Genomic DNA, 56019 nt, shown 5'->3' with positions numbered 1-56019 from the left:
CAATGCCGGAACATGACGACACACCCGTCCTCGACCGCCTGGTCCATGAGCCGGCCAGGCTCGCGATCCTGACCGTCCTGTCGGCGGTGCACTCCGCCGACTTCCTTTTCCTACAGCGCGCCACTGGGAGCAGCTGGAGCGGTTGCGGAACTTCCCACGACGCGAGTAGCTGCCGAGCCGTACCCGGGTCGTCACCATCGCCGCCATCGGTTGCCGCTTCGCGGCCGGCCGAGCCTGCTCCGGAGCTGCGCGGAAGAGACCCCGCCGCCCCGACGCGCTAACAGAGGCGTCGCGGGCGGCGGGGTCGCCGTACAAAAGGTTCGGCCTTCAGCTCACTCGGCGGAGCACCGTCGCGGCCACCAGTGCGGCGGCGGCCAGGAGAGCTGCGCACAGTGTCAGCCCCAGCGCGTAGCCGCTGTTGAGGGCGTCGGGGGTGACTGCGTCGCCCGTGCGGTTGTGTGCCACGGTGCCGAGTGCCGCCAGGCCGAGGGACGCGCCGATCTGGCGGGAGCTGGCGAGGAGGCCCGAGGCGGTGCCGGCCTCCTCCGGCGCTACGCCGATCGTGGCGAGGGAGACGATCGGCGCGAGGCACAGTCCGAAGCCCACACTGGCGACGATGGACGGGCCGAGCGCGTCCGTGACGTAGGAGCCGTCGGCGCTGATCTGGCCGAACCAGGCGAATCCGGCGGCGGTCACCAGTGCGCCGATGATCAGGAGTGTGCGCGGCGGGTAGCGGTAGCCGAGCTTGACGGCCACCACGGATCCCGCGACGACGCCGAGGGCGAACGGCAGGAACTGGAGTCCGGCCAACGCCGGACCACTTCCGAGGACCCGCTGCATGTAGAGGGAGGCGAAGTAGAAGGACGAGGCCATCGCCGCGCCGACAAGCAGGTTGTACGCGTTGGCTCCCGCGACGGCTCGGTTCGTGAACAGGCCGAGCCGGACGAGCGGGTCGCGGGTGGTGGTCCGCTCGACGTGAAGGAACGCGGCGAGCAGCACGACGGAGACGGCCAGGGTGGTCAGGGTCACCGCTGAGCTCCATCCGTGCTGGTCCGCACGTACGACACCGAACACCAGCAGCGTCAGCCCCGCCGTTGCCAGCACCGCGCCCAGGACATCGGGACGGCTGTCGCGCGCCGGGGGCGCACCGTCGACGATGCCCCGCAGTGCCATGAGCAGCGCCACTGCGGCCATCGGCACGTTCACGAACATGACCCAGCGCCAGCTGGCGTACTCCGTCAGCACACCGCCGATCAGTACGCCGAACGCCGCTCCGGCCGCGTTCACCGCACTCCACACACCGAACGCCTTCACCCGCTCCCTGCCGCTGGGGAACGTCGACGTCAGCAGCGCCAGCGCGGCCGGTGCCAGCGCGGCGGCCCCGATGCCCTGGGCGACGCGGGCGGCGACCAGGTGGCCGGGTTCCTGCGCGAAGCCGCCGAGGAGCGAGGCGACGCCGAACACTCCGAGTCCGAGTAACAAGAGCCGTTTGCGGCCGTAGCGGTCGGCGGCCTTGCCGCCCAGCAGGAGCAGTCCGCCGAAGGTGAGCGCGTACGCGTGGATGACCCAGGTCAGGCCCACCGGGCTGAAGCCGAGGCCGGAGGCGATCTGCGGCAGACCGACGTTCACGATCGACAGGTCCAGCGAAACCATGAACTGTACGACGGCCACCACGGCGAGGGTGACCCCGGGCCTGGCCGCCCTGCCCGCGACTGGCCCCGGGTGTGCTTTTTCCTTGATTGACATGGCAGTTCGGTCCTCTCGGCCTGGGATGAGGTTACTTTCGGAACATGTTCCAAAAGTAACCGCGAAACCTCGCCGCTGTCGAGACGTCAGAGAAGAATCCCGCTGTCCGCACATTGCCGCGCCGCCACGTGGCGGCCACCGGAAAGCCGCGGGCATGATGGGGCGATGCCCCGCTCCAGTACGTCAAACGGCCGCACCGGCCGGCCTCCGGTGACCTCGCGCGCGCAGATCCTCGTCGCGGCCCGGCAGATCATCGACCGGGACGGCTGGGAGAAGCTGACCGTCCGCCGCCTGGCCGCGGAACTCGGCATCGGGACGACGACGCTCTACCACCACGTACGCGACCGGGAAGACCTGCTCGTCCAGCTGCTCGACGAATACATCGGGCAGAGCCCGCAGCCCGACCTGCCCGACGACCCACGGGAACGCATCATCGTGGCGACCTCCGCGATGCACGACACGCTTGCCGCGTGGCCCTGGGCGGCGGAGACCCTGACCACCGACGGCTTCCTCGGCCGCGTCGGCGAACCAGCCCTGCTGGCGGTCGAATCCATCCTCGCCGGAGCGGTCGACTACGGGTGCACCCACGACCAGGCCGTCGTCATCTTCCGCAGCCTCTGGTATTACACCGTCGGTGAAATCCTGGTCCGCTCCCACTCCGCCAGCCTGGACTCCGGCATCAGCCGGTTCACCGACAGCGATGTCGCCGACTTCACCGCCAGACTGGACCCGGACCGGCTGCCGAACCTCGCCGCGATCGGCGTCCGATGGTCGGTGGTCAGCGCCCAGGACACCTATCCGCCGGCGCTGGAAGCCTTCGTCGACGGGCTGCTGGCGCAGGCCACGGCGGCCCGGTAATCAGCGGGCAGCCGCGACCCGGCCCTGGGTGGGAAGCTCCAGCACACGCGGATCAGTTCCGGCGGAACCCGTATCGACCTGGCACGGGAGAATTCCATCCTGGCCCGGTGCGTAGCGGTGACCAGCAACCTGCTCAACCTGCGGGTGAGTCAGATCAACGGCTGTGGCGTCTGCGCCGACACATGCACTCCCGCGATCTGAAGAAGGCGGGCGAGTCGGATACGCCGAGCTACTCGCCGAGTACTACACCTGGATGCTGGGCGGCGACGTCCAGGCAGCAGCCACGGGACAAGCCGAACTCCTGCACGACCTGGGCATACACCCGCAGTCTGCGGCGGACATCGCCATCGACCTCGGGTGCGGTCCCGGGGTGCAGTCGCTGGCACTGGCACGTCTCGGCTTTTCCCTGGTGATAGCCGTTGACACGAGTCTGCGACTGCTCAGGGAACTCGCGGAGTACGCGCAGGGCGTCCCCGCGATCCGCACCCTACAGGGGGACATCCGTGACGTACTTCCGACAGTGACCGGGCCCGGAACCGCCGCGGTGATCGTGTGCATGGGCGACACCTTGCCCCACCTGCCCGCCAGGGCCGACGTGCAGGCGCTGCTCAAGGATGTCGTCGACGCGCTCCGCCCGGGCGGACACTTCGTTGTCACCTACCGCGACCTCACCAGGGAACTCCAGGGCGCCGACCGTTTCATCTCCGTACGCGAAACCGACGACCAGCTGCTCACCTGCTTCCTGGAATATCTCGACGACGACACTGTGCTGGTCCACGACGTGCTCAACACTCGTTCGCAGAACGGCTGGAAGCTCCAGGTCGGCAGTTATCCCAAACTGCGGCTGGCTCGGCAGTGGCTGGCCGAGCAGTGCCGTACGGCTGGTCTTGAGATCCAGCACGACACCATCGGGCCACGGGGGATGCAGGTCCTCCACGCCGTCAAGCTCTGACGGCACCGGCGCGCAGGACCCATCGAATCGGCGAGGAGTGCTTCGTGTTCGGGGTCGACTCCGTCGCCGTGGCTCACGATCGGGTCGGGCATGCGCTCGCCCATGAAATCCTCACGCCGTGACCGGCGGGACCGCAGCATGTCGAGGCATACCCGCCCGACGAGCCGAGCATCCGGTAGGCCACCGACCGCAGTTGGGGCCGGTTGGCCTCGAACCGCGGAGAAGAATCATGGAAGCACGTATGGGCAACCCCGCGGTCATCCTGCCCGGCGCGATGAAGGCCCTGGTGGGCATGAACGAACCGGTGGCGGCGGCCGGGCTGACCCGGTTCCGGACGACGTCTGGAGCGATGCGGCCGACCACTACACCGAGCAGGAACTGGCCGCGCTGCTCTTCTCGATCGCCACGATCAACGTCTGGAACCGGCTCAACGCCGCCACCCGGCAGATCGCGGGCGCCTGGGGCTGAGTCGGCCAGGCCCGGGTGCGGTCAGACGAGGTCCACGCCGGGCCCCGGTGCCCGCAGATCCACTGCCCGCACCGGGGCGTAGTCCTCCCGGTCCGGGGAACACGCAGGTGGCCGCGCGTTTCCACCCTCCGAAAGGCCCGTAGATGTCGGACGACGACCTTGAGCTGAACCCCCTGTTCACCCGCCCGGGGGAGGCCAGGTCCGTCCCGCGCTACCAGCTGCCCGACGGGCCGATGCTGCCGGAGACCGCCTACCAGGTGGTGCACGACGAGGCGATGCTCGACGGGAACGCGCGGTTGAACCTGGCGACGTTCGTCGGGACGTGGATGGATCCGCACGCGTCCCGGCTCTACAGCGAGTCGTTCGACAAGAACATCGTCGACAAGGACGAGTACCCCAAGACCGCGGACATCGAGGACCGCTGCTGGAAGATCCTCGCATCGCTGTGGAACGCCCCCGACCCGACCGGGACGATCGGCACGTCGACGACCGGGTCGTCCGAAGGCTGCATGCTCGGCGGTCTTGCGCTCAAGCGGCGCTGGCAGCACGCCCGGCGGGCGGCGGGCAAACCCACGGACCGGCCGAACCTCATCATGAGTTCGGCGGTGCAGGTCGTGTGGGAGAAGTTCTGCAACTACTGGGACGTCGAGGCGCGCTACGTGCCGATTTCCGAGGAACACCCGATGCTGGACGGCTCGGCCCTGGCGTCGGTCGTGGACGAGAACACCATCGGTGTCGTCGCGATCATGGGTGTCACGTACACCGGGATGTACGAGCCGGTGCGGGAGATCGCCGCCGCACTCGACCGGATCCAGCGGGACACCGGCCTTGACGTGCCCATCCACGTGGACGGGGCGTCGGGCGCGATGGTCGCCCCGTTCCTCCAGCCGGACCTGGTGTGGGACTTCCGCCTGGAGCGGGTGCACTCCATCAACACCTCAGGGCACAAGTACGGTCTGGTCTACCCGGGTCTGGGCTGGGTGGTGTGGCGCAGCCGTGACCTGCTGCCCGAGGACCTCGTGTTCAACGTCAGCTATCTGGGCGGCGACATGCCCACGTTCGGCCTCAACTTCTCCCGCCCCGGGGCGCAGATCCTGTTGCAGTACTACCAGTTCCTGCGCCTGGGCTGGGGCGGCTACCGCACGGTGCAGCAGGGTTGCCAGGACGTCGCACGTTTCCTCGCGGAGGGGGTCGGGGCGATGGAAGCGTTCGAGCTGTGGAACGACGGGTCGGACATCCCGGTGTTCGCGTGGCGGCAGGCGCGGGGGCATACGAAGGACTGGACGTTGTACGACCTGTCGGAGCGGCTTCGTATGCGGGGCTGGCTTGTCCCGGCCTACCCGATGCCCGACAACCTGGCGGACATGACGGTGCAGCGGATCGTCGTACGGAACGGTTTGAGCATGGACCTGGCCGGCGGTCTGCTGGCGGACATCGTCACGGAGACGCGGTACCTGGAGCGACTGTCCGGGCCGCTGCCGGCGGAGGAGCCGCGGACGGCGTTCCACCACTGATCCGTACGACTGGAAAAGATTTTTGAAGAAAAAACCTCCGACTGTGTCGATCCTCGGGGTGCCCGTTCGACGCACTGGCAGCAGGCCGGATCCGGCAGGCGGGTCCGTACCGGAATCCAGGGAGACACCCCATGCGTTTCATGATGATCGTCCACGGCAACGACGAGTCCGAAGCCGGTGTCATGCCGCCGCCGGAGCTGTTCGAGGCGATGGGCCGGTACAACGAGGAACTGGTCAAGGCCGGTGTGCTGCTTGCCGTCGACGGGCTGGCCCCGACGTCCAAGGGCGCGCTGGTGAAGTTCTCCGGTGGTAGGGCAACCGTGGTCGACGGCCCGTTCGCCGAGACCAAGGAGCTGATCGCCGGGTTCTGGATCATCCAGGTGAAGTCGAAGGCGGAGGCCGTCGAGTGGGCCTCGCGCGCGCCGTTCGGTGACGGCGGGGAGTTGGTGGTGCGGCAGATCGCCGAGCTGGAGGACATCCCTGACGAGGCGATGCCCGAGGGTGCCCGCGAGCGTGTGCAGAGGCTGCGCGCTGAGGTCGGGCGGCAGACCGGAAAGGCATAACAGCCGGACGGTCGGTGTGCTCTGATGTCGTGTTGTGACGGCATCAGACACCCACCGGGCGGTCGACGCGGTCTGGCGGATCGAGTCGGCCCGGCTCATCGCCGGGCTGACCCGGCTCGTACGCGACGTCGGCCTGGCCGAGGAACTCGCCCAGGACGCCCTGGTCGCGGCGTTGGAGCAGTGGCCTGAGCAGGGCGTTCCGCGGAATCCGGGGGCCTGGCTGATGACTGTGGCCAAGCGGCGGGGGATCGATCTGATCCGCCGTGAGCGGCGGTACTGCGAGAAACTGGAAGGGATCGGGCACGGTCTTGGGACCGGTCAGCGAGAGGTCGTCCCCGGTACCCCCGACGAGGGGGAGATCGGGGACGACCTCCTTCGTCTGGTGTTCATCGCCTGCCACCCCGTCCTGTCGACGCGGGCACGGGTCGCGTTGACGCTGCGGCTCCTGGGCGGGTTGACCACGGATGAGATCGCGCGGGCGTACCTGGTCGAGGAGCCCACGGTGGCGCAGCGGATCGTGCGGGCGAAGAAGACCCTCGCCGACAAGCGGGTGCCGTTCGAGGTTCCGCGGGGCTTGGAGTTGACCGACCGTTTGTCCTCCGTACTCGAGGTTGTTTATCTGATCTTCAATGAGGGTTATGCGGCGACGGCCGGGGACGACTGGATGCGCCCTGAGCTGTGTCAGGAGGCTATGCGGCTCGGCCGGGTGCTGGTCGGGCTGATGCCGGGGGAGCCTGAGGTGCACGGTCTGGTGTCGTTGCTGGAGATCCAGGCGTCGCGGATGGCGGCGCGTACGGGTCCTTCGGGTGAACCCGTACTGCTCCTTGCCCAGGACCGCGGCCGGTGGGACCGCCTGCTGGTGCGACGTGGCCTGGCGGCGCTGGCGAAAGCGGAGTCGCTGGGCGGCCCGTCCGGGCCCTACACGCTGCAGGCGTCGATCGCTGCGTGTCATGCGCGGGCCCGGACGGCCGACGAGACCGATTGGGTACGGATCGCCGCGCTGTACGCAGGGCTCGCACAGTTGCTCCCGTCCCCTGTCGTCGAGCTGAACCGGGCGGTCGCTGTGTCGATGGCTTTCGGCCCGGAGCCCGGGCTTGCGGTGGTGGACGCGCTGGTCGCTGAGGGGTCGTTGGACGGTTATCACCTTTTGCCGAGCGTACGGGGGGACTTGCTGTTCAGGCTTGCCCGTTTTGCCGAGGCGAAGGGTGAGTTCGAGTGCGCGGCGGCCCTCACCCGCAACGGCCGGGAGCGGGCGCTGCTGCTGGGCCGGGCGGCTGAGGCCGGGGTGCTGGGGCAGGCGGGTGCTGAACGAAAGACACTGAACGAAAGGCACTGAACGGACAGGGCCCCGGCTTTCGCCGGGGCCCTGTTCTTGTCCTTATATATAGGGGGTCCTGTACGGGTTGGGAGTATGTGAGGTTTTATCCCTGTTTGCGCAGGAGCTCGACAACGCTGGAGAAGCTGCTGGCACCGTGCCCCCCGGCGACGGTGGCACCGGTGATCTTCTTGACGGCCTCCAGGACGCTCGCGTCGATGCCACGGGTGTGGCTCGCGTGGATGACGTGCGCGATCGCGGTGTCCTCCATGGCGAGGTTGTCCTGGTCGCCGGGGTGCTCGCCCGCGTCCACGTTGGCCGCCGACGCGGCCATGATGTCGGGCATGATGTCGACGATCCCCCTGGCGAAGGGCAGGAACTCCGCCGCCGTGGCGCCGTCTGTTCCGGCCAGGGCGAAGGCCTGCATGATCCCGGCGAAGCTGGAGAAGAAGAAGCCGAGCATCGACAGGTCGAACAGGGCGGCCTTGCCGGGGTCGGTGCCCAGGAACGGGGCGTTGCCGGCCATGGCTTTCAGCGTCTCCTCGTGGGCCCCGAAGGCGGACTGCGAGCCGCTGTAGAGGATCAGGCCGACCGGCAGTCCGATGACCGGGGTCGGCACCATGACGGCACCGTCGATGTAGTCGATACCGTGCCCGGCCGCCCACTGGGCCGCCTGTCGGGCCCGCTCGGGGACGTCGGAGGTGAGGTTGACGAGCGTCTTGCCGGACAGTGCGCCGCCCAGGGGTGCGAGGACCGCGTCGCTGACGTCGTAGTCGATCAGGGACACGACGACCAGCGGGCTCGCCGCCACCGCTTCTGCCGCGGTCGCGGCGTTTGTGGCACCGAGCGCGACCAGCGCGTCAGCCTTGCCCGGCGTCCGGTTCCAGACCGTCGTACGGTAGCCCGCCTTCACGAAGGCGCCGGCGAGTGCCTGCCCCATCGAGCCGAGGCCGATGACCGTTACCGCGGTGTTGTTCTCGGTTGTCATCACATTTCCCTTGCTTGAAAGTTCGTGTCCTGCGTGGTGTTGTTGATCCTCGTCGCTGACTGATGAACCATCAAGTACCTACAATTAAGTCAGGTACTTACCTATAGGTAAGAAATGGAGAGGCCTGTGAAGAGCGGCCCGTACAGCTGTGGACTCGACGCCGCCGTGGACGTGATCGGCGGCAAGTGGAAGGCGCTCATCCTGTGGGCGCTGCACTACGAGCCGGTCCGCTTCGGGGAGCTGAAGCGCAAGGTGGCGGGGATCAGCGAGAAGATCCTGATCCAGCAGCTGCGTGACATGGAGGAGCGGGGCATCGTGCACCGTGAGGTGTACCACCAGGTCCCGCCGAAGGTGGAGTACTCCCTGACCCCGCTGGGCCAGACGCTCAACGAGGTGCTGCTGCCGCTGGGGGACTGGGGCGAGGAGAACATGGACACGCTCGTGGCTTCGCGCGAGACGCGCAACGCGGCCTGACCGATCGTCACGTGGCTTGCCGCACAGCTTGGCGAACGGTTTGCCGCACAGCTTGGCGAACGGTTTGGCGCATTGTTTGGCACGCCGCCCGCGTACCGGCTGGTTCAGGTCGGCCGCGGGCGGCGGTTCTTCCGCACGGCGACTACGCGGTCACGGTCGCAGACCGTCCAGCGCCGTCTCGACGACACTGTCGGCGTACGCGTGGGTGAGCGGGCCGCTGCGCAGCATCCGCCGGCTCTGCACGGTGCCGAACAACATTTCGACGGCGATGTCGAGGTCGGTGCCCGCGGCGATCTGCCCGGCGTCCCGGGCGCTGCGCAGCCGGGCTTTCTTGATCTCATTCGTCGGCGCTTCGAGGTGCCTGGTGTATTCGGCCGCGAGCGCCGGGTCGTGCTGGATCTCGGCGGCCAGGGCGCGCATGGGCGCGTCGTAGCGGGGGTTGTTGAGTTCGTCGACGACGGTGCGGAGGACCAGCTTCAGGTCGGCTTCGAGGTCGCCGGTGCCGTAGAAGGCCCCGGGGTTGTCGGCACGGACCACGGCGGGGGACCCTGACTTGCTGACGCGGACCACGATCCGGGTGCCGCACACGGTGGCCTCCGCCGGCACGGCGGCGCGTCCGTTACGGTGCGATGGACTTGAGCCAGTCCTCGACCGTGATGACGTCTGCCTGCCTCGGGAAAAGGTTCCCGGTGAGGATCCGGTGCACCTCGGGGTCGGTGTCGAGGCAGGCGTCCGCCAGGACGGTGAGCCCGAAGTCCAGGTCGGCGGCCTGGCACAGGGTGAACAGCACGACACCACTCGTGGCGATGCCGGTGAGTACGAGGCTGTCGACATCGCGGGCCCTGAGGACCAGGTCGAGGTCACTGCCGGAGAACGCGCTCGCGCGCCTCTTGGTGACCACGGTGTCGCCCTGCCGGGGTGCGACATCGGGGTGGATCTCAGTGCCCGATCCGTCCGCGGCGAAGAGGCCGGACCGCGCAAGGGTGATGAGCGCCTTGTTGCGCGTACCGGCTTCCGGTTGGTCCGGGCGTAGTCCGACGACCACGTAGATCACGGGGATACCGGCCGACCGGGCGCCGTCGACCGCGCCGCGCAGGCGCTGCAAGTATCCGGAACCGTCGCCGACGCGGTCCACGATGGCCTGCTGGACGTCCATCACGAGGAGGGCACTCTTCGCCATGTCTGCTCTCTCCTTCGGGTCGGCCGGCCCGTCCGGTCCGGCGTGTCCGGGTCAGCCGGCCTGTCCGGTCCGGCGTGGTGGCACCGGCTTTGACACTACCGGGCCCCGCCCCGTCACGGCCGGGTCAATCCCGCGTAGGCGGCGAGGTGTTCGCCGGTGAGGGTGGTGTGGTCGGCGATGAGGTCGGCGGGTGTGCCCTCGAAGACGATCCGGCCGCCGTCGTGACCGGCGCCGGGGCCCAGGTCGATGATCCAGTCGGCGTGTGCCATGACCGCCTGGTGGTGCTCGATGACGATGACCGACTTGCCGGAGTCGACGAGCCGGTCGAGCAGGCCGAGCAGTTGCTCGACGTCGGCGAGGTGGAGGCCGGTGGTCGGCTCGTCGAGGACGTAGACGCCGCCCTTCCCGGCCATGTGGGTGGCCAGCTTGAGCCGCTGCCGCTCGCCGCCGGACAGCGTAGTGAGCGGCTGGCCGAGGCTGAGGTAGCCGAGCCCGACGTCGGCGAGCCGCCCGAGGACAGCGTGCGCGGCCGGAGTGCGCGCCTCACCGGCGCCGAAGAACTCCTCGGCCTCGGTCACCGACATCGCGAGCACCTCGCTGATGTCGCGGCCGCCGAGATGGTAGTCCAGCACCGACGCCTGGTACCGCTTTCCCTCGCATTCCTCGCAGACGGTCGCGACGCCGGCCATCATCGCCAAGTCCGTGTAGATGACGCCGACGCCGCTACAGCCGGGGCAGGCACCCTCGGAGTTCGCGCTGAACAGCGCCGGCTTCACGCCGTTGGCCTTAGCGAACGCCTTGCGGACCGGGTCGAGCAGTCCGGTGTACGTCGCCGGACTGCTCCGCCGCGAGCCGCGGATCGCGCTCTGGTCCATCGACACCACGCCCGCGCCGGCGGCCGCTGAACTGTTGACCAGCGACCCTTGCACGAGTGAGCTCTTGCCGGAACCGGCGACACCGGTGACGACGACGAGCACCCCGAGCGGGATGTCGACGTCCACGTCGCGCAGATTGTGCGCCGTCGCGCCGCGGATCTCCAGCGCGCCGGTGGGCGTCCGCACCGTCTCCTTGGGTGCGGTCCGGTCGTTGAGATGGCGGCCGGTCACGGTGCCGCTGGCCTGCAACCCTTCGACGGTGCCCGCGAAGCAGACGGTGCCGCCCGCCGTACCGGCGCCGGGGCCGAGGTCGACGACGTGGTCGGCGATCGCGATCGTCTCCGGCTCGTGCTCCACGACGAGCACTGTGTTGCCTTTGTCCCGCAGCCGCAGCAACAGGTCGTTCATCCGCTGGATGTCATGGGGGTGCAGGCCCGTGGTGGGCTCGTCGAAGACGTAGGTGACGTCGGTGAGCGAGGAGCCGAGGTGGCGGATCATCTTGGCCCGCTGCGCCTCGCCGCCCGAGAGCGTGCCCGACGGGCGGTCGAGGCTGAGGTAGCCGAGCCCGATCTCGACGAACGAGTCGAGGGTCCCGCCCAGGGACGCGAGCAGGGGCGCGACCGAGGGTTCGTCCAGACCGCGCACCCACCCGGCGAGGTCGCTGATCTGCATCGCGGAGGCGTCGGCGATGTTGATCCCCTTGATCTTCGACGACCGGGCCCCCGCGCTGAGCCGGGTGCCGGCGCAGTCGGGGCACACGGTGAACGTCACCGCCCGCCCCACGAACGCCCGGATGTGCGGCTGCAGCGCGTCGACGTCCTTGGCCAGCATCGACTTCTGGATCTTCGGGATCACGCCCTCGTACGTCAGGTTGATGCCGTCGACCTTGATCTTGGTCGGTTCCTTGTAGAGCAGGTCGTGGAGCTCCTTCTTGGTGAACTCGCGGATCGGCTTGTCCGCGTCGAAGAAGCCGCAGCCGCTGAAGATGCGGCCGAACCAGCCGTCGCTGCTGTAGCCGGGGATCGTGAGCGCACCCTCGTTGAGCGATTTACTGTCGTCGTACAGCGCGGACAGGTCGAAGTCGGTCACCGAGCCCCGGCCCTCGCAGCGCGGGCACATGCCGCCGGTGATGCTGAATTCGCGACGCTCCTGCACGGTCCGGCCGGCGCGCTCCAGGGTGACCGCGCCCGCTCCGCTGATCGAGGCGACGTTGAAGGAGAACGCCTTGGGCGAGCCGATGTGCGGCTGCCCGAGCCGGCTGAAGAGGATGCGCAGCATCGCGTTGGCGTCGGTGGCGGTGCCGACGGTGGAGCGGGCGTCGGCACCCATCCGCTGCTGGTCGACGATGATCGCGGTCGTCAGCCCTTCGAGCACGTCGACTTCGGGTCGGGACAGCGTCGGCATGAAGCCCTGCACGAAGGCGCTGTAAGTCTCGTTGATCAGCCGCTGCGAGTCCGCGGCGATCGTGCCGAACACCAGGGAGCTCTTGCCCGAGCCGGAGACACCGGTGAACACCGTCAGCCGGCGTTTCGGGATTTCGACGCTGACGTCCTTGAGGTTGTTCACGCGCGCGCCGTGCACACGGATCAGACCGTGGCTGTCGGCGATGTGCGGCGCCTGCGCGTCCGTCCTGGTGGTTTTGCTCATCGGGTCTCCGTCTGTCCGGCGGGGCCGCGTGTGCGGTCCCGGTCTTCGTCGCCTGGCTCGATCTGACCAGATTCAAGCAGTACGTCTGGTTCTTTTTCCAGCCCCGGCCGGGATGTCAGGCCGACCAGCGGAGGTCGGTGCTCATCAGTCCTGGAGCAGCCCCAGGACGTTGCCGTCGAGGTCGGTGCCGGTGGGCGACTGCGTCGTGCAGTTCCCGGACGATGCGCAGCCGTTCGTCAGGCATGCGGAAATCTGCTATGTGATGACATGTCAGCTGATGGCATGTCACTTGATGTCAAGGAGCGCCGCGATCGCCGGTCCGAACGCCCCGCCCAGTTGGTAGCAGAGGTTGAACAGACCGAGCGGTGGAGTTCTCAGGCAAGGTCAGGACCCCAACCTACGAAGCGGGAAGACCCTCGGTAGGGTGCGTTCTGATGCCGGATTCATGGGTCAATTCAGCGCACCGGGTCGGCACTGACCTGCACCTCGATCTCAGCGGGGCGGGGAGTCGCCGCACCGTGCTGATGCACGCGCTGCGCGAGGCCGTCCGGACAGGACGACTGACCCCGGGCATGGTGCTGCCGCCCTACCGCTCACTGGCGGCCGACCTCGGCATCGCCCGCAACACCGTCGCCGACGCCTACGCCGAGCTCGTCGCCGAAGGCTGGCTGACCGCCCGTCAGGGTTCCGGAACCAGAGTTGCCCGCCGTGCCGAACCCCTGCGGGCGGAGACCGCGGAGAACGATCCCGTACGGGAGACATCGCGAGCGGCGCGGATTCTCTCCGGGCGGTTCCAACCCGTACACGACCTTCGTTCCGGTCTTCCCGACCCGGCGTCCTTCCCGCGTGGTGCGTGGCTCGCCTCGGCCCGGCGGGCGGTGACCGCCGCCCCGAACGACGCCTTCGGGCCCGCCGACCCGCACGGACGTCCTGAGCTGCGTAGCGCCCTGGCCGACTACCTGGCCAGGGCCCGCGGGGTGCGGACCGACCCGGAGCGGATCGTGGTGTGCGCGGGCTACGGCCCCGCGCTGCGGCTGCTCGGGCCGCTGCTGCGCGGCACCGTGGCGGTGGAGGCGTACGGCCTGCCGTTCCACCGCGGCCTGCTCACCGGGGCAGGCCTGCGCACCGTGCCACTGGCGCTCGACGAGCACGGGGCCCGTACGGAAGACCTCTCCGGTACGGACGCGAAGACGGTGCTGCTGACCCCGGCGCACCAGTACCCGACGGGCGGTCCGCTGCATCCGGAGCGGCGCGCGGCCGTCGTCGACTGGGCGCGTGCTAGGGGCGGCCTGGTGGTCGAGGACGACTACGACGGCGAGTTCCGCTACGACCGGCAGCCCGTCGGCGCACTCCAGGGCCTGGACCCGGACCGGGTCGTCTATGTCGGGTCGGTCAGCAAGAGCCTGTCGACGGCGCTGCGCCTGGGCTGGATGGTACTGCCCGAGCACCTGGTGGGGGACGTGCTCGCGGCCAAGGGTGTGCGTGAGCCGTGGACGGGGGTCCTGGACCAGCTGACGCTGGCCGATTTCATCACGTCCGGTGCGTACGACAAGCATCTGCGCGGGATGCGGCTGCGCTACCGGCGGCGGCGCGACCAGTTGGCCGCGATGCTTGCTGAGGGTTTCCCCCAGGTGCGGGTGACGGGGATCGCAGCGGGCCTGCACGCCGTACTCGAACTGCCGCCCGGCACGGAACCGGCCGTCTTCGAATCCGCGACACTGGAGGGCCTGGCCGTTGATCCGCTGGCCGCTTACCGGCACCCGGACAGTCCCATGCCGCTGTACGACGGCCTTGTGGTGGGTTTCGGCGCGCCGCCGGAGCAGGCGTTCAACGCTTCGCTGGTGGCGTTGCGCCGGGCGCTGGCCTCAGTGTTCACCCCCGGGCGGTGAAATCGGGTGGTCTGCCCGACAGCGGGTGGAGCCCTCGGGTAGCCGTCCCGGGTCAACGTGATGTCCGAAATCCGCCAGCTTTGCCGGGCGGACTGTCGCAGGATGGTTCATGCCGGGAGATCCGGCACGGACACCCGGGAAGGTTTGGACCAATGACTGCGCATACGACCTATACGACCTTCGACAGTCCGCTGGGCGAGTTGCTGCTTGTCGGCGGGAACGGCCGTCTCGCTTCACTGTCGATGCCCGGCCAGAAGAACGCAGCCGTCGTACGGGACGACTGGCGGCGGGACTCCGCAGCTTTCGCCGGGCCCGTCGGGCAGTTGCGCGCGTACTTCGCCGGAGAACTGCACGACTTCGACCTGGAGTTCACCACCCACGGGTCGGCGTTCCAGGAGCGGGTGTGGCAGGCGCTGGATGCGATTCCGTACGGGACCACAACGTCGTACGGGGAACTCGCCGCGAAGCTCGGCCTGCCGCGCGCCGACGTGCGGGCCGTGGGCACCGCGATCGGCGCAAACCCGCTCCTGGTGGTGCGCCCGTGCCACCGGGTGGTCGGCGCTGACGGTGCGCTGCGCGGCTACGCGGGCGGTATCCCGCGCAAGGAGCAACTGCTGACGCTCGAAGGCGCGTTGCAGCCCTCGTTGTACTGATCCCTGGAAAGCTTGTGGCATGACCACTATCCCCGAACCGACTGAAGGCGGCCCGGTCGTCGGCACCGACGGCCTGGCCCGTTGCCCCTGGGCGGCGACACACCCGCTGAACCTCGCTTACCACGACACCGAGTGGGGGTTGTCAGTACGCGGTGAGCAGGCATTGTTCGAGCGGATCACGCTGGAAGGTTTCCAGTCGGGACTGAGCTGGCTGACGATCCTGGCCAAACGGTCGGCGTTCCGTACAGCCTTCACGGGCTTCGACGCGGACGCCGTCGCGGCGTTCACCGATGCCGAGCTCGAACGGCTGATGGGTGACGCGGCGATCGTCCGCAACCGCGCGAAGATCAACGCGACGCGGGCGAACGCCCGCGCGGTGGTGGCACTGCGCGGCCATGGCGGGCTTGACGCGTTCCTGTGGTCGCACGCACCCACCGAGACGCCCGCACCGAGGTTTGCGGCGGAGGCGCCCACGAGCACTCCCGCGTCAACGGCGCTGGCGAAGGCACTGCGCGGGCACGGGTTCACCTTCGTCGGCCCGACCACCGCCTACGCGCTGATGTCAGCGGTGGGGATGGTGGACCTGCACCTTGTGGGGTGCCACCGGCGCGGTTCTTCGGGGCTCTACTGAGGCAGGATTCCCGTGTACTCCAGAGGCTGTCTCCGGCTCCTGGGATGCACGGGAATCCTGCTTTCAGCGCTCCACGGTCAGCTACCACATGACGGGGAGCCTTTCGGGCATCCGTTTCATGAACCGGGTCCGCCATACGAGTTGCTCGACGGGGACCGCGAGCCGCAGGTCCGGCATCCGCTCAAGCAGAGTTTCCAGGGCTATCTCCGCGTGCTTCTTGGCCAGCGCGGTGGCGGGGCAGTAGTGCTGGCCGCCGCCGAAGGACAGGTGTGCCACGCTGTTCTCCCGGCCGATGTCCACCGTGTGCGGATCGGCGAACACCTCGGGGTCGAAGTTGGCACCCTCGACGAGGACCAGCAGCAGCTCACCCTTCTTGACCGCCACGTCCCCGAGCGTGACGTCTTCGAGGGCCAATCGCGGCAGGCCGTCGCCGATCGACAGGTTGATCCGCAGCAGCTCATCGACTGCCGCCGGGAGCTTGCTGGGGTCCGCGCGCAGCTCGGCCCGGACCTCGGGGTGCTGGATGAGGGCGAAGGCCGCCATGGTCAGGAACGCCGAGGTTGAGATCACTCCCGCGCCGAACATCGTCACACCGACCGTGGCGAGCATCTCGTCCGTGAGATGGGCGTACTCCGGGTCCAGGCGCAGTGCGGCGATCTCGGCCATCAGCCCGGTGGTGGACGGGTCGTCCAGCCGCTGTGTCATGTATCCCATGTCGCGGTCCCAGTTCAGCTTCGCGCCGCTGACGGGGCAGGCGGAGTTCATGAACGCGATGTCCAGGCTCGCGGCCAGTCTGGGGGCGTCCGCGAGCGGGATGCCGAGGATGCGGCAGTGCAGGGCCTCTGAGTACGGATTGGCGAACTGCGTCCGCAGGTCCGCCGGCGCCCCCTGCGCGAGCAGGTCGTCGACGAGCGCGGACGCGTGCGACCGCATCCACTGCTCCAGGCCGTCGGCCTTGGGGTTGATCGCCTTGAGCACCGCCTTGCGGAGCCCGACCCCGGTGATGTTGCCCATGTTGTTGACGACCTCCGGGGGGATCGTCAACGCGTACTGCCGCGGTACACCCGGCGCCGATGTTTCCTTCAGGCTGAACCGTTTGTCCTCGAGGACCTGCTTGCACAGCGCGTGGGAGGAGACCAGCCACGCCTCGTCGCCGGCGATCGTCCGGACCCGCTTGACGGGCTCCGCGCGCAAGGTCTCTATCTCGTGCGGCAGTTGGTCGCCGCGCGCGGAGAACGGGAAGTCGGGCAGCGTTTCTACGGACGGCAGCGTTTCTACGGACGGCAGCGTTTCAGCGGACACCGGGATCTCCTTGTGCGGGCACGACGACGGCGTGGCCTTGGTTGCGGGAGGCGCGGAGTCCGGACCCGCGCGAGTAGAGGAGTTCAGCCATCGGCAGGAGCTGGTGGTAGCAGTTGAGGGAGGAGGGGACCCCCAGGATGGCGGGAGTGTCCAGGAACAGGGGCGCCTCCGCGCAGACGTAGCGCAGGCACACCTCGCGCTGCCGCTCGGTGGCGGCCTTCCCGGCCAGGACCCGGGAGGAGAGGAAGGAACTCACGAGCGTGTCGCAGGTCCTGCGGAACTCAGCGTCCGTCTCCAGGAGGGTCCAGATGTGGTCGTGGATCCTCCGGTAGGCCGGGTTGCCCTGGAAGTCCGACATGGCGTGGGCTCTGAGCCGCCCGCCCGCGGTGTCTACCGCCTCGACCGCGTTGGTCACTTTGGCCCGCACCCCGCGCAGATTCTTGACCGCCTTGCGTCGGGCGTCATCGGCGGTGTAGCCGACGGCTTCGTACATCTCGGCCACATAGAGGTCGGTGTAGACGAAGTCGACCTGGTCGAAGTGCTCGATGCCCCAGTGGGCCAGGTCGATGATGCGCTGAGCCGAGAAGTAGCTGTTTCCCGGCGAGACGCCGATGACAACGTGATCGCCCTCGGCGCGGATTACCTGGCAGTGCGAGGTGTAGGGCTGGACCTCGAAGACTTCGGTCGCTTTCTCAACCGGTGAGCAGGCCTGAATCGCTAAGAATTCGGTCGCTGTCGTCAACTGAAGCGTGTCCTTGGCGTCGCTAGTCCCAATGGAGCCTTGTGCTCCTGGTGTGGCGACGAGATCAGCAAGTTAGCGTCCGGACACGGACAGTGTCAACGATGCCCAGCCTCTGAGACGAGCGCGGGAACGGCGCACCCTCGTACAGCAACTTGCCGGAATGGCAAGGGAGTTGACGAAACGTCCAGATGCTTTGCCGGGAGCGCGACTTCAGTACGGTCCGGCGTGGCTGCGGTTCACTGACTGACTGCTGGAACTGCCTTGACGGAGCCGGGCGCTGACGATTAGTCAGCGCCCGGCAGTTGGCAGTCAGCGGTCAGCAGCCCGCGGTCAGTGCTCCACGGTCATCGGTCCGCAGCCGAGCACCCGGCGGCTGACCACCGGCACGTCGGCGGGCGCGCCCGCGATCCGCCGTTCTTGCGTGCGGCGCCGACATGGTCGAGGATTTTCGCGCGGTCGAGTCGCCGGCCGTCGTTGTACTGCTCGAAGTCGGCCGTGTAGTAGCGGTCCATGACCACTTGGGGGTTTTCGTCCCCGAACGTCAGCTCCTGGGGAGGACGGCCGTACGGGACTGGTCCGTCAGCAGGCCGCCGGGCAGCATCTGGGAGGCCATTGGCTAAACGGGCAGTCCGACCGACCGGTGCTCCACCACAACGCCGAAGCCCATGCTGGTGTAGAGGTTCATCGCAACCTTGTTGCCGCCGAACACGTTGAACATCAGCACCGTGTCACCGGCCGCGGCGGTGGCCAGTCCGCCGACGTTCATCCCCGCGCGGCCGTAGCCCTTGCCGCGCAGTTCGGGGTACACCTCGAGGGAGAAGCCGAAGGTCACCCCGGGCAGGTGGCCGTGCTTCAGCCAGAGCGTGCCGACCGGCTCCCCGGCCTGCTCCAGCATCAGCACCGAATTGCCGGGGGTGTCCAGCCCCTGCGGGAGCAGGTCCGCGTAGTCCTTGTCGGCCTTCTTGCGGGCCTCGTCCTCGGACATGGAGCCGGCCCGGACGATGTCCAGGATGTAGCCGGCCTCCTCGTCGGCCATCCACTTCGGATACTCGCCCACCGTCAGCGGCCGGGCGGTGAACCCGGCGGGAAGCCGCGCGGCCGGGTCGACGGTGCGCATGCGGGTCTGGCCGCGTACGGGATAGCCGTCGAACAACGGGTCGGGGGTGCGGAGGTCGGTCAGGATCCTGCGGGCACCGCGTTCGGCGCACCAGCGTTCGGCCCACTGCCGGGCGGCGACCCGGTGTTCCTGACCCGCTTCGACCCACAGGTCGGCGATGTGGCCCTCGCCGTCCTGCGCGCTGACCGCGACGAACCCGGCCGGGCTGCCGTCCACGCGCACCTCGGCGACCGTCGAGCCGACGGCTTCGTCCCGGTCTTTGGCGACGAGTTGTTCCGCTGCGGCGTCGGCGAGTCCGTGGCCCCGGTACGCGGCACGCAGCCGCTCTTCGAAGCCCGGCAACCAGGAGGAAATGTCGACAAGGGGGTTGAATTCAATCATCCGGTCACTTTAGTGACCTGCGGATCCGTACATCGCATATTTATTCCGGCGAAATGCGGGAACAGCCCGGACCCGGGCCTCTGTTCCCTCCACAAGCGGGCCGCGCGGCGGCTCCATGCCCGGTGGCAGATGTTCGGCGCGGCGCTGCTGCCCCGTACGGTCGGCTCTTTGTTGTGCGTCGCACTCGCGTTCGTCGCCCCGCATGGCCCGGCTCTGGTCACCACCGGGCTGGTGACCGCTGTCCTGGCCGGTGTCAACAGCACCGAGGCGTGGATCGTGGAGTCCGGCCGCAAGGCTCCGGAAGTCCGGCTACCCCGGTTGCCCCGGCGGCTGGGCGCGTAGGCACTGTGCCGTCAGGGAGCGGCCGGTTTCGATGAGTTCGCGCGGCGGGCCGGTGAAGACGACCTCACCGCCGCGCTTGCCGCCGTCCGGGCCGAGGTCGACCACCCAGTCGGCCCGCCGGACCACGTCCATGTTGTGCTCGATGACGATGACGGTGTTGCCGTCGTCCACAAGTCTGTCGAGCAGCGCGACCAGTCCGTCGACGTCGGACATGTGCAGCCCCGTCGTCGGCTCGTCGAGCACATAGACACTGCCCGTCTTGTGCAGCTGCGTCGCGAGCTTGATGCGCTGCCGCTCACCACCTGAGAGGGAACTCAGTGCCTGACCGAGGGTCAGGTAATCGAGTCCCACCTCAGCCAGGGCCCGCAACTTGCCGTGCAGAGACGGCTCGTCTTCGAAGAACTCCACAGCCTGTTCCGCCGTGAAGTCCAGGACGTCGGCGACCGAGACGTCCCGTACGGTGTACTGGAGCACCTCGTCCTTGAACCGGCGGCCCGCACATTCCTGGCAGCGGGTGGTGACCGGGTCCATGAACGCCAGGTCGGTGAAGATCTCCCCACGTCCCTGGCAGACCGGGCACGCGCCGCGCGAGTTGAAGCTGAACAGCCCGGCGTCCACGTCGTTGGCCTTGGCGAAGATGCGCCGGACGGTGTCCATGACGCCGAGGTACGTGGCCGGGGTGGACCGTACGGACGCGGTGATCGCCGACTGGTCGACCACGATCGCCTCCGGGTGGGCGGCGCAGAACACATCCGACACCAGTGTGCTCTTCCCGGACCCGGCCACACCCGTGACCGCTGTCAGCACACCGGTGGGAAACCGTACGCTCACGTTCTTCAGGTTGTGCAGATCGGCGTTCTCGACCGGCAGCCACCCGGTGGGCTTCCTGACGTCGTCCTTCACCGGCACAGCGCGGCGCAGGCAACGGCCGGTCGGGGTGTCCGCGCGGGCGAGGTCTTCCACCGTGCCGGAGAAGACGATTTCGCCGCCGTGCGCTCCCGCACCGGGGCCCATGTCGACCACATGGTCGGCGATGTCGATCACGTCCCGGTCGTGTTCGACGACAAGGACGGTGTTGCCCTTGTCGCGCAGTTGCCGCAGCAGGGCGTTCAGGTTGTGCACGTCGTGCGGGTGCAGGCCGATGCTGGGCTCGTCGAAGATGTAGGTCAGGCCCGTGAGGCTGCTGCCCAGGTGGCGTACGGTCTTGAGCCGCTGCCCCTCGCCACCGGAGAGTGTGCCGGTGCTGCGGTCCAGGCTCAGGTAGCCGAGGCCGATCTCGACCACGCGTTCCAACGCGGCCACCGCCGCGGCGGCGATGGGACGGCCGACCGGGTCGGTGATGTCTTTGAGCACTCCTGCCAGATCGCCGGCCTCCATCGCGGACAGTTCCGCGATGCTCCTGCCGTCGACGCGGGTGGCGAGCGCCGCCGGGTTCAGCCGCGCCCCGCCGCAGGCACTACAGGCACCTTTGGTGACGAAGTCGCGGACCTTCTCCGGGTCCTTCTTGAGATAGACCCGGGTGAACCGCTCGACAATCCCTTCGTACGTGTTGTTGTACGTCCCGTTCCCGCCCTCCCGCTCCACGGTGAACCCGCCGCCGTACAGCAGCAGTTCCCATTCTTCGGGGGTGTACGCGTCGAGGACCTTGTCGGGGTCGAACAGGCCCGACTCCCCGTAGAGCTGCCACAGCCACGTCCCCCGCGCGAACGGCGGGAACACGACCGCGCCGTCGTTGAGCGACTTCGTGGTGTCCAGGACTCTGCCGAGGTCGATCCGTACGACCTTGCCCAGACCTTCGCAGCCGGGGCACATCCCGTGCGGATCGTTGAAGGAGTACACACTCGCCTCACCCGCGCTGGGCTTCCCGCAGCGGGAGAACAGCACCCGCAGGACCGAGTAGATGTCGGTCATCGTGCCGACCGTGGACCGCGCGTTGCCGCCGACGGGCTTCTGGTCGACGACCACGGCGGCGGACAGGTTCTCGACGGAATCGACCTGCGGCCGCTCATAGCGGGGGAGTCTGTTGCGGATGAACCAGGTGAAGGTCTCGTTCAACTGCCGCTGCGACTCGACGGCCACAGTGTCGAACACGACCGAGGACTTCCCCGATCCGGACACCCCCGTGAAGACGGTGATGCTGTTCTTCGGGATGCGCAGCGAGATGTCTTTGAGGTTGTGCTCGCGCGCACCGGTGATGCTGATGCTGTCGTTGTGAGCCATGGGCAACGCTAACCCGGCCGGGCCGCCTATGCGATTACCTGCGTGCTGCTGGACGAGACGGTCCGTACGGGTTCCTACCGGTGCGGCGAGGGAGTCGCGGTGTTCGGCGCGCACCTCTCGTACGCCGGCCTCGCGGTCGCGCTGCTTGATGAGATCGATGAGCCGGAGTCGCACCGGGTGCAGACCGCGGCGGCCGATTGACGCGCGGCAGCGCCTTCCGGCGGTCCGCAGGAGGCGGGTTCCGCCGGACGCGAAGGCCTACGTCATGGCCTCCCGATTCGCCGTCGGTTCCGGCGAAGACGTGCCGCGTTTCTTCCTCGAGGGCTGTGTCTACGCCCCGGGGCGGGCCCGGTCGATGATCGCGCCCGTGTCGACGCCGCCGGGCAGGGTGCCGAAGGCGCGCCCCCAGTCCCCACCCAGGCGGGAGGCGCAGTACGCGTCGGCGACGGCGGGGGGTCCGTACCGTACGAGAAGTGCGCCCTGGAGCGTCAGCGCGATGGACTCGACAAGCCGCCGGGCGCCGAACTCGTCGGGGGCGCGCAGGTCCGTGCGGAGTTTCCGTACGGCCCCGTCCAGATTCCGGTCGGAACCTGACGCGGCATCAATTTCGGCCAGCAGGGCGTCCACGGAGTCGGGTCGCCGGGCCATCGCGCGCAGCACGTCGAGCGCGGCGACGTTGCCCGAGCCCTCCCAGACGGAGACGAGCGGGGCTTCGCGGTAGAGGCGCGGCATGCCGGATTCCTCGATGTAGCCGTTGCCGCCGAAGCATTCGAGGGCTTCGGCGGCGTGTGCCGGACCGCGTTTGCACACCCAGTACTTCCCCGCCGCCAGCGCGAGCCGCTTGAAGGCCGACTCCTGACGGTCCTGTGCCCCGGCGAGCCGCATCGCGAGGAGGGTCGCGGCTTCGGATTCGACGATGAGATCGGCGAGTACGTTCCGCATCAACGGCTGATCGGTCAGATTGCGGCCGAAGGCCTGCCGGTGGGCGGTGTGGTGGACGGCGCGCACCGCTCCCAGGCGCATTCCGGTGGCCGCGCCGATCACGCAGTCCAGGCGTGTGCAGTTGACCATCTCGATGATGGTCGCCACACCGCGGCCCTCGTCGCCGACGGGCCAGGCGACAGCGTCCTCGTACTCGATCTCAGCCGAGGCGTTGGACCGGTTGCCGAGCTTGTCCTTCAGGCGCTGGAGGAAGAGTGCGTTCCGTGTCCCGTCGGGGAGCACGCGGGGGACCAGGAAGCAGGTCAGCCCGCCCGGGGCCTGGGCGAGGGTCAGGAACAGGTCCGACATCGGCGCTGAGGTGAACCACTTGTGCCCGGTGAGACGGTACGTGCCGTCCGGCTGCGGGGTCGCGGTGGTCGTGTTCGCGCGGACGTCCGAACCGCCCTGTTTCTCCGTCATCGACATCCCGGCGATGATCCCGCGCTTGTCCGTCGGGGTCCGCAGGCCGGGGTCGTAGACGTCCGATGTGAGCAACGGCTCGTAGACCGCGGCGAGTCCGGGGGAGCGGCGCAGCGCGGGGATCGCCGCGTAGGTCATGGAGACGGGGCAGCCGTGCCCGGCTTCGGCCTGGCTCCAGACGTAGAACCCGGCGGCGCGGGCCACGTGGGCTCCGGTGCGGTCGTCGCGCCAGGGGGCGGCGTGCAGTCCGGCTCCGACGGCGTGGGTCATCAGTTCGTGCCAGGCCGGGTGGAAGTCGACTTCGTCGATGCGGTTGCCGTAGCGGTCGTGGGTGCGCAGCACCGGTTCGTTCTCGTTGGCGAGGCGTCCGAGCTCCTGTACGTGCCCGCTGCCGGCGAGCCGTCCGAGCCGGTGCAGGTCCTTCTCGGCCCAGCCCGCGCCTTCGCGGTGGAGGGCTTCGAGGAGTGTGGGGTCGTCGGCCGCGTCGTAGCCGGTGAGGGCCGGGGCCTGGTTGAACACGTCGTGGGTGCGCGTCATGGGGCCAGTCTCGCCGCCGGTGCGCGGCTTGTGAAGGAAGGGGCGGTCCGGAAAAACTTCGCGCCGCACGCTTGACTTGATACCCAGGGGGGGTATGTTTACGACGTAGTCACCGACAGGGCTCCAGGCCCCGCCGGAGCTACCGGCCCCGCACAGGACCACGGATCCAAGGAGCACTGCCATGAACAACATCACCAAGGTCGGCGCGTTCGGGGCCGGCGTCACCCTCGCCTTCGGCGGCGCCCTCGGTATCGGACACGCGGTCGGGCCGATCGGGTCGGACAGCGGCAAGGAGAAGCACGGCGGGCACGGCGGAACACCGGCAGCGGGCACACCGGCGGCAGGCGCGGACGGGCACGGCGGCCCCGGTGGAACGCCGGCGGCAGGCGCGGACGGGCACGGTGCCGGAGCAGGCCCCGCAGCACCCCCCGCCCCCGGCGGCCTTCAGGTCTCCGAGCGCGGATACACCCTCGCCCCGCAGCCCGGAACGCTGCCGGTCGGCTCGGCGGCTGACTTCCGGTTCCGGATCCTGGGCCCCGACAGCGCCCCGTGGACCCGCTACGACAAGGCGCACGACAAGGACCTGCACCTGATCGTCGCCCGCCGCGACCTGTCCGGGTTCCAGCATGTGCACCCGGTCCTCGGCATTGACGGCACGTGGAGCGTCCCACTGACCTTCGCCTCCGCCGGGAGCTACCGGGTCTTCGCCGACTTCGCCCCGACCGGCGACGCGGGCGGCCCGCTGACGCTGGGCGCGGACGTCTCGGTGGGCGGGTCGTACGAGCCGACTCCGCTGCCCGCGCCGACCCGCACGGCCACGGTGGACGGGTACACCGTCACCCTCACCGGCGACCTCGCCGCAGAGAAGGCCGGACTGCTCACCCTGAACGTCAGCAAGGACGGTCGCCCGGTGACAAACCTCCAGCCCTACCTCGCCGCGTTCGGCCACCTGGTCGCGCTGCGCGAAGGGGATCTCGCGTACCTCCACGTGCACCCGATGGGCGCGCCCGGCGACGGCGTCACTCCGGCGGGGCCCGGCATCGCGTTCCACGCGCAGGCGCCGAGTGCCGGGAACTACCGCCTCTACCTGGACTTCCAGCACGAAGGCAAGGTGCGTACGGCGGAGTTCACGGTGGCGGTCGGCGCCGGGGGCACCTCCTGGACGGAGTCCGGGGGAGCGGTGCCGGCTCCCGCTCCGGCGACCCCCGCCCCGACGACTGAAGCCCCGCACGGGGACCACGCGCACTGAGCACTCCGCGCTCCAAGTTCCAAATTCCAAATTCCAAGTTCCAACTGAACAGACGGGAGAGTTCTGGTGGTCATTTACGCGGAATGACCACCAGAACTCTCCCGTCTGTTCAGTTGGGCACAGGTCTGGAACGGCCCCCGGGCACAGCCGCAGCGCGGTGGCCTGTCCGATGCCGGATCCCGCGCCGGTGACGAGTGCGCGGCGGCCGTCAAAGCGGTTCATGCCCGCTCCCTTGCTTGAGTACGGTTGCGCTTCCACACCACCCATACGTTTGAGTACGGATAACTGCGGACCAGGGGATGATCTTGCGCTTGCGGAAGTCGTCGAACAGTCCGTAGAACATCTGCCCGGTGTCCACGAACTCGTGGAAGCCCAGGCGGCGGGCCTTCGAGCCGTCGGCGAACATGTCGTAGTCCCAGCTGAAGACGAAATCGCTGAAGCCCCAGGACGAGACCTCCTTATAGGCGTGCGGGGCCAGGTCGTACTTCGCGACCATCGACTCCCACAGCGGTTCCTTGTCCGCCATGACCACATCGAGCGACATCGGCAGCGGAGGAGCGGTCTCCAGCCCGAAGTAACGCGCGATGCGCGGCCACATGTCGCTCCAGCGGAACAGGTCGCCGTTGTTGATGTTGAAGGCCTGGTTCGCCGCCGCCGGATCGGTGGCGGCCCAGACGGTGGCGTGGGCGAGCAGCCCGGCGTCCGTCATCTCCAGGAGTGAGTCGTACGCCCCGGGCTTGCCGGGGAAACGCAGCGGCAGTCCCAGTTCCTTGGACATCGACGCGTACACCGCGATCGCGATCGTCAGGTTCATCGGGTTCCCGAGACCGAATCCGGCCACCACCGGTGACGTCGGTCAGGCCGGCCAGCCTGGCGCGGGTGTCCCCGGCGTCCAGAAGGTCTACGGGTATGTAGCGCACTTTGTCGGTGTCGGTCCCGCCGCGCCGGGACAGGCCGATGACGTTCCAGTCGTCGAGTGTTGTCAGGTGGTTGATGAGGTTGCCGCCGATGACGCCGTTGGCTCCGACTACCAGTGCTGTGTTCATGTCCGTACTCCCTCGTTGCCCGGCAGGTCCGTTGCTGTTGGACCCGTTGTTGTTGAGCCCGTTGCTGTTGGACCCGTTGTTGTTGAGCGCAGCTTGTGTCACCCGGCACCCATGAGTCCAAGGTTTGTTTTTCACCCGACCCATAAGCTGTGTGCATGGCAAGCCTGCGGCAACTCGAATACCTGGTCACCGTTGTCGACGAGGGGTCGTTCACCCGGGCCGCCGAAATTCTTTTTGTCACCCAGCCCGCGCTCTCCCACCAGGTCCGCGCGCTGGAACGGAACATCGGCGGGCCGCTGCTCGAACGGCTGCCGCGAAGTGTGCGGCTCACTCCGATGGGCCGGGCGATGCTGCCGCACGCCCGCGCCGCCCTCGCCGACGCCGAACGCGCCAGACGCGCGGCCCGCCAGACACTGGGCCTGGAGGCCGGCGAACTGCAACTGGCCACGCTGTACTCGGTGACCCTGGGCGTGCTGCCGCCCGTCCTGCGCGCGTGGCGCCGGGCGCACAGCGGCGTCCAGATCCGGCTGTTCGAGCACCGGCACGCCGACGAACTGCGCGATGCGATGACGGCCGGTCAGGCCGACCTCGCCGTCGGCCCGGCGCCGGACGGCTGGACGGGCCCTGTGCGCACACTCGGCACCGAGGAGTTCGTCATCGTCCTGCCGTCCGACGACCCGTGCGCCACGCACAAAACAGTGGAGGTCAAGCGGCTGGCCGACCGCGCGTGGGTGCACTACGCCCCGGGCAACGGGCTCGCGGAGCTGCTCGACCAGGTCTGCGCCGCGGCGGGCTTCCAGCCGAAAGCGGCCGTACGGACGGAGCAGACGGCGGCGGCCCCGGTCCTGGCCGCCGCCGGACTCGGTCCCGCGCTGGTGCCCGCCAACGTGATTCCGACGGGCTTCGACGGTGCGGCGCTCTACCCGGATCCGCCCGTCCGCCGTGAGCTCTCCGCCTATACCCGGGGCGAGCCGGACCCGCTGACGGCGGCGTTCATCGAGACGCTGGCGCGGTGCGCGGAGAAGTCGTTCCACAAAATCAGCGCACAAACCGCCTAGTGGTGACTACAGAGCGTGTTCTAACGTCGGATCAGGGCTCCGGTAGGGATCCGGGGCGTCCACCGACGCGAAGGAGCCGGACGATGACCTGGGTACCGGACACCTGCACCCTGCCGACCGGGGAACAACCGCTGCGGGTAACCGCGTTCGACGTACTGTTCGCCAGCGCGCTGATCGGCGTGGCACGCCCCACCGCGACGCGGGCGCGGCTGACCCTGAACGCCGCCGCCGAACGCACCGCCCGCGACCTGGCCGCGCGTGAGATGTGCTGCTGTTCGTTCTTCAGCTTCGCTTTCAGCCACGACGCCCACGGACGCCTGCTGATGGACGTGAAGGTCCCGCCGGACCGCATCGGAGTCCTCAATTCCCTCGTCGTCCGCGCGGGCGGGCGCACGACGAGCCTGCTCGGCGCGTGGTGACGGCCCTGGCGATAATCGACCCATGTACAAGGAAAAACCGTCGAGGCTCGCCGGAGCCGTCCTGTGGTCCAGCACCACGGAGCCCGGCGGGCCCAAGCGTGTGCTGCCCGACGGCTGCATAGATCTGCTCTGGCACCGGGACACCCTGCTGATCGCCGGTCCGGACACCAGGGCGCGGCTCGTCGCCGACGAACCCGGGACGCGGTACGTGGGACTGCGGTTCGCACCGGGCACGGGGCCTTCGCTGTTCGGCGTGCCCGCGTACGAGCTGCGCGACCGCCAGGTGCCGCTGGACGCGGTGTGGCCGGAACGCGAAGTGCGGTTGCTGGCCGAGCGGGTCGGCGGGGCGGCCGACCCGGGACACGCGATGGAAACCCTGGCAGCCGGGCGACTGCGCACGGGTTCCCCGTACGAGACCTTGGTCTTCGAACTCCGCAACGGCCGTACGGTCGGCTCCGCCGCGCAGATGCTCAACCTGAGTGAACGACAGTTGCACCGCCGCTGTCTGACGGCGTTCGGCTACGGGCCCAAGACCCTGGCGCGGGTGCTGCGACTGGACCGCGCGCTGGGACTCGCACGCGGCGGCATGCCGCTGGCCCGGGTCGCCGCACGGTGCGGATTCGCCGACCAGGCCCATCTGTCCCGCGACGTCAGGGCACTGGCCGGCGCAACCCTCACCGGACTACTGGGTGCTCCGGGCGGATGAGTGCCGCCCGTACGGTCAGTGGTGGTAAGCGTGCATCACCGCGTGGCCCTGCCCGCGGCCGATCATCCAGCGGTTGATCGGGACGGTCAGGACGAACGCGACGACCAGCGAGGCCGCGAGCGCCGCCCAGAACTTGATGTCGCCGAGACCGGCGTCCATCACGCCCGGGACGCTCACCATGAACGTGTTGTCGATGATCTCCATCACCAGGATCGACACCGTGTCGGCGGCCAGGGCCACCTTCAGGGCCGTCTTGACGTCGAGACCCGACTTGAGCACGATCCGCATGGTGAGGGCGTAGCCGAAGACGAAGGCCAAGGCCACGGACAGCACCACCGTGGGCATGTTGGACAAGCCGGCGGCGGTCCCGATGACCATGCCGAGGACCTCGCCGATCGCACAGCCGGTCAGACAGTGCAGCGTGGCCTGGGCCGCCGCGCCCCAGGTCACTCCGCCGGGCGCGGGGTCGTGGTCGTGGTGCGTGGAGTGGTCGACGGGTGCCGGGTCCGCGTGGTCCGCGTGGTGCGCGTGGTGCGGCGTGTTCTCGGCGGGTGCCGGATTCGGGTGACCGGCGTGGTGCATGTGCTCGTGGTCGTCGGTGCTCATGTTGGTTTCCCTCATTGGTGTGCCCGTGGGGCACGGTGCCGTGGATGGACGCGTGCGGCTGCGAGCGGACCGGCGGACACACGTGGTGATGACGCAGCATGGTGTCGCGGCTCCGCAGGTCGCCGACGTTCGATATCCGCAGCACTTGGAGGAGGGCGAGGCCAGCGAGCGTCAACGGGGGCGGCCGGTTCGGCGTGGTGTCCGTGCCCGACCGCGGCCACCGCGTCGTGCGCGTGGCCGAGGGTGTGCAGACCCGCGACGCCGAGCGTCAGGAGGACGAAGAGCAGCGGGCGCGCGAAGTTCCGGACCCCTGTGGTGCTGGTCCTGCGGTCGGTGCTCCTGATGCTTATCACCCCCGGTCACGGTTGCGCGGTGCAGCATAGCCACACCGCTGCTCGCTGTGACGGGTATTTATGCGGGCATCCGTTACTGGGCCGTGGCTGATCCGGAGTCAGCTGACGGGCCCGCCGGCGAAGGCGACCACAACGCCGACGGCCCCCGCGCCGAGCAACGCCCCGACCACACCACGCCGGGCGGCCAGCAGCCACAGCGCGGCGACGGCGAGTACGCCGTACTGCCACAGGTGTTGGAGGGCCAGCGCGAGGGGGATCGCGGAGCCGGTGATCGCGCCGATCACCGCAGGCCCGGAGCCGGTGAAGAACGCCTGCACGCGGGGGTTCGTCCGCAGCCGGTCGAAACGGGGTCCACCGAAGATCACGAACAGGAACGAGGGGGCGAAGGCAACAGCGGCGGCCAGGAGGCCGCCGGGGAGCCCGGCGGCGGCGTAGCCGACGACGGCGACCGTCTGCACGACCGGCCCCGGGGTGATCTGGCCGAGCGCGACGGCGTTGAGGAACTGGCCGTCGGTCATCCAGTGGTAGGTGTGTACCGCGTCGGCCTGCATCAGCGGGATGATCACGAAACCGCCGCCGTAGGAGAGCGCGCCGACCTTGAGCGCCACCCAGGCCAGCGCGAACAGACCGCCACCGGCGGGCAGCGCCACGGCGAGCGGCAGCGGCCACCCAGCCCGCCGGCCGGGCTCAGGCAGGGCGGGGCGGGTGCGGGCCACGACCTCCAGGACACCTGCGGCGATCAGGACCAGCACCATCCACGGGCCGGCGAGCGCGGCCGCCGCGCCGCCCGCGAGGAAGTAGCCGGTCCACCGGCCCCGGGCGGCCCGCTGCCCACCGGCTCGCTGCCAGCTCGCCGGGACCAGCGCGGTGGCGGCCTGGACCGCGACGGCGGCCACCGCGGAACCGGCTCCGGCGGCGGCGCCGTGCACCCACCGGGGCGGGCTCCCGGCAAGGAACAGGCTGGCCAGGGCCAGGATCAGCACGAGCCCGGGGAGGATGAACGCCAGTCCGCCGACGACGGCACCGGCCACACCGCGCAGCCGCCAGGCGGTGAAGATGGCCAGCTGGGTCGAGGCGGGGCCCGGCAGCAGGTTGGTCGCCGCGGTCCCGTCCTCGAACTCGGCGGCGGCGATCCAGCGCCGCCGGTCCACACAGAGCCTGCGCAGCAGGGCGATGTGGGTGGGCGGTCCGCCGAAGCCGACGCAGCCGATCCGGCCCCACTCCCGGGCGATCGTCCCCAGCCCCACCCGCCGGGCCGCAGCCTGGTCCGCGTCGTCCACTGGTTCTCTTTCGCCGTGCCGGTCGCCGCTGTCAGCCGCGCGACCCTACCGGGCGGATGTGAACGGCGGGTGGCGGCGGCCCGGCCGGAACGCCTACAGCGGTGGCGGCCCCGTCGGCACCCCTACTGCGGCAGCGGCGCGAGCAGGCACCCCTACTGCGGCAGCGGCGCGAGCAGGCTGACGCCGACGCCGTCAGGATCGAGCACGATCGCGTAGCGCTGCGCCCAGAACGCGTCCCACGGCTCCTTGTAGCTGGTGTATCCGGCGGCGGTGAGGTCTCCGTACACCGCGTCGACCTCAGCCGGCGTGTCGCACTGGAAAGCCAGCCCCATGCGCTCGCCGCCGGTCGGCGGTGTCCAGTCGGGGTCGAACGAGTGGATGGTCTCGACGGTGTCCCAGGCCAGGAGCAGTCCGTCGGTGAGCTGGAAGTCGACGTGGGGCTGGGTGTCGGCCTCGGCGGGGATGTCCAGGCCGAGCCGCCGGTAGAAGGCGAGCGACTTGGCCATGTCCGCGACGACGATGCCGGTGAAGTAGAAGCGCGTAGTCATGTGGTCCACACTAAAGCGCAGGTCAGGAGCTGTCTTGAAGAAAACGGACACGGTTTCGGCGCTGACGGACTGTGACGGTCGGCGGCCTACCGGCAGGCCGGTATCGCAGTGGCGGAGTTGCTGCATACTTCGCGGGTCACGTCCATCGCCGGTGCGGGCGGCCTGGGCAGGACCCGGCTCGCGCACGTCGTGAGCCGCCCGTTGACACCGACCTCCGTGCCCGTCAGCAGGCCGCGCAGGGTTTCGATATCGACGCTGAAGGGCCTTCGTTCGACGCCCCGCCGAGGCTGGCACTCATCGCGCCGCCCAGGACGTGGACGAACAGCAGCAGGATGACGACAGGCTGCGCGATGACGCTGATCGTCATGGCCGGGTAGCGCCACGCGTGCCGGAGGTTGCGCCGCAGCATCGCCGCCGTGTCAGCCAGGGTAAAAGGTACGGGCGGTCAGTCCGTAGTCGCCCGGGTCGGCGAACCGCAGGCTGACGTGGCCGCCGGGGACCAGGCGCTTGAGCTCCTCGGGGGTGCCCTGGGCGACGGTTTCCCCGTTGTTGAGGACCGCGATCCGGCCGGTGAGCTGGTCCGCCTCTTCGAGGTACTGCGTCGTCAGGAAGATCGTGACCCCGCCGGCCACAAGGCCGTGGATGATCTGCCACATGGTGTGGCGGCTGCGCGGGTCGAGGCGGGTGGTCGGCTCGTCGAGGAAGATGACGCGGGTCGCCGACCCGCGTCATCTCGAGGTCAAGACGCCGCCGCATGCCGCGGTTTCAGCCGCTCCACGCGCTGTTCCCGGCTTGTACCGGTCACGCCACCGGCGTCAGGTCCTGCACCGGATCAGCCTTGGCCGGTGGGGCCGGTGGGGCCGGTTCGGCCGCAGCGCCCGCCATGGCGGGCGTACGGCGCGGCAGCGCGAACAGCAGCACAAACGCCAGGACGAACGCCCCGACGACGCACCAGAGGCTCGCCCCGAAGGCGTCGTTGAAGGCGTCGTTGAAGGTCGTTCCGGTCGGCGGCTTGCCCTCCATGTGCCCGAAGAACACCAGCGACGACACGGCGACACCCACCGCGGACCCGAGTTGGGCGACCGTGGACAGCAGTCCGGACGCCGATCCCGCGTGCTCGTGCGGCACTTCGGCTGAAGCGCCGACACTTGCCGGCGCAGCCGTGCCGGCAGCACCTGTTCCAGTTTTGCCAGGGCACGTACGGATGTCTCCTCGATCCCGGCCACCGCCGCTGCGGTGCGCAGCCCGATGACGATGGCGACAGCCTCCTCGTGGTCCAGCAGGAGCGGCGGCATGGCCTTGCCCGCTTCGAGGCGGTAGCCGCCGATCGCCCCGTGTGTGGCGTGCACCGGGTAGCCGAGGTCGAGGAGCCGCTCGATGTCGCGCCGGATGGTGCGCGTCGGAAGTCCCCGTACGGATATTTCTCCACCCTTTTTATTTCTTGCCCGAGGAAGAAGGTGAACGCTTCACAGCTCTTCCCGGACAACCCCGCGAGCCCACTGGCCGGGCCGCTCACACTGACCGCCGCCGACTTCCGGGAGCAACTGGTCGGTGCCGCGCACTGGGTCGCCGACTGACGGCGGCGCCGAACCACGTGGGCAGTCGGCTGAGCAGATCCTGCTGATCCTCCCCGACCCACGCCACGTGGCCGTCCGGCCGCAGCAGCACCGCGGGCACGTCCAGTTCCTCGCTGACGTCGACGACGTGGTCGACCCGGTCGGCCCAGCCCGCCACCGAGAGTCGGCCGCTCTGGTCGAGCAGCAGTCCGCGGCCGCCGTGCATCAGCCCGTAGAGCCGCCCCCGCTTCAGCCCCACGTCCCGGAGCCGCCGGCCGAGCAGTTCATGCCCCCCGCCGAAGTCGTAGCGGACCCCGATCGCAGTGATCTTCTCGATCAGGTACCGGTTCACGTCCTCGAAGTCCATCAGTTCCGACACCAGCCGGCGTACTGACCGGGGACCTGGTTCGGTGGACAGCAGCTCCATCTGCGCGCAGGTGTTGTCCAGCACGTCGGCGGCCACCGGGTGCCGTTCGGTGTGGTAGCTGTCCAACAGCCCCTCCGGTGCCCAGCCGTTGACCTCGGCGGCCAGTTTCCAGCCGAGGTTGAACGCGTCCTGGACGCCGAGGTTGAGGCCCTGCCCGCCGGTCGGCGGGTGGATGTGCGCCGCGTCGCCGGCCAGCAGCACCCGGCCGGTCCGGTAGCGCTCGGCCAGCCGGGTGGCGTCGCCGAAGCGGGAGAGCCAGCGCGGTGAGTGCGCGCCGAAGTCGGTCCCGGCGGTCGCCCGCAGCTGCTGCTTGAACTCCTCCAGGGTCGGCGGGACCGCGCGGTCCCCGGTCACCCCGGCGGCGGGTACGACGAGGCGGTACAGCCCGCCCCCGAGGGGCATGGCGCCGAACCGCAGCTGGGTCTTGCGGACTTCGGTCATCACAGCGGTCAGCGTCTCCGGTGGCGCGGTCACCTCCATCTCGCCCAGCAGCGTCTCGACCCTGGTGGGCTCGCCGGGGAAGCCGACGCCGAGCAGCTTGCGCACCGTGCTGCGGCCCCCGTCGCTGCCGACGAGGTAGCGCGAGCGCAACTGCGTGCCGTCGGCCAGTTCGGCGGTCACCCCGTGGTCGTCCTGGCTCAGCCCGACCAGTGCGCAGCCGCGCCGGATCTCGACGCCGAGCTCGGTGGCGTGCTCGGTCAGCAGGCGGTCGGTGGTGGTCTGCGGAATGCCGAGGACGTACGGATGTGCGGTGTCCAGCCGGTCCGGCGACGGCTTGGGGATGCCGGCGAAGAAACCACCGACCGGGTACTGCTGGCCGAGTGCGAGGAACCGCTCCAGCAGACCGCGCTGGTCCATCACCTCGATGCTGCGCGCGTGCAGGCCGAGCGCCCGGACCACCCTGGTCGGCTCCGCCTCCTTCTCCAGCACGAGCGTGTGCACGCCGTGCAGCCGCAACTCGCCGGCCAGCATCAAACCGGTCGGTCCGCCGCCGACCACGATCACGTCAATCATGAAAACCGCCCCATTCAACAAGGTCGCGTTCCGCCAGTTGCTCCGCGCAGTCCGGCGGCGCGCACACCCGCGCCTCCGCGCCGAGTGCCCGTAACCGCACCGCGGGTCCCACCGGTGGTTCGACGTCCCGCGGGGCCCGCATGTCGACAAAAAAGGCGCACGTACTTTGCGAATCCCTGATTTCCTCAGGTTCTGGCTTCGACTGCAGATTCTGCGGCACGACCCGGGTCTTGCCGCAAGGCCCCCGGTGCGCTATACGTTAAGAGTGGCAAGGAGTGGACAACCTCCTTGCCTTTGTCTTTTGTCGTCCACTGTGGACGGACACGCCCCTCCCGAAGTGGTGCCGCGCAGCGTACGGCGCTGCCGTACCGGGTTCCGCAGCCTCGTCCCACAGGCTCCTGCTCCCGTGGTCGCCCGCATGCTCGGCTACAACGACGGCACCACCGCTCGCCTGGCCGTCGAGGCCGGGGGTTCCTGGTCGCACTACGCTCCCAGTGACCACACACGGCGGCCATGAGGTGTCATTCGCGGAGGAACGCGCGACGACCGATTACCCGAGGCTGCCAGGTCGGCCCCTGATACCGCCGCACAACCCGCCGGGGAACGGCGGCGTCACCCCTTCCCCGGACGTGACGGCCACCACGGGAACCACCCCCGCCCCGCCGGACAGTTCAGGGTGTGGACATGACATTGCGCGCCCGGATCCGGGACGGTGACGCCGACGCTTTCGGCGAGATCTTCGACAGTTACGCAAAGGCGGTGTACAACCACGCGTTCCGGTTGACCGGCAACTGGTCGACCGCCGAGGACGTGATGGCGTTGACGTTCCTCGAAGCCTGGAAGTTGCGGAGGAGGGTCGACCCGGAAGGCGGGTCGCTCCGGCCCTGGCTGTTCGGGATAGCGACCAACACCGCCCGCAACATCACCCGTTCGGCCCGGCGCAGGCGCGCGATGCTCGACCGGCTGCCCGCCGACGACACCGTCCCGGACTTCGCTGACGAATCCGACGAACGCCTGGACGACAGCAGAAGACTCGCCGCCGTACACGAGGCACTGAGTGGTCTGCGCCCCGCCGAGCGTGAAGTGATCGCGCTGTGCGTCTGGGCCGAACTGGACTACGCCGCCGCCGCGGAAGCGCTCGGCGTCCCGGTCGGGACCGTACGGTCGCGTCTTTCCCGGGCCAGGAAGAAACTGCGCACCGCTGTTCTGGAACCGAAAGCCGACCACGGACAGGTAGAGGGTGGCCGCACATTCGCGGCCCGGCTCGCCCAGGAGGAAGCCCGATGAACACGCCCGACCGTACGGAATGGACAGGCGCCGAACGGGACCTGCCGCAGGGCCGACACCTTCACCACCGGGAGCAGCTGATGCGCAGCATCCAGCAGGAGAACGCCGAACCGAAGATGCGGCCGTACGTCCGCAGGTCCTTGTTCGCCGTGCCGGCGCTGGCCGCCGCGGGCGCGATGGTCGCGGTGCTCGGCTTCGGGGCGGACCTGTCGCCGTGGTCGGCGGACAAGGACCGCACGTCGTTGTCGATGGCGCAGAACCAAGCGGGTCCGATCCTTGAGCGGATCTCCCTGGCGGCCGGTGGCAAGCCGGAACTCGTGCTCCGGGACAACCAGTTCGTCTACGTGGAGAGCAAGGTTTCATTCACCTGGTCGACCGCCGACGCCGGCGGCGGTGCCCCCGTCTCCGAGGTCAGGCCGCTGCACGGACGGCAGGTCTGGTTGTCGCCCGACGGTTCGAAGAACTGGGTCGTCGAGCCGGGGAACCCGGCGGTCCCAGGTGCCGGGACGGGAGGCAACAAGTGGAGCAGCCCCGAAGGACCGGACAACGCTCCCCTGTGGGGCTCGTACCGTCACATGCAGTCCCTGCCCACCGACCCCGGCAAACTGCTGAAGAAGATCTACGCCGACACCGCGGGTAAGGGAAACGGGCCTGACCAGGAGGCGTTCGTGGTGATCGGCGATCTGCTGCGGGAGTCGATCGCACCGCCGAAACTGGGGCAGGCGCTGTACCGGGCCGCGGCGACGATCCCCGGCGTGGTCGTAGTGGACGATGTCGTGGACGCCGTCGGTCGGCCCGGGGTCGCCGTCGCGCGTCTCGACGAGTTCACCGGCGGGCGTACGGAATGGATCTTCGACAAGACGAGCTACGAGTTCCTGGGCGAGCGCACCGTACAGGTGGAGAAGAGGGCGGGCACGTCGTTGAACGTCGGCACTGTCACCGGCAACACCGCGATCATCACCCGCACGGTGGTTGATCACATCAAGGAGGTTCCGGCGGCGAAGCCGGCCCTGTAGCAGGCCACTTGTGGGGGACCTCCGCTGTCAGGCGGAGGTCCCCCACACGCTTTTTGAGTGCCTGTCAACGCGTACGCCATATCCGCGCCGCAACTCGTCTCACACTATGAGTGACCGCCTGTTTGGCGTTGACACAAACTCACCCGGTCAGCGGCAGCCGCACCTCGAACGTCGTGCTCCCCGGCCCCGATTCGAGCAGCCGCAGGTCCCCGCCGTGTCTCCCCGCGATGATGCGGTAGGAAATATCCAAGCCAAGACCCGTACCCTGCCCGACGGCCTTCGTCGTGAAGAACGGCTCGAAGATGCGCTCGCGCACCTCTGCGGGAACCCCTGGACCGGTGTCCTCCACGTCCACGACGAGGGTCTCGTTCTCCCGCTTGGTCCGCACGGTGAGCGTCCCACTCCCATCCATCGCGTCGACCGCGTTGACGATCAGGTTGGTCCACACCTGGTTGAGCTCGGCCCCGTACGCCGGGATCGGTGGCAGCGTCCGGTCGTAGTCGGTCGCCACGGTGATCCCCGGCGGGATCTTCCCGCGCAGCATCGCCAGCGTGCTGTCCAGCAGCGTGTGCACGTCACTGGTCTGGTGCGGGGCGCGGTCCATCTGGGAGTACTGCTTGGCGTCGGCGAGCAGTTTGGAGATCCGCTCCGTGGCGTCGGTGACCTCGTCGAGCATCTGGGAGATCTCCGTGGCGGCCGTCAGCCAGCGCAGCGCGACCTCCAGGCGTCCGGTCCCGACGAGTTCCCGCACCCGGTCGATCCGTACGGCGTCGATTCCCCCGGCGACCAGGGAGGGGGCGAGTTCCCACGCGTCGGTGACACCGTGCCCTTCGAGCAGGTCGCCCAGTTCGTCCTCGGCGTCGCTGACCTCAAGAGGCGTCCGTACGGGAAAACAGTCAGGCTCCTTGGCACAACGCTGCTGATCCTCGATCAGCTCCGTGAGCAGCAACGGGTCAAGGCCCGACGCGGCGAGTTCGGCCAGGTGGGTGCGCGAGGCCCTGATGCTGGCGCGCAGCTCACCGACGGCACGCCCGGCCGCCGCCGCCGGGTTGTTCAGTTCGTGGGTGAGGCCCGCGGTGATGGTGCCGAGCGCGACGAGCCGCTGCCGTCGGCCGACCAGCTCCTGGTGGGCGCGGGCGCCGAAGGTCAGGCCGTCGAGCAGGTGCCGGGCCATCGGGAACCAGTCCTGCACCAGGAAGGCGAAGTCGGTGGCCGGCAGCACGAAGAAGCGGGACGGTGCGGTGGTGCGCAGCGAATGCTGGTAGACGTCCGGCGCGTGGTCACCCAAGTAGGCGTTGAACGCCCCGGCGTAGACCCCCGGGTGGGAGGTGCGGGTCATCTCCACGACGCCGGAGCCGGTGTCCGTTGACATCACGACCTCGCCCTCGACGAGGACGAAGAGTTCCGCTGACGGGTCGCCCTGCCGTACGACGTGAGTATCGGCGTCGTACTTGCGTTCCGTCCCACGCCCGGCCAGCCACCCGAGCCGCTCGTCGTCGAGCTTTTCGAAGAGGAACAGCCCGCGGAGGTGTTTGACGTCGACGCTGGTCACTTCGTCTCCTCGTGTTGTCCGTGTCCGGTTCCGCTCATGTCTTCACCTCGTGCCGTCCGCGCCCGGCACCGCTCACTTTCCTCACCCCGTGCCGTCCGCGCCCGGCACCGCTCACTTTCCTCACCCCGTGCCGTCCGCGCCCGGCACCGCTCACGTCTTCGCCAGGTAGCGGTGGACCATCGCGACGGCCATCGCGCCCTCGCCGACCGCCGACGCCACCCGTTTGATCGAGTCCGCGCGGACGTCACCTGCGGCGAACACGCCCGGGACGTTGGTCTCCAGGAAGTAGGGGTCGCGTTCCAGCGGCCAGTTGCGCGGCCGCTGCCCGCCGACCGTCAGGTCGGGCCCGGTGGGGACGAAGTCCTGCGGGTTGCGCTCGACGGTTTCGCCGAGCCAGCCGGTGCTGGGGCGCGCGCCGATGAAGACGAAGAGCCACTGCGCGTCGACCGTACGGACACCCTCCGGGCCCTTGATATCCAGTTTCTGGAGGTGCCCGTCGCCGCTCGCCCCGACGACGCTGGTGCCGGTGTGGACGACGATGTTGGGGATGTTCTCGATCTGCTCGATGAGGTAGTGCGACATGGACTTCTCCAGGCCGTCGCTGCGCACCATGAGGTGGACGCGGCTGGCGTAGCCAGCCAGGTACACGGCGGCCTGCCCGGCTGAGTTGGCCGCGCCGACGATGTAGACGTCGTTGCTGCTGCAGGCCGGGGCCTCGGTGAGGGCCGCGCCGTAGTAGACGCCGCTGCCGACGAATTCGTCCAGGCCGGGCACTTCCAGGCGGCGGTAGGTGACGCCCGTGGCGAGGATGACGGTGTGCGCGGCGATCTCCGTACCGTCTTCGAAGCCGATGACGCGGGCCTGGCCGCGGGCCTCCAGACGGGTGACGGTGCGGGCGGTGAGCAGTTCCGCGCCGAACTTCAGGGCCTGACGGCGGGCCCGGTCGGCGAGCTGCGCGCCGGAGACGCCGTCGGGGAAGCCGAGGTAGTTCTCGATGCGGGAGCTCTGCCCGGCCTGGCCGCCGGAGGCGTGCTGTTCGACCAGGACGGTGCGGAGTCCTTCGGAGGCCCCGTACACCGCGGAGCCGAGTCCGGCCGGGCCGCCGCCGATCACCACGAGGTCGTAGAAGTCGGTGATGGGGAGGGTGGTCAGACCCGCGAGTCCGGCGAGTGCTGCGTCCGTGGGCGCGGCGAGCGTGGTCCCCTCGGCGGTGATGACCAGGGGCAGCTGTGGCGGCGAGCCGTCGCTGTGGCAGGCGGCGGCGACCAACTGGACGCCTTCGGGTTCGTCGTCGAGCAGCCAGCGGTAGGACACCTGGTTGCGGGCGAGGAAGTCGCGGACCTCGTACGACCGCGCGGACCAGCGCGCGCCGATCACCCGGAGCTCCGACTGGACGTGCCGGTCGGTGCGGTGCCAGGCGTCCAGCTGCGCGTCGAGGACCGGGTAGAACTTCTCCTGGGGCGGGTCCCACGGCTTGAGCAGGTAGTGGTCGAGGTCGACCACGTTGATCGCCTGGATGGCGGCGTCGGTGTCGGCGTAGGCGGTGAGCAGGATCCGCCGGGCGTGCGGGTACAGGTCCATCGCGTGTTCGAGGAACTCCGTGCCGTTCATCTGCGGCATGCGGTAGTCGGCGAGCATCACGGCGACGTCGGTGCCGCGCAGCCGCAGTTCCCGCAGGGCCTCCATGGCGTCCGCGGCGGACTCGGCGCGGACGATCCGGTAGTCCTGCCCGTAGTTCCGCCGCAGGTCGCGGGCGATGCTCCGGGACACGCCCGGATCGTCGTCCACCGTCAGGATGACCGGCTTCTCCATGGGTGAAATCCTCCGCAGTTGTGTGATCTTCAGACGTTCTCCGCATGAGCATGCCATTCGGGGGGCGGTTTCCGAGAGGCGGGGATCCGCCGGGCGGCTCTTGTCGCTCCATGTGCGGCGGTGCGGACCTCCACCGGTTCCGCACCGCCGTACACATGCTTTTGCCAGAGCCAGAGCCAGAGCCAGAGTCAGCGCTCGTCGGTCGTCAGCACCACTTTGCCCTCGGCCGCGCGGGTCTCCAGGGCCGCGTGCGCGTCTGCGGCCCGCTTGAGCGGGAACCGCATGATCAACGGGATGAGGCGGCCCGCCGCCGCCTCGTCCAACGACCGGGCCTGCAGTTCACGCCAGCCACCGGAGGGAACCATGCCGGGGCCGAGCGCCCAGGTGGCGGTCAGCTGACGCTCGATGAGGTCCTGTGTCGTGATCTGAGTAGGTTCCCCCGCTGCCCAGCCGTGCAGCAGGAAGCGGCCACCGGGGCCGAGCAGCTCGAAAGCCTCGCGTCCGGAAGCGCCGCCGACGCCGTCGAAGACCACGCTCACCGCACGCCCGGCCGGGCTTCCGTCGAGGGCCGGGCTTCCGTCGCGGACCATGCTTCCGTCGCCGACCGCGATTCCGTCCAGAGCCGCCCGGACGCGCGCGGGCCAGTCGGCGTCCCGGTAGTCCACCGCGACATCGGCGCCGAGGGCACGGACACGCTCCACCTTCGCGGGCCCACCGGCCACTCCCACGACGACCGCACCGGCCTGGCGCGCGGCCTGGACGAGCAGACTGCCGACCCCGCCGGCCGCCGACATGACCAGGACGACGTCACGCTCGGAGAGCTGCGCGACACGCAGCAGGCCCTGGACTGTGGCCCCGGTCGTCACCATCGCCACGGCGGTCTCCGCGTCCAGGTGATCGGGGATCGGGTGGAGGGAACCGACGGCGGCAACCGCCTCCTCGGCGTACCCACCGCCCGAATCCAGCGCGGCCACCACCCGGCGGCCCACCCATTGCTTGTCCACCGCCGGGCCCACCGCGGTCACGACACCGGCGACCTCCCCGCCGAGGGTCGTCGGCAGTACTGGCGGCAGATGCGGGCCGATGCCCTGGCCGCGCCGGAGCGTGGTCTCGATGAAGTGGACGCCGCTCACCCGGACATCGATCAGCACCTGCCCTTCGGACGGCACCGGGGTGGGGACCTCTTCGTAGCTCAGATTCTCAGCCGGACCAAAGGTGTGGAGTCGTATGGCGTGCATGTCATGCCCTCCCTGTGGATCGATCCGCCGGCCGGGGCCGACTGGAATGATCATTGTGGAACTTCAACCACGCGTGAGGCCAAGGGTGGGGTATCGCGAGACGCGATCCATTGGATGGAAATCAACAGACCCCTTACGGCAGACGATCTGTATCCAGAATGTGAGACATGATTCTCAACATGCGGTATCGCTGGCTAGAGTCGCGACTGCCAGCATGACGACACGTCAGGGAGACTCCGCCATGACTGAGAAGGCCGCCTACACCCACGGGCACCACGAATCGGTACTGCGCTCACACATGTGGCGCACCGCCGCCAACTCCGCCGACTATCTGCTCGGGCACCTGCGGCCCGGCATGTCCGTGCTGGACGTCGGCTGCGGTCCGGGCACCATCACCGCAGACCTGGCCGCACTGGTGGCACCCGGTCGGGTGACCGGCGTGGAGAATGCCCCCGCCGTGCTCGATGAAGCCCGGCGCAATTGTGCGGGTGTGAACAACGTCGAATTCCGTACGGCCGACGTCCACGCGTTGGACCTCCCTGACAACTCGTTCGACGTCGTGCACGCCCACCAGGTCCTGCAGCACGTCGCCGACCCTGTGCTGGCGATGCGGGAGATGCGCAGGGTGTGCAAGCCCGGCGGCATCGTCGCTGCCCGCGACTCCGACTACTCCGGATTCACCTGGTTCCCGCAACTGCCCGCGCTGGACCAGTGGATGACGCTGTATCAGCGCGCTGCCCGCGCCAACCAGGGCGAACCGGATGCCGGGCGGCGACTGCTGTCCTGGGCCAGGGAAGCCGGATTCACCGACGTGACGCCGACCGCGTCGGTCTGGTGCTTCGCGAACGACGAGGACCGCGCGTGGTGGGGCGGCATGTGGCGGGACCGCATCCTGAAGTCCGCCCTCGCCGACCAGGCACTGGCCGACGGCCTGGCCACGCAGGACGGCCTCCAGCGGATGAGCGACGCGTGGAGTGCCTGGTCGACGGACCCCGACGGGTGGCTGGGGGTGCTGCACGGGGAGATCCTCTGCCGGGTCTGACCCAGGTCGCCCCGTGGTCCCGCGAGGTCCACGTGACCGACCCGGACGGGAACCGGCTGCGGATCGGCGAGGTTCAGTAAGCCGCGCCCATCGATCTTCATAGTGTCGTCGAGCGCCGGGCTTTAGCATCGGGTCGCATGACGCTTCAACCGCTGTACTGGGATCCGCTGCCCGCGCATTCCGCTCTGCCGGAACCACTGCGGAACACCTTCGGCGGCCAGTGGAAGAACCTGGACTGGCGGAACGTGCCAGGCCCGTTCTACGGGGCGGAGACCGACAGTTGCTGGTGCGGGCGGCTGCACGCGCCTGACAACGTCCTTTATGAGGACGGGTTCGGCTCGGAGGTCGTGTTCCGGCAGCCCCGTAGCGCGGACGAGGTCGCCGGGCTGGCAGAATCCGCCTGGAACGACCCGTTCGGCGCATACGCCAAGGACGGCGATGACCACTGGACCACCGAATCCGTACGCGACTGGTGGCGTAATCGCGGCCGGGTCCAGGAGTGGCTCACCGGTCTTACGCCGGTCTGGGCATCCTCCCCGAACTCCCAAGAGGCCGAAGCCGCTATCGGCCTCCGTGACTACGCCGTTTATCTCGACGACGGCCTTGAGACCTACCTCCGCGCCTACCTCTTCTGGCTCGAAGAACGCAGCCTCCCGATGACCGGTGTCACTTTGCCGGAGCTCTGACAGTGGGCGGAGATCAATGCAGCCGGTTCAGCTACGCCGCCCAGCTCGGCAGCTCACTCGACGGCATGCTGACCGAGCTGGCCCTCCTCGACGCCGGCGGGCTCGTACCAGTACCGGCGCATCTGTCGTTCGAGGAGGCCGCCGGTCTGGGTCTTTGGCAGGTACGGATTTCCCGTGCGCTTCAGGACTACACCGGGTGTGCGAAGAGCTACGTCGCCCAGTTCGCTGAGGCGGCGGGTTTTTCGCACGTCCACTTCCACATCGTGCCGCGTATGCCGGACTGGCCGGCGGAGGTCAGCGGGCCAGGTGTGTTCCGGTTGATCGGGGCGCATGTGGAGAATCCCGTCGATGCCACACGGATGGACGAAGTCGCGCTCGGGATCGGCGCGTTGCTGAGCCCCGACACGGACAGCTAAGACCCGGACGCGCACTCGTCGCGTTCGGCGGCCACGGTCCGGAAGGTGCGACATGGCAGGCTTGCCCCATGACTGATGATCAGAAGACCTCCGCCTCCGTAGACCTCACTCAGGCGTACGAGACCTTCGACGCGTTCTGGGACCCGCGCATCGCCGCGACAGTGAACGACTACGACGTGAAGATCGCCAAGACGGAAGGACAGTACGTCTGGCACGCACACGCCGAAACCGACGAGTTCTTCCTGTGCATAGCGGGGGAACTCACCTTGGAGCTTGAGGGCCGCGACCCGGTGGTCCTCAAGCCGATGCAGGTGTTCACCGTGCCGCGCGGGCTGCCGCACCGGCCGTCGGGGATCCCCGGCACTCGGGTGCTGTTCCTGGAGCCGAAGGGCACGCTCAACTCCGGCGATGCGGACTTGAGCAAGGCGGCTTGGGTGCCGGTGACCCGGGGAGTGGCACTGGACAGCTAGGGCCTGTTCGTCTCAGGACGAGGCAAGTCCCAATACCAGTACGGCTAGAGCCAGTAGGAGGAATCCGTTCGCCGAGGCGAATTGAGCTGAGTAGTCTCCGGCCCGCACGTGGGTGTAGACGGCGCAGACGAAGAACAGGATGAGGCCGATGGCGGCGGCGGTCCCGACTGTCACCGGAGCCGGACAAGGCGTGTACGACCCGGCTGGTTCCGCTCACACGCGCAGTACTGGTTTCCCCCCAGGCCATGATGATCTGCGGAGAATAGCGACTTGTGCCGACAGCGGACCGGCCAGGTGCCGCTAACGCGGGAACCACTGCGTTGACCATGGGAATCCCACAGAGCGATTCCGGCAATCCGGGCGGCGTATTCGCGGAATGCCGCTGATCGACACGACCTGTCCCTACATGTTGATCGTAACGCCGGGGTCGGCCGCGGGGTCGGCCGTGGTGTCGGCCCAGTCGCCGGACATGAAAACGGCGAGCGCGTCGGAGACGGGCAGGTCATGGCTGCCGGTGTTGAAGGACATCCGGTCCTCCTCAGGAGTTGAGGGCGCGGCGGATGAAGTCCAGTTCCGCGACCATTGTGCGTTCGGCTAAGCCGTTCGGCGTCAGGTGGGAAACGCCGGGGAGCGGCAGCACGGCGTGCGGGCGCCCGGCTTCGTGCAGCGCCTGGGACAGGTGGAACGTGTGCAGCGGGGGCACGTTGTCGTCGGCCAGCCCTTGGATGAGCAACAGTGGCCGGGTCAGCCGGGGGGCGTCGGCGAGCAGTCCGTCGGCTTCGTACACCTCGGGGTTGTCCTGCGGCATACCGAGATAGCGCTCGGTGTACGCGGTGTCGTAGAGCAGTTGCAGGCGCTGCTGCAACCGGTCGGCGACGGTGACGAAGGGTCCGCCCGAAGACCAGTCGGCACCGGTGACGTACGGGAATTCCGTACGGTCCCAGCTGACTTCCGTACGGCCGACTTCAAGACCCAGCACGTGCAGTGTGCCCTCGGTGACGTAGGCGATCCGCTTACCGTCCGGTGCCGGGCGCGGGTCGAAGACCGGCCCGGGGGTGGCGATCTCGTCGGTGCCGCTGAACAGCCGTCCGTCGAGCGCGAAGGCGATCGTACGGAATTCAGCGTCGGTTGCGTACGTCCCGATCCCGGCGGTGGAAAGCCTCGTGCGTTCGCGCAGCGCGGCCTCTTCGGCGGGGAGCGCGGTGCCGGCGAAGCTGGAAAGTTCCCCCGGGTCGGCGAGCAGGCGTTCCTCACCGGTCGTCAGGTCGAGTTGCCACAGTGCGTCGACCGGGTCGATCGGGCCGGCGGAGCGCAGGAACAGGGCGCGGCGGCCGTCGGCGGCGATGCTGACGGCGCGTGGCGCGCCCCGGGTGAAGCGCTGGGTGCGGGCGCACTGCCGGAGGTAGGGGTCCAGGGCCGGGCCGGGCTTGAATGCCATGTGACATAGCACACCGGTTTTCGCCTGCACTTGTCAACAGTTCGACGGCGATGGACGCGAACCCTTCTAGTGCAGGCTCACGTATGACATATTACTGAATCGCTCGACCGCGGCGTATGCCGCCGCGGTCGGGCCACCAGCTCACCTCCCGTCATCCGCCTTGCCGGTGGGGCCAGTTCGACTGCCCACCGCCCGGAGAGGAGCACGTCCCCGTGCGCAGAACGCACTTCACCCGGTCCCTCACGGCGCTCGCCGTCGGAGCCGCACTCGCTGTGGGCATCGCCCCGGCCACCCACGCGGCGGAGTCCGCTCCGCCCGGCGTCCCGGACTCCCCGGGGCCCGTGCAGCCGGACGTCGCACTGTCCCCCCTCGCCGCCAAACAGCAGGACAAGCTGCAGACCGCGGCCAATCTGCGGCTTGAGAACGGCGAACAGCCCGCCGCCGGAGGGCCGCAGGCCCGCGGCGTCGCTCCGGGCAGCCCCAACACGGTCAAGCTCGGCCAGTGGGACTCCGTCCAACTGCCCCGCGACCGTACGGACAACATGTTCGTGGTCCTCGCCGAGTTCGGCGACAAGGTCGACCCGCAGTACGGCGGCACCGCCGGGCCGCTGCACAACGCGATCCCCAAGCCGGACCCCGCGGCCGACAACCACACCTACTGGGAGAAGGACTTCGGCAAGGACTACTTCCAGAAGCTGTACTTCGACACGAAGTCGGGGGCGAACTCCCTGACGAACTACTACAACGCGCAGTCCTCGGGCCGGTACGGCCTCAAGGGCGAGGTCACCGACTGGGTGAAGGTCCCGTACAACGAGGCCCGCTACGGCAACGACGTGTGCGGCATGGCCTGTTCGTCGAATCTGATCGGCGACGCCCTGGAGGCGTACGTCGCCCGGGAGAAGGCGGCCGGGAAGACCAGCGGGCAGATCAAGACGGCGCTCGCGAAGTACGACCAGTGGGACCGCTACGACTACGACCACGACGGGAACTACGAGGAGCCGGACGGCTACCTCGACCGGTTCCAGATCGTGCACGCCGGGATCGACGGCACGTGGGGCGGCGGCACGCAGGGCACCGACGCGGTGTGGGCGCACCGCTCCAACGCCTTCACCGGCGGCGTCGGCAAGACCGGGCCGCAGTACAACAAGCAGGGCGGCGCGCCGGTCGGCGACACCGGCCTGTGGGTCAACGACTACGTGACCGGCGGCGAGAACAGCGGAGTGGGCCTGTTCGCCCATGAGTTCGGCCACGACCTGGGGCTCCCGGACGAGTACAGCACCGGTGAGAACAAGGGAGACAACTCCTCCGGCTTCTGGACGCTGATGTCCTCCGGTTCGTACATGGGCGAGGCCAACGGTCGCCTCCCCGGCGGGATGAACGCGTGGGACCGCTTCCAGCTGGGCTGGCTCGACTACGACAAGGCCAAGGCGGGGACGAACTCCCAGCACATCCTCGGCCCGACGGCGTTCACCAGCTTCGGCAAGCAGGCCGTGATCGTGGACCTGCCGAAGAAGACGGTCACCCGTACGGTCACCACACCGTTCCAGGGCAAGCAGATGTGGTGGTCGTCCAAACACGACAACCTCAACGCGACCCTGACCCGCCCGGTGAAACTGACGGGTAAGCAGAAGGCCTCCCTGGAAGCCAAGGTCTGGTTCGAGACCGAGGTGGCCTGCGACTTCGTGTACGCGGAGGTCTCGGTCAACGGCGGCGCGGACTGGACGTACCTCGACGGCACGCTCAACGGGAAGCCGCTCGAGCGTACGGCCGACGGGGTGCCGGCGCTCAACGGGAAGTCCGGCGGCTGGCTCGACGTGGCCTACCCGCTCGACGCGTTCGCCGGGAAGGACGTCCTGTTCCGCTTCCGGGCGACCAGTGACACCGGCGTCAACAAGCCCGGCTTCGCCGCGGACCTGGTGAAGGTCGCCGCCGACGGCACCGAGCTGTTCGCCGACGACGTGGAGTCCGGGGACAACGGCTGGACGGCCGCCGGCGGCTTCCAGCGCAGCACCGGGCAGTGGGACGAGGTTCACCCCATGGCGTACTTCGTGGAGAACCGCCGCTACCTCGGCTACGACGAGCGGCTGAAGTACGGCCCGTACAACTACGGCAACTGGGGTGTCCCCGGAAAGGGCGACATCACCGAGCGGTACGCGTACCAGGACGGTGTCCTGATCTCGCTGTACGACGGCAGCTACGCCGACAGCTCGACCCCGGACCACCCCGGCGAGGGGCAGATCCTGCCGATCGACGCCAACCCGGCGCCGCTGAAGTGGGCGAACGGCGCGAACATGAACGGCCGCGTCCAGACCTACGACGCGACGTTCACCACGGGTAGGTACGACGCGCTCACCCTGCACAACGCGGGTGTCGCGACGAAGATCCCGGCGCACAAGGGGGTGTCGTCGTTCAACGACCGCACGGGGAAGTACTGGATCCCTGAGCTGCCGAACAACGGCGTGAAGGTGCCGGACACCAACACCCGCATCGATGTGACCGCCGAGTTCCTCGACGGCCGGTACACGATGATCCGGGTGCGCCCGGCCGGCTGATCCGAACGCCCGCGGGTCCCGGTCACGGCGGTGACCGGGACCCGCGGCGTCCGACCTTGCGGCGCTGTATCCCGTGGCGTCCTACCGGGTAGTTCCGTACGCCGTCGCGTCCTGCCCTGCGGTTCTGTCGCCGTCGCGTCCTACCGTGCGCCGCTGTACGCCGTCGCCTCCCGGATGTAGGCCCCCATCGCCGCCACCGCGGCATCGGCCTCCGCCAGTGAACCGGCCAGCGTCTGGAATTCGTGCCACAGGCCCTCGTACGGGACGTACTCGACCGGCACGCCCACCTTCTGCGCGAGGTTGTGGAGCAGCGCCGAGTCCGGGGCCAGCAGGTCGTCCTGCCCTGCCTGCACCAGCATCGGCGGCAGGCCCGTCAGATCGGCGTACGCGGGGGACAGCGCCGGGTCGTCGGCCCGCATATCGGTGCGGCACAGCTCAGCCATCTGCCGGACCCAGGCGACCCGGAGCAGTGGATCGTCGTCCCGCTCGGGCGTCTGCGTGCCGGTCCAGCGGTCGACGTCCATCCACGGGGAGATCAGCGCCAGTGCGGCCGGCAGCGGTTCACCTGCGTCGCGCAGCCGGACGGAGGTGGAGACCGCGAGCCCGCCACCGGCGGAGTCGCCCGCCAGGACCAACTGCTCCGGCTCCCACGCCGACGCGAGCAGCGCGCGGTACGTGTCGACCGCGTCGTCCTGCGCGGCGGGGAAGGGGTGCTCGGGGGCCAGCCGGTAGTCCGGGAGGTAGACCGTCGCGTCGGCGGCGAGCGCGAGGTGCGCGCCCAGGCCGAGGTAGGTCCGCGCGGACCCGGCGATGTACCCGCCGCCGTGCAGGTAGAGGACAGCCCGCGCCGGATTGCCGTCCTGCGGCCGGACGCGGATCGTCGGCACGCCGCCGAGCATGCCCTTCATGGTCCTGATGCCGCGCGGCAGCGGGATGCCCCGCGCGATCGTCTCCATCCACCTGCGCTGTGCGGGGACCGGGACTTCGGGCCGCAGGACGGTGCGCAGGAGCACGCTCATCATGCGTCGGGCGGCGGGTGCGGGGAGTGCAGGCATCGTGTGCCCTTCTTCCGTCGGCGGTGCCGGATCAACCAGGTACGACCGAAGCTAACAGTGGGCTGGCGGGGTTCCAAGGGGGCGCCCGTGCGCCTGGTGCGGTGCGGCGTGGGCTCCGGCGGCCGGAGAGGCAGTGGGGTTGATCGAGGGATTCCTGCGGAATCAGCGCCCGGTACGGGGCACTCGCTCCGTGCGAATCCCATGCTCAGCACGCGCAACGGGTAGCGTGCCGGTTCACGCCCGCGCCGTTGGAAGGACCCGCATGCTCGCCGGACTCGACTCCATCGACTGGGGCTCGCTGAAGCACGCCTACGGCTCCGCAAAGGACGTACCGTCGCTATTGCGCGGACTGCTGTCGGACGACCCGGAGGTCCAGGAGCAGTCCCTGGACGGGATGTACGGCGCCGTGCACCACCAGGGCGACATCTACGACTCCACGCTCGCGGCCGTCCCGTTCCTCCTGGAGATCGTCGCGGTGCCGGGGCTCCCGGACCGCGAACGCATCCTGGAGCTGCTGGGCGGCATCGGCGACCAGAACGACCTCGGTCACCTGGACGAGGACGACGAGGAGGACGCCGCCGCGCTGCGGAACCGGCTCCTCGCGGGTGCGGCGGTGCAGGTGGGGCACCCGCTGTTCCTGCTGCTACTCGACGACGAGGTCCCAGCGGTGCGCCGGAATGCCGCGCACGTGTTGACGGTGTGCCGGGACTACGCGGACGAGTCCCTGCCGGTGCTGCGGCGCTGCTTCGGCCAGGAAGACGACCCGGAGGCCCGGCTGGGGCTCCTGGACGCGATCGGCAAGCTGGCGGCGGGCTCGGACATCGCCGGGTGGCTGCGCGAACTGACTGAGGGAGCGGAAGATCCGGCGGTCCGGCTCGCGGCACTGACCCAGTTGATCCGCATTTCCCCCACGCCGGGGGTGGCGCGGGTGATCGCCGGTCTCCTCGATGAGGCGTATGCGGATGCGGCCCCTGAGACGGGCACCGGTGGCAGCCCGGCCCCGACCACCCTCACCGGGATGAACCGCCGGCTGAACGACCAGAACCGGGCCGGCCGCCGGGCCCCGTGGCTGTCCGGTCTTGTACGGGAGGCGCACAACGCGCTTGGCGACCGTACGCAAGAGCGTCTGACATTGCTTTCCGCCGAACTGACGGCCACCGGCTGGGAACGCAGGACCGACGCCGTGCGCATCAGCTCGCTGATGATGCGTGAGTTCCGTGGACCGTACGGGTCGGTGGTGGCACAGATCGGCGAGCAGTTGTCGGCCACCGAGCCGCGCCTGGTGGCCGCTGCCGCGCACGCGCTGGTGGGCCTGCACAAGCTGGCGGCTCCCGCCGCCGACGCACTGGTGGAACTCCTCAACCACAGTCCGCGAGCGGAGAAACCGGATGCGTTCGGCGGCGAGGTGCCACCGTGGGTGATCCTGTACGGCTCCGGTCTCCCCTACTGCGGGGAGGTTCTGCGTGCCCTCGCGCAGATCGGCGATGTCCGGGTTCTGCCCGCACTGCGCTGGGCGTTGGAGTACGAGGAGATGCCCGCCGACATCGGATATCTGATTGGCGGAATGGGCTCCACAGCAGTGGACCTGCTGCCGCTCGTCCGCGAACGCCTGCGGGAACTCCCCGCGAAGAAGGGGTACGACGCGCGCCGGGACGGCCTGGTCTCAGCGCTCGTCGGCCTCGGTGCCGCGGCGGTTCCCGAGCCGACTGCCGCGTCCTCCGCTGCGGAGCTTCGGGCAGAGCTCACCGCCGAGAATGTCTGGCACCGGGTCAGGGCCGCGAGCGCACTGTGGCGGATCGACGGCGAGGTCGGCGCGGTGCTTCCGGTGTTGAGCGCCGCGTGGGTTGAGAATCCGCACACACGCAAGGGCATCGCGGAATGCTTCCTGGACATGGGCCCGGCCGCGGCGGGAGTCGCGGTGCCGTTGGTGCGCGGGGAGCTCGACAGACGAGGACGGCACAACTACGACCCGAACGGTTTCAGCACCAGCGACATCCCGGGCGACGAAGCCCTGCTCGCCGCCTGCCGGGAGGCGCTGGTTGTGTTGGAGAGCTGAAGAACTTCTTGCTCACTCCGGGAAGTGGCAGGCCGTCAGATGACCGTCCGCGCCCTCCAGCGGCGGCGTAGTCGTCGCGCACACCTCCTGCGCCTTCCAGCACCGTGTCCGGAACCGGCACCCCGACGGCGGGTCGATCGGGCTGGGCACGTCGCCGACAAGGCGGATGCGTTCGCGCTTCTTCCCCGGTGAATCCGGTACGGCGGACAGCAGCGCGTGCGTGTACGGGTGGCGTGGCGACTCGTACAGCGTGTGCCGGTCGGCGATCTCGACGATGCGGCCGAGGTACATCACCGCGATCCGCTGGGAGAAGTGCCGCACGATGGCCAGATCGTGGGCGATGAACACAAACGCGATGCCCAGGTCACGCTGGAGCTGCTGGAGCAGGTTCACCACCTGCGCCTGGATCGACACGTCAAGTGCGGACACCGGCTCGTCGGCGATGATCAGCTTCGGCTGGAGGGCCAGCGCCCGCGCGATGCCGATGCGCTGGCGCTGACCGCCGGAGAACTCGTGCGGGAACCGGTTGTAGTGCTCGGGGTTCAGGCCGACGGTCTCCAGGATCTCCTGGACGCGTTTGCGGCGGCCCCCGGGCGGATTGATGCCGTTGACCTCCATCGGGCCGGCGATGATCGTGCCGACGGTGTGCCGGGGGTTCAGTGAGGAGTACGGGTCCTGGAAGATCATCTGGATGTCCGTGCGCAGCGCGGCCAGCTGCCTGCGGGAGGCGTGCGTGATGTCCTGGCCGTCGAACACGATCCGGCCGGATGTCGGCTCCAGGAGCCGGGCGATCACCCGGCCGGTTGTCGACTTGCCGCAGCCGGATTCGCCGACGAGCCCGAAGCTCTCCCCGGGTGCGACGCTGAACGACACCCCGTCGACGGCCTGCACCGCACCGGTCTGCCGTTGCAGGATTCCAGACCGTACGGGGAAATGCTTTGTCACGTCGGTGACTTCGAGGAGCGGCCGCTGTCCGTCTTTGACAGGGACAGTGGGAGCGGGTGAGGTGACGGTCATCGCACGGTCTCCACGGTGAGCAGCCGGCTGCGGTCGGCGGGGTCGAGGTGGCACGCGGACTGCCGCTCGGTGCCCATGAGTTCGGGTCGTACGGAGGTGCAGACGTCCATCGCGAAGTCACAGCGCGGATGGAAGGCGCAGCCGGTCGGCGGGTCGAGCAGGCTGGGCGGTGTTCCGCGCACGGGGGTCAGCGCGGCGTCCACGTTGCCGTCGAGGTGTGGCATGGACGTCAACAGGCCCCGGGTGTACGGGTGTTGAGGATTGTCGAGGATCTCCGCGGTGGTGCCCTTCTCCACGCAGCGTCCGGCGTACATCACCAGGACCTCGTCGGCGATGTCGGCGACGACTCCCAGGTCGTGGGTGATGAGGATGATCGCTGTGCCGGTGTCCTCCTGGAGGTCGCGCAGCAGGTCGAGGATCTGCGCCTGCACGGTGACGTCCAGCGCGGTCGTCGGCTCGTCGGCGATCAGCAGGTCGGGGTCGCAGGACAGGGCCATCGCGATCATCGCGCGCTGCCGCATGCCGCCGGAGAACTGGTGCGCGTAGTCGCGCGCCCGCTTGGCCGGGTGGGGGATGCCGACCCGGGACAGCATCTCCACCGCGCGGGCCCACGCGGCCTTCTTCGTGCCGCCCAGGTGCCTGCGGTAGGTCTCGGCGATCTGGTCGCCGATGGAGTAGAACGGCGACAGCGCGGTCAGCGGGTCCTGGAAGATCATGGAGATGCGGCGGCCCCTGAGGTCCTCCATCTCGCGTTCGGGCATGCCGATGAGCCGGCGGCCGTTGTAGGTGATCCGCCCGGTGGTCTCGGTGTGTTCGGGGTTGTGCAGACCGAGTACCGCGAGGTTGGTGACGGACTTGCCGGAGCCGGATTCGCCGACGATGCCGAGGGTGCGGCCCTTCGACAGGTCGAAGGACAGTCCGTCGACGGCTTTGACCAGGCCGTCTTCCGTACGGAAGCTCACACGCAGGTCCTGCACGGACAGCAGAGGGCTCATGACACACGCACCCGGGGGTCGATGACGGCGTAGACCGCGTCGACGACGATGTTGGCGACGACCATCGCGGTGGCGGCGATCAGCACCACGCCCATGATCGACGGCAGGTCTGACTCGACGACGGACCGGACGGCCAGCTTGCCGATGCCGTGGATGTTGAAGGTGGTCTCGGTGATGACCGCACCGCCCAGGAGGACGCCCAGTTCGATGCCGTAGATGGTGACGATGGGGGTCATCGCGCCGCGCCAGGCGTGCTTGAGCAGGACTTTGCGGCTGCGCAGGCCCTTGGCCTTGGCCGTACGGACGTATTCCTCGCCGAGCGTGTCCACCATCGAGGACCGGGTGAGCCTGGCGTAGACGGCGGCGTTGATGACCCCCAGGACCAGCCAGGGCAGGATCAGCCCGCCGGCCCATTCGCCGGGTCCGTCGGTGAACAGCGGGTGGTACTTCGGCTCGGGCAGCCAGTCGAGCTTACGGACGAAGATGCCCAGCGCCAGGACGCCCAGGAAGTAGATCTGCACGGACGCGCCCACCAGGGACAGGCCCATCAGGAGCTTGTCGATCCACTTGCCGCGGTGCAGCGCGGCGACCATGCCGGTGACGATGCCGCCGGTGAGGAAGACGACGGACGCGCCGAAGGCCAGGGACAAGGTGGCGGGCAGCCGGTCCATGAGGGTGTTAAGGACCGGCTCGTTGTTGACGAACGAGTAGCCCAGGCACGGGGCTTCGCAGTGCTTGGGGCCGAAGTCACGGCCGACGAACAGGCCGGACATGTAGTCCCGGTACTGCACGGGCACGGACTTGCTCAGGCCCAGGTTCTCGCGGATCACGGCCAGCGTCTCGGGCGTGCAGGTCTTGCCACAGGACAGCCGGGCCGGGTCGTCGGGCAGGGCGAAGAAGAGGAAGAAGGTGGCGGTGGACACCACCAGCAGGATGAGGACCGCGCCGAGGGACCGGCGGATGAGGAAATGCAGCATGGGAGTCTCTCGACACGCTGGGGAGCGGAAGGTGGTGGCCCGGCCGGAAGGGGGGACCTTCCGGCCGGGCCGGGCGACTGCTCAGTGACTACTTGACGACTGCTTGGCGACTACGCGCTGACTACTCGCTGGCTACTTCACGAAGATGTTGACCGGGTACGGCGTGCCGTAGCCCGCGCCCAGGTAGACGCCGCCCAGGCCGGGGCCGTAGAGGTACAGGCCGCGCCTGTAGACGAACGGCACCGCGGCTGCCTTCTCGACGAGTTGCCTGTCCAGTGCAGCCCAGGCCTTGCCGGCCGCGGTGGTGTCGGTGAGCGCCATGACGCGGTCGATCTCGGTGTTGACCGCGGCGTCGTCGAACAGGCCGTAGACCGTGCCGTCGTCCTGGATCTTGCGGCCGTCGAACTTCAGTGGCAGCACGGAGGAGCCGCTGGGCCAGTCGGCGCCCCAGCCCGACCAGTACAGGTCGAACTCGTTGTTCACCTTGCCGATCTCGGTGTAGTACGACTTGTCGCTGACGGGCCTCTTGACGACCTTGAAGCCGGCCTTCTCCAGGCCCTCGGTGACGGCGACGGCGATCTGTTCCCACAGGTCCGTCTGCGAGTAGGCGAAGACGATCGTCGGGGCGGGCTGTCCGGATTCGGTGATCAGCTGTTTGGCCTTGGCCGGGTCACCGGTCGGCGGGACCTTGTAGACGTCGAAGTTCTCGTAGCCGGGCATGGTCGGCGAGGTGTACGTGGTGGACAGTTCGCCGTACGCGGGGCCGCCGAGGATCTGCCGGACCTGCTGCTTGGGGAAGGCCGCGATGAGCGCCTGGCGGATCTTCGGGTTGGTGACCCGCCTGTTGTTCATCTCGAAGTACTCGGCGTACGGCGTGACGCCGTCCGTGGTGCGTGCCTTGAGGTCCGGGGTCTCGATCACCTTCTGGGCCAGCTCGCGGGGCACCTGCGAACGGAAGGTCAGGGCGGTCTTGTCCGAGCCGTTGGCGGCCAGGAGGCGCTCGTTGATCTGAAGTGTCGTCAGGCCGAACTCGGAGGCGAACCCGTCCGGGTAGGCGGTGCGCACCGCGTCGGTGTTCGGGTCCCAGTGCTCGTTGCGCACGATGGTCATCGACTTGTCGATCTCATGCTTGTCGATGCGGTACGGGCCTGAGGAGAAGGGCCGCTTGTCGTACTCGAGCTTGGTGTCCTTGGCCTTGGGGACCGGCGAGGAGGTGTTCAGCGCGACTGCGAAGGGCAGGTCACCGCGGGCACTGGCCAGCTTGAAGACCACGGTCTTGTCGTCGGGCGCCTCGATGGCGTCGTAGGACTTCCCGTCGTACGGACCGGCGTAGACCGCCCGGAAGTCGGGGTTGCCGGTCAGCCACTCCTGCACGTAGGTGGGTCCGCCGGTGATCTGCTTGTCGAAGGACCGCTCCACGCCGTACTTGACGTCGGCCGCTTTGATGGGCGAGCCGTCCTCGTACTTCAGCCCGTCCTTGAGCGTGAACTTCCAGGTCTTACCGCCGTCGGGCGTGGTGCCGGTGTCCGTGGCCAGGTCGCCCACCAGGGTGGTCTTGTCACCGTCCTGCTTGTAGGCGGTGAGGGTGCGCGACAGGAGCAGGCTCATCGTCTGCTCGTGGCTGACGTACACGCGCTGCGGGTCGAGGTGGTTGAAGTCGGTCTTCTCCAGGTCGGTGACGATGCCGCCCTTCTTGGCACCGGGCACCTCCTTGGCCGGGCCCTTGGAGTCGGCGGCGGTGCCGACGGTCGTCCCGCGGACCTGCGCGACGGGCTTGCCGTCGCCGGCCTTCGGTTTGTCGGCCTTGTCCTTGCTGTCGCCACCGCACGCGGTGAGGCAGGACAGGCCGATGACGGCCACACCGGCGAGGGCGGTGAGGCGCTGTTTGTGTCTGTTCACGGGGTTTTCCTCTGGTGACAGGTAGGCGGGGTCAGCAGTTCGTCTTGGATCGGCGGTTCGTCTTGGATCGGCGGTTCGTCTTGGGGTCAGCGGTTCGTCTTCGGGTCGAGCGCGTCGCGCACCGAGTCCCCGAGCAGGTTGAAAGCGACCACGAAGATCAACATGGCGATGCCGGGGAAGAGCATGTAGGCGGTGTCGGAGTCGAAGACCTCCGCGCCGCGCAGGATCATGCGGCCCCAGTCGGGGGTGGGTTCGACCATGCCGACGCCCAGGAAGGACAGCGCGGCCTCAGTGGTCACATACGCCGGCACCGCTAGGGAGGAGGTGACGAGGATCGGCGTCCACAGGTTCGGCAGGAGTTCCTTGAGGATGATCCGCCGGGACCCGCTGCCGGTGACCCGGGCTGCTTCGACGTACTCGCGCTCCCGCAGGGACAGCACCTGGCCGCGCAGGA

Annotated in this window: 53 protein-coding genes and 3 pseudogenes (1 of these 56 running past the window's edge); 23 read left to right on the top strand and 33 right to left on the bottom strand. The window is 69.0% G+C overall.

The window, feature by feature from the left end; translation table 11 throughout:
• Window positions 1-327: 327 nt before the first annotated feature.
• Window positions 328-1746: a DHA2 family efflux MFS transporter permease subunit gene (locus AC0Z36_RS10010; protein ID WP_485462401.1), complete on the bottom strand. Its 1419-nt coding sequence runs from the start codon at window positions 1744-1746 to the stop codon at window positions 328-330.
• Between the two features lie 165 nt (window positions 1747-1911).
• Here AC0Z36_RS10010 and AC0Z36_RS10005 point away from each other — a divergent pair, with 165 nt between their 5' ends.
• The 5 genes from AC0Z36_RS10005 (at window position 1912) to AC0Z36_RS09985 (ending at window position 7437) form a co-directional block, all read left to right on the top strand.
• Complete coding sequence (locus AC0Z36_RS10005) at window positions 1912-2604, top strand: TetR/AcrR family transcriptional regulator (RefSeq protein WP_485462400.1); 693 nt, start codon at window positions 1912-1914, stop codon at window positions 2602-2604.
• Window positions 2605-2857: 253 nt separating this feature from the next.
• The gene (locus AC0Z36_RS10000; protein WP_485462399.1) at window positions 2858-3556 is read left to right on the top strand and encodes a class I SAM-dependent methyltransferase; all 699 of its coding nucleotides are present in this window, start codon (window positions 2858-2860) and stop codon (window positions 3554-3556) included.
• A gap of 611 nt (window positions 3557-4167) precedes the next feature.
• Window positions 4168-5538 carry a glutamate decarboxylase gene (gad, locus tag AC0Z36_RS09995; RefSeq protein ID WP_485462398.1) on the top strand — a complete coding sequence of 457 codons (1371 nt, stop codon included), beginning with the start codon at window positions 4168-4170 and terminating at the stop codon, window positions 5536-5538.
• A gap of 131 nt (window positions 5539-5669) precedes the next feature.
• A complete protein-coding gene (locus AC0Z36_RS09990; RefSeq protein ID WP_485462397.1) occupies window positions 5670-6101 on the top strand; it encodes a YciI family protein in 432 nt (143 codons plus the stop codon).
• 34 nt (window positions 6102-6135) lie between these two features.
• Window positions 6136-7437 carry an RNA polymerase sigma factor gene (locus tag AC0Z36_RS09985; RefSeq protein ID WP_485462396.1) on the top strand — a complete coding sequence of 434 codons (1302 nt, stop codon included), beginning with the start codon at window positions 6136-6138 and terminating at the stop codon, window positions 7435-7437.
• Between the two features lie 85 nt (window positions 7438-7522).
• Here the strand turns inward: AC0Z36_RS09985 and AC0Z36_RS09980 are convergent, their stop codons facing one another.
• Window positions 7523-8404, bottom strand: coding sequence for an NAD(P)-dependent oxidoreductase (locus tag AC0Z36_RS09980; protein ID WP_485462395.1), 882 nt, complete (start codon window positions 8402-8404; stop codon window positions 7523-7525).
• 114 nt (window positions 8405-8518) lie between these two features.
• Between AC0Z36_RS09980 and AC0Z36_RS09975 the strand changes: the two genes are divergently transcribed.
• A complete protein-coding gene (locus AC0Z36_RS09975) occupies window positions 8519-8878 on the top strand; it encodes a winged helix-turn-helix transcriptional regulator (protein ID WP_485462394.1) in 360 nt (119 codons plus the stop codon).
• Between the two features lie 150 nt (window positions 8879-9028).
• Here AC0Z36_RS09975 and AC0Z36_RS09970 read toward each other — a convergent pair whose 3' ends face one another.
• From AC0Z36_RS09970 to AC0Z36_RS09960, 3 genes are all read right to left on the bottom strand, one after another.
• Window positions 9029-9484, bottom strand: coding sequence for a TetR-like C-terminal domain-containing protein (locus AC0Z36_RS09970; protein ID WP_485462393.1), 456 nt, complete (start codon window positions 9482-9484; stop codon window positions 9029-9031).
• A 13-nt stretch (window positions 9485-9497) separates the two neighbouring features.
• Entirely contained in the window at window positions 9498-10058 is a 561-nt protein-coding gene (locus tag AC0Z36_RS09965) for a cysteine hydrolase family protein (RefSeq protein WP_485462392.1), read from the bottom strand.
• A gap of 113 nt (window positions 10059-10171) precedes the next feature.
• On the bottom strand, window positions 10172-12580 hold the full coding sequence (locus AC0Z36_RS09960; protein WP_485462391.1) for an ATP-binding cassette domain-containing protein: 2409 nt from the start codon (window positions 12578-12580) through the stop codon (window positions 10172-10174).
• A 434-nt stretch (window positions 12581-13014) separates the two neighbouring features.
• Here AC0Z36_RS09960 and pdxR point away from each other — a divergent pair, with 434 nt between their 5' ends.
• The 3 genes from pdxR to AC0Z36_RS09945 all read left to right on the top strand — a co-directional run bounded on the left by pdxR (window position 13015) and on the right by AC0Z36_RS09945 (window position 15753).
• Complete coding sequence (gene pdxR, locus AC0Z36_RS09955) at window positions 13015-14469, top strand: MocR-like pyridoxine biosynthesis transcription factor PdxR (RefSeq protein WP_485462390.1); 1455 nt, start codon at window positions 13015-13017, stop codon at window positions 14467-14469.
• 152 nt (window positions 14470-14621) lie between these two features.
• Window positions 14622-15122 (top strand): methylated-DNA--[protein]-cysteine S-methyltransferase, encoded by a 501-nt coding sequence (locus AC0Z36_RS09950; protein WP_485462389.1) that lies wholly within the window; start codon window positions 14622-14624, stop codon window positions 15120-15122.
• Window positions 15123-15141: 19 nt separating this feature from the next.
• Complete coding sequence (locus AC0Z36_RS09945; protein WP_485462388.1) at window positions 15142-15753, top strand: DNA-3-methyladenine glycosylase I; 612 nt, start codon at window positions 15142-15144, stop codon at window positions 15751-15753.
• A gap of 81 nt (window positions 15754-15834) precedes the next feature.
• Here AC0Z36_RS09945 and AC0Z36_RS09940 read toward each other — a convergent pair whose 3' ends face one another.
• The 4 genes from AC0Z36_RS09940 to AC0Z36_RS09925 form a co-directional block, all read right to left on the bottom strand.
• Window positions 15835-17055: a cytochrome P450 gene (locus tag AC0Z36_RS09940; protein WP_485462387.1), complete on the bottom strand. Its 1221-nt coding sequence runs from the start codon at window positions 17053-17055 to the stop codon at window positions 15835-15837.
• A complete protein-coding gene (locus AC0Z36_RS09935) occupies window positions 17045-17797 on the bottom strand; it encodes a cyclodityrosine synthase (protein ID WP_485462386.1) in 753 nt (250 codons plus the stop codon). The genes AC0Z36_RS09940 and AC0Z36_RS09935 overlap by 11 nt, the downstream gene beginning before the upstream one ends.
• Window positions 17798-18141: 344 nt before the next feature.
• Window positions 18142-18309, bottom strand: a complete 168-nt coding sequence (locus tag AC0Z36_RS09930) for a hypothetical protein (RefSeq protein WP_485462385.1) — start codon at window positions 18307-18309, stop codon at window positions 18142-18144.
• Between the two features lie 104 nt (window positions 18310-18413).
• Window positions 18414-19295, bottom strand: a complete 882-nt coding sequence (locus AC0Z36_RS09925; RefSeq protein ID WP_485462384.1) for a GNAT family N-acetyltransferase — start codon at window positions 19293-19295, stop codon at window positions 18414-18416.
• 129 nt (window positions 19296-19424) lie between these two features.
• Here AC0Z36_RS09925 and AC0Z36_RS09920 point away from each other — a divergent pair, with 129 nt between their 5' ends.
• Window positions 19425-19637 (top strand): hypothetical protein, encoded by a 213-nt coding sequence (locus tag AC0Z36_RS09920; RefSeq protein ID WP_485462383.1) that lies wholly within the window; start codon window positions 19425-19427, stop codon window positions 19635-19637.
• On the opposite strand, the gene AC0Z36_RS09915 is transcribed toward AC0Z36_RS09920, so the two are convergent.
• Entirely contained in the window at window positions 19605-21857 is a 2253-nt protein-coding gene (locus AC0Z36_RS09915) for an ATP-binding cassette domain-containing protein (RefSeq protein ID WP_485462382.1), read from the bottom strand. The genes AC0Z36_RS09920 and AC0Z36_RS09915 overlap by 33 nt on opposite strands.
• A 42-nt stretch (window positions 21858-21899) precedes the next feature.
• Here AC0Z36_RS09915 and AC0Z36_RS09910 point away from each other — a divergent pair, with 42 nt between their 5' ends.
• A complete protein-coding gene (locus AC0Z36_RS09910; RefSeq protein ID WP_485462381.1) occupies window positions 21900-22058 on the top strand; it encodes a hypothetical protein in 159 nt (52 codons plus the stop codon).
• A 129-nt stretch (window positions 22059-22187) separates the two neighbouring features.
• Here AC0Z36_RS09910 and AC0Z36_RS09905 read toward each other — a convergent pair whose 3' ends face one another.
• On the bottom strand, window positions 22188-23795 hold the full coding sequence (locus tag AC0Z36_RS09905; protein ID WP_485462380.1) for an isovaleryl-CoA dehydrogenase: 1608 nt from the start codon (window positions 23793-23795) through the stop codon (window positions 22188-22190).
• A gap of 181 nt (window positions 23796-23976) precedes the next feature.
• On the opposite strand from AC0Z36_RS09905, the gene AC0Z36_RS09900 reads away from it, so the two are divergent.
• Window positions 23977-25044, top strand: coding sequence for a hypothetical protein (locus tag AC0Z36_RS09900; RefSeq protein WP_485462379.1), 1068 nt, complete (start codon window positions 23977-23979; stop codon window positions 25042-25044).
• Between the two features lie 144 nt (window positions 25045-25188).
• Here AC0Z36_RS09900 and AC0Z36_RS09895 read toward each other — a convergent pair.
• Window positions 25189-25266, bottom strand: a pseudogene (locus tag AC0Z36_RS09895) (short-chain dehydrogenase); the annotation flags it as partial.
• The gene (locus AC0Z36_RS09890; protein ID WP_485462378.1) at window positions 25253-25858 is read right to left on the bottom strand and encodes a Rossmann-fold NAD(P)-binding domain-containing protein; all 606 of its coding nucleotides are present in this window, start codon (window positions 25856-25858) and stop codon (window positions 25253-25255) included. The gene AC0Z36_RS09890 and the pseudogene AC0Z36_RS09895, both read right to left, overlap by 14 nt.
• A gap of 387 nt (window positions 25859-26245) precedes the next feature.
• Here AC0Z36_RS09890 and AC0Z36_RS09885 point away from each other — a divergent pair, with 387 nt between their 5' ends.
• From AC0Z36_RS09885 to AC0Z36_RS09875, 3 genes are all read left to right on the top strand, one after another.
• The gene (locus AC0Z36_RS09885; protein ID WP_485462377.1) at window positions 26246-27148 is read left to right on the top strand and encodes a LysR family transcriptional regulator; all 903 of its coding nucleotides are present in this window, start codon (window positions 26246-26248) and stop codon (window positions 27146-27148) included.
• 83 nt (window positions 27149-27231) lie between these two features.
• Window positions 27232-27567 (top strand): hypothetical protein, encoded by a 336-nt coding sequence (locus tag AC0Z36_RS09880; protein WP_485462376.1) that lies wholly within the window; start codon window positions 27232-27234, stop codon window positions 27565-27567.
• Between the two features lie 22 nt (window positions 27568-27589).
• Window positions 27590-28273, top strand: coding sequence for a helix-turn-helix transcriptional regulator (locus tag AC0Z36_RS09875; protein ID WP_485462375.1), 684 nt, complete (start codon window positions 27590-27592; stop codon window positions 28271-28273).
• A 15-nt stretch (window positions 28274-28288) separates the two neighbouring features.
• Here AC0Z36_RS09875 and AC0Z36_RS09870 read toward each other — a convergent pair whose 3' ends face one another.
• The 8 genes and pseudogenes from AC0Z36_RS09870 to rox form a co-directional block, all read right to left on the bottom strand.
• Window positions 28289-28879, bottom strand: a complete 591-nt coding sequence (locus tag AC0Z36_RS09870) for a DUF4396 domain-containing protein (protein ID WP_485462374.1) — start codon at window positions 28877-28879, stop codon at window positions 28289-28291.
• Between the two features lie 451 nt (window positions 28880-29330).
• Window positions 29331-30512 carry a chromate efflux transporter gene (gene chrA, locus AC0Z36_RS09865; RefSeq protein WP_485462373.1) on the bottom strand — a complete coding sequence of 394 codons (1182 nt, stop codon included), beginning with the start codon at window positions 30510-30512 and terminating at the stop codon, window positions 29331-29333.
• 152 nt (window positions 30513-30664) lie between these two features.
• Window positions 30665-31060, bottom strand: a complete 396-nt coding sequence (locus tag AC0Z36_RS09860) for a VOC family protein (RefSeq protein ID WP_485462372.1) — start codon at window positions 31058-31060, stop codon at window positions 30665-30667.
• A 223-nt stretch (window positions 31061-31283) separates the two neighbouring features.
• Window positions 31284-31469: a hypothetical protein gene (locus AC0Z36_RS09855; protein WP_485462371.1), complete on the bottom strand. Its 186-nt coding sequence runs from the start codon at window positions 31467-31469 to the stop codon at window positions 31284-31286.
• A 31-nt stretch (window positions 31470-31500) separates the two neighbouring features.
• Window positions 31501-31819, bottom strand: a pseudogene (locus tag AC0Z36_RS09850) (ABC transporter); the annotation flags it as partial.
• A gap of 42 nt (window positions 31820-31861) precedes the next feature.
• Window positions 31862-32188: a hypothetical protein gene (locus tag AC0Z36_RS09845; RefSeq protein ID WP_485462370.1), complete on the bottom strand. Its 327-nt coding sequence runs from the start codon at window positions 32186-32188 to the stop codon at window positions 31862-31864.
• 4 nt (window positions 32189-32192) lie between these two features.
• A pseudogene (locus AC0Z36_RS09840) lies at window positions 32193-32481 on the bottom strand (helix-turn-helix transcriptional regulator); the annotation flags it as partial.
• A gap of 91 nt (window positions 32482-32572) precedes the next feature.
• Window positions 32573-34057, bottom strand: a complete 1485-nt coding sequence (gene rox / locus AC0Z36_RS09835; protein WP_485462369.1) for a rifampin monooxygenase — start codon at window positions 34055-34057, stop codon at window positions 32573-32575.
• Between the two features lie 690 nt (window positions 34058-34747).
• Here rox and AC0Z36_RS09830 point away from each other — a divergent pair.
• Both AC0Z36_RS09830 and AC0Z36_RS09825 read left to right on the top strand, forming a co-directional pair.
• Window positions 34748-35344: an RNA polymerase sigma factor gene (locus AC0Z36_RS09830; protein WP_485462411.1), complete on the top strand. Its 597-nt coding sequence runs from the start codon at window positions 34748-34750 to the stop codon at window positions 35342-35344.
• Window positions 35341-36360, top strand: coding sequence for a CU044_5270 family protein (locus AC0Z36_RS09825; protein ID WP_485462368.1), 1020 nt, complete (start codon window positions 35341-35343; stop codon window positions 36358-36360). Before AC0Z36_RS09830 ends, AC0Z36_RS09825 begins: the two co-directional genes overlap by 4 nt.
• A 139-nt stretch (window positions 36361-36499) precedes the next feature.
• Here the strand turns inward: AC0Z36_RS09825 and AC0Z36_RS09820 are convergent, their stop codons facing one another.
• The 3 genes from AC0Z36_RS09820 to AC0Z36_RS09810 form a co-directional block, all read right to left on the bottom strand.
• On the bottom strand, window positions 36500-37912 hold the full coding sequence (locus AC0Z36_RS09820; RefSeq protein WP_485462367.1) for an ATP-binding protein: 1413 nt from the start codon (window positions 37910-37912) through the stop codon (window positions 36500-36502).
• Between the two features lie 150 nt (window positions 37913-38062).
• Complete coding sequence (locus tag AC0Z36_RS09815) at window positions 38063-39724, bottom strand: NAD(P)/FAD-dependent oxidoreductase (RefSeq protein ID WP_485462366.1); 1662 nt, start codon at window positions 39722-39724, stop codon at window positions 38063-38065.
• 188 nt (window positions 39725-39912) lie between these two features.
• A complete protein-coding gene (locus tag AC0Z36_RS09810) occupies window positions 39913-40962 on the bottom strand; it encodes a zinc-binding dehydrogenase (protein WP_485462365.1) in 1050 nt (349 codons plus the stop codon).
• 241 nt (window positions 40963-41203) lie between these two features.
• On the opposite strand from AC0Z36_RS09810, the gene AC0Z36_RS09805 reads away from it, so the two are divergent.
• The 4 genes from AC0Z36_RS09805 to AC0Z36_RS09790 all read left to right on the top strand — a co-directional run bounded on the left by AC0Z36_RS09805 (window position 41204) and on the right by AC0Z36_RS09790 (window position 43576).
• Entirely contained in the window at window positions 41204-42004 is an 801-nt protein-coding gene (locus AC0Z36_RS09805; protein WP_485462364.1) for a methyltransferase domain-containing protein, read from the top strand.
• A gap of 137 nt (window positions 42005-42141) precedes the next feature.
• The gene (locus AC0Z36_RS09800) at window positions 42142-42690 is read left to right on the top strand and encodes a hypothetical protein (protein WP_485462363.1); all 549 of its coding nucleotides are present in this window, start codon (window positions 42142-42144) and stop codon (window positions 42688-42690) included.
• Window positions 42691-42755: 65 nt separating this feature from the next.
• The gene (locus AC0Z36_RS09795) at window positions 42756-43106 is read left to right on the top strand and encodes an HIT family protein (protein ID WP_485462362.1); all 351 of its coding nucleotides are present in this window, start codon (window positions 42756-42758) and stop codon (window positions 43104-43106) included.
• 68 nt (window positions 43107-43174) lie between these two features.
• Window positions 43175-43576 carry a cupin domain-containing protein gene (locus tag AC0Z36_RS09790; RefSeq protein WP_485462361.1) on the top strand — a complete coding sequence of 134 codons (402 nt, stop codon included), beginning with the start codon at window positions 43175-43177 and terminating at the stop codon, window positions 43574-43576.
• A gap of 12 nt (window positions 43577-43588) precedes the next feature.
• Here the strand turns inward: AC0Z36_RS09790 and AC0Z36_RS09785 are convergent, their stop codons facing one another.
• From AC0Z36_RS09785 to AC0Z36_RS09775, 3 genes are all read right to left on the bottom strand, one after another.
• Complete coding sequence (locus tag AC0Z36_RS09785) at window positions 43589-43750, bottom strand: DoxX family protein (protein WP_485462360.1); 162 nt, start codon at window positions 43748-43750, stop codon at window positions 43589-43591.
• Window positions 43751-43978: 228 nt separating this feature from the next.
• Window positions 43979-44104, bottom strand: a complete 126-nt coding sequence (locus AC0Z36_RS09780) for a hypothetical protein (RefSeq protein ID WP_485462359.1) — start codon at window positions 44102-44104, stop codon at window positions 43979-43981.
• A 10-nt stretch (window positions 44105-44114) separates the two neighbouring features.
• Window positions 44115-45014: an alpha/beta hydrolase family protein gene (locus tag AC0Z36_RS09775; protein ID WP_485462358.1), complete on the bottom strand. Its 900-nt coding sequence runs from the start codon at window positions 45012-45014 to the stop codon at window positions 44115-44117.
• 212 nt (window positions 45015-45226) lie between these two features.
• On the opposite strand from AC0Z36_RS09775, the gene AC0Z36_RS09770 reads away from it, so the two are divergent.
• Entirely contained in the window at window positions 45227-47566 is a 2340-nt protein-coding gene (locus AC0Z36_RS09770; RefSeq protein ID WP_485462357.1) for an immune inhibitor A domain-containing protein, read from the top strand.
• Window positions 47567-47706: 140 nt separating this feature from the next.
• Here AC0Z36_RS09770 and AC0Z36_RS09765 read toward each other — a convergent pair whose 3' ends face one another.
• Complete coding sequence (locus AC0Z36_RS09765) at window positions 47707-48621, bottom strand: alpha/beta hydrolase (protein ID WP_485462356.1); 915 nt, start codon at window positions 48619-48621, stop codon at window positions 47707-47709.
• 262 nt (window positions 48622-48883) lie between these two features.
• Here AC0Z36_RS09765 and AC0Z36_RS09760 point away from each other — a divergent pair, with 262 nt between their 5' ends.
• Complete coding sequence (locus AC0Z36_RS09760) at window positions 48884-50677, top strand: HEAT repeat domain-containing protein (RefSeq protein ID WP_485462355.1); 1794 nt, start codon at window positions 48884-48886, stop codon at window positions 50675-50677.
• A gap of 12 nt (window positions 50678-50689) precedes the next feature.
• Here AC0Z36_RS09760 and AC0Z36_RS09755 read toward each other — a convergent pair whose 3' ends face one another.
• From AC0Z36_RS09755 to AC0Z36_RS09735, 5 genes are all read right to left on the bottom strand, one after another.
• On the bottom strand, window positions 50690-51694 hold the full coding sequence (locus AC0Z36_RS09755) for an ABC transporter ATP-binding protein (protein ID WP_485462354.1): 1005 nt from the start codon (window positions 51692-51694) through the stop codon (window positions 50690-50692).
• Complete coding sequence (locus AC0Z36_RS09750; protein ID WP_485462353.1) at window positions 51691-52689, bottom strand: ABC transporter ATP-binding protein; 999 nt, start codon at window positions 52687-52689, stop codon at window positions 51691-51693. The genes AC0Z36_RS09755 and AC0Z36_RS09750 overlap by 4 nt, the downstream gene beginning before the upstream one ends.
• Entirely contained in the window at window positions 52686-53666 is a 981-nt protein-coding gene (locus AC0Z36_RS09745; RefSeq protein WP_485462352.1) for an ABC transporter permease, read from the bottom strand. Before AC0Z36_RS09745 ends, AC0Z36_RS09750 begins: the two co-directional genes overlap by 4 nt.
• A gap of 132 nt (window positions 53667-53798) precedes the next feature.
• Window positions 53799-55565, bottom strand: coding sequence for an ABC transporter substrate-binding protein (locus AC0Z36_RS09740; RefSeq protein ID WP_485462351.1), 1767 nt, complete (start codon window positions 55563-55565; stop codon window positions 53799-53801).
• An 86-nt stretch (window positions 55566-55651) separates the two neighbouring features.
• Window positions 55652-56019 carry the final stretch of an ABC transporter permease gene (locus AC0Z36_RS09735; protein ID WP_485462350.1) on the bottom strand. 673 nt of this gene lie beyond the right edge of the window, so only the last 368 of its 1041 coding nucleotides appear in the window; its start codon lies off the right edge, out of view; the stop codon is at window positions 55652-55654.

It is taken from the genome of Kitasatospora sp. UYEF31, from assembly GCF_057291755.1.
The sequence above is the reverse complement of the archived record's forward strand: the minus strand, read 5'-3'. Positions and strand labels throughout refer to the sequence as shown.

Coding starts and splice junctions, on each gene's coding strand:
- AC0Z36_RS10010 (WP_485462401.1), bottom strand. CDS start 1,746: ATGTCAATCAAGGAAAAAGCACACCCGGGGCCAGTCGCGGGCAGGGCG.
- AC0Z36_RS10005 (WP_485462400.1), top strand. CDS start 1,912: ATGCCCCGCTCCAGTACGTCAAACGGCCGCACCGGCCGGCCTCCGGTG.
- AC0Z36_RS10000 (WP_485462399.1), top strand. CDS start 2,858: ATGCTGGGCGGCGACGTCCAGGCAGCAGCCACGGGACAAGCCGAACTC.
- gad (WP_485462398.1), top strand. CDS start 4,168: ATGTCGGACGACGACCTTGAGCTGAACCCCCTGTTCACCCGCCCGGGG.
- AC0Z36_RS09990 (WP_485462397.1), top strand. CDS start 5,670: ATGCGTTTCATGATGATCGTCCACGGCAACGACGAGTCCGAAGCCGGT.
- AC0Z36_RS09980 (WP_485462395.1), bottom strand. CDS start 8,404: ATGACAACCGAGAACAACACCGCGGTAACGGTCATCGGCCTCGGCTCG.
- AC0Z36_RS09975 (WP_485462394.1), top strand. CDS start 8,519: ATGGAGAGGCCTGTGAAGAGCGGCCCGTACAGCTGTGGACTCGACGCC.
- AC0Z36_RS09965 (WP_485462392.1), bottom strand. CDS start 10,058: ATGGCGAAGAGTGCCCTCCTCGTGATGGACGTCCAGCAGGCCATCGTG.
- AC0Z36_RS09960 (WP_485462391.1), bottom strand. CDS start 12,580: ATGAGCAAAACCACCAGGACGGACGCGCAGGCGCCGCACATCGCCGAC.
- pdxR (WP_485462390.1), top strand. CDS start 13,015: ATGCCGGATTCATGGGTCAATTCAGCGCACCGGGTCGGCACTGACCTG.
- AC0Z36_RS09950 (WP_485462389.1), top strand. CDS start 14,622: ATGACTGCGCATACGACCTATACGACCTTCGACAGTCCGCTGGGCGAG.
- AC0Z36_RS09945 (WP_485462388.1), top strand. CDS start 15,142: ATGACCACTATCCCCGAACCGACTGAAGGCGGCCCGGTCGTCGGCACC.
- AC0Z36_RS09930 (WP_485462385.1), bottom strand. CDS start 18,309: ATGGACCGCTACTACACGGCCGACTTCGAGCAGTACAACGACGGCCGG.
- AC0Z36_RS09925 (WP_485462384.1), bottom strand. CDS start 19,295: ATGATTGAATTCAACCCCCTTGTCGACATTTCCTCCTGGTTGCCGGGC.
- AC0Z36_RS09920 (WP_485462383.1), top strand. CDS start 19,425: ATGTTCGGCGCGGCGCTGCTGCCCCGTACGGTCGGCTCTTTGTTGTGC.
- AC0Z36_RS09915 (WP_485462382.1), bottom strand. CDS start 21,857: ATGGCTCACAACGACAGCATCAGCATCACCGGTGCGCGCGAGCACAAC.
- AC0Z36_RS09905 (WP_485462380.1), bottom strand. CDS start 23,795: ATGACGCGCACCCACGACGTGTTCAACCAGGCCCCGGCCCTCACCGGC.
- AC0Z36_RS09900 (WP_485462379.1), top strand. CDS start 23,977: ATGAACAACATCACCAAGGTCGGCGCGTTCGGGGCCGGCGTCACCCTC.
- AC0Z36_RS09890 (WP_485462378.1), bottom strand. CDS start 25,858: ATGAACCTGACGATCGCGATCGCGGTGTACGCGTCGATGTCCAAGGAA.
- AC0Z36_RS09885 (WP_485462377.1), top strand. CDS start 26,246: ATGGCAAGCCTGCGGCAACTCGAATACCTGGTCACCGTTGTCGACGAG.
- AC0Z36_RS09880 (WP_485462376.1), top strand. CDS start 27,232: ATGACCTGGGTACCGGACACCTGCACCCTGCCGACCGGGGAACAACCG.
- AC0Z36_RS09875 (WP_485462375.1), top strand. CDS start 27,590: ATGTACAAGGAAAAACCGTCGAGGCTCGCCGGAGCCGTCCTGTGGTCC.
- AC0Z36_RS09870 (WP_485462374.1), bottom strand. CDS start 28,879: ATGAGCACCGACGACCACGAGCACATGCACCACGCCGGTCACCCGAAT.
- AC0Z36_RS09860 (WP_485462372.1), bottom strand. CDS start 31,060: ATGACTACGCGCTTCTACTTCACCGGCATCGTCGTCGCGGACATGGCC.
- AC0Z36_RS09855 (WP_485462371.1), bottom strand. CDS start 31,469: ATGCTGCGGCGCAACCTCCGGCACGCGTGGCGCTACCCGGCCATGACG.
- rox (WP_485462369.1), bottom strand. CDS start 34,057: ATGATTGACGTGATCGTGGTCGGCGGCGGACCGACCGGTTTGATGCTG.
- AC0Z36_RS09825 (WP_485462368.1), top strand. CDS start 35,341: ATGAACACGCCCGACCGTACGGAATGGACAGGCGCCGAACGGGACCTG.
- AC0Z36_RS09815 (WP_485462366.1), bottom strand. CDS start 39,724: ATGGAGAAGCCGGTCATCCTGACGGTGGACGACGATCCGGGCGTGTCC.
- AC0Z36_RS09810 (WP_485462365.1), bottom strand. CDS start 40,962: ATGCACGCCATACGACTCCACACCTTTGGTCCGGCTGAGAATCTGAGC.
- AC0Z36_RS09805 (WP_485462364.1), top strand. CDS start 41,204: ATGACTGAGAAGGCCGCCTACACCCACGGGCACCACGAATCGGTACTG.
- AC0Z36_RS09800 (WP_485462363.1), top strand. CDS start 42,142: ATGACGCTTCAACCGCTGTACTGGGATCCGCTGCCCGCGCATTCCGCT.
- AC0Z36_RS09795 (WP_485462362.1), top strand. CDS start 42,756: ATGCTGACCGAGCTGGCCCTCCTCGACGCCGGCGGGCTCGTACCAGTA.
- AC0Z36_RS09790 (WP_485462361.1), top strand. CDS start 43,175: ATGACTGATGATCAGAAGACCTCCGCCTCCGTAGACCTCACTCAGGCG.
- AC0Z36_RS09780 (WP_485462359.1), bottom strand. CDS start 44,104: ATGTCCTTCAACACCGGCAGCCATGACCTGCCCGTCTCCGACGCGCTC.
- AC0Z36_RS09775 (WP_485462358.1), bottom strand. CDS start 45,014: ATGGCATTCAAGCCCGGCCCGGCCCTGGACCCCTACCTCCGGCAGTGC.
- AC0Z36_RS09765 (WP_485462356.1), bottom strand. CDS start 48,621: ATGCCTGCACTCCCCGCACCCGCCGCCCGACGCATGATGAGCGTGCTC.
- AC0Z36_RS09760 (WP_485462355.1), top strand. CDS start 48,884: ATGCTCGCCGGACTCGACTCCATCGACTGGGGCTCGCTGAAGCACGCC.
- AC0Z36_RS09755 (WP_485462354.1), bottom strand. CDS start 51,694: ATGACCGTCACCTCACCCGCTCCCACTGTCCCTGTCAAAGACGGACAG.
- AC0Z36_RS09750 (WP_485462353.1), bottom strand. CDS start 52,689: ATGAGCCCTCTGCTGTCCGTGCAGGACCTGCGTGTGAGCTTCCGTACG.
- AC0Z36_RS09745 (WP_485462352.1), bottom strand. CDS start 53,666: ATGCTGCATTTCCTCATCCGCCGGTCCCTCGGCGCGGTCCTCATCCTG.